Annotated in this window: 43 protein-coding genes (2 of these 43 cut by a window edge); 33 read left to right on the forward strand and 10 right to left on the reverse strand. The window is 36.2% G+C overall.

From position 1 onward, the window contains the following. From FNW21_RS02395 to FNW21_RS02420, 6 genes are all read left to right on the forward strand, one after another. A protein-coding gene (locus FNW21_RS02395; protein WP_144255148.1) for a C10 family peptidase crosses the window boundary here: on the forward strand, positions 1-298 show its 3' end. 959 nt of this gene lie to the left of the window's left edge; only the last 298 of its 1,257 coding nucleotides appear in the window; the start codon falls outside the window, past its left edge; it ends in the stop codon at positions 296-298. Between the two features lie 12 nt (positions 299-310). After that, positions 311-778 (forward strand): hypothetical protein, encoded by a 468-nt coding sequence (locus FNW21_RS02400; RefSeq protein WP_144255149.1) that lies wholly within the window; start codon positions 311-313, stop codon positions 776-778. Positions 779-872: 94 nt separating this feature from the next. Continuing rightward, positions 873-1,991: a GTP cyclohydrolase gene (locus tag FNW21_RS02405; RefSeq protein WP_144255150.1), complete on the forward strand. Its 1,119-nt coding sequence runs from the start codon at positions 873-875 to the stop codon at positions 1,989-1,991. Between the two features lie 97 nt (positions 1,992-2,088). Then, a complete protein-coding gene (locus FNW21_RS02410; protein WP_144255151.1) occupies positions 2,089-4,932 on the forward strand; it encodes a M16 family metallopeptidase in 2,844 nt (947 codons plus the stop codon). Positions 4,933-5,129: 197 nt separating this feature from the next. Then, positions 5,130-6,494 (forward strand): M16 family metallopeptidase, encoded by a 1,365-nt coding sequence (locus FNW21_RS02415; RefSeq protein WP_144255152.1) that lies wholly within the window; start codon positions 5,130-5,132, stop codon positions 6,492-6,494. Positions 6,495-6,518: 24 nt separating this feature from the next. Beyond that, positions 6,519-7,841 carry a M16 family metallopeptidase gene (locus FNW21_RS02420; RefSeq protein ID WP_144255153.1) on the forward strand — a complete coding sequence of 441 codons (1,323 nt, stop codon included), beginning with the start codon at positions 6,519-6,521 and terminating at the stop codon, positions 7,839-7,841. 46 nt (positions 7,842-7,887) lie between these two features. On the opposite strand, the gene FNW21_RS02425 is transcribed toward FNW21_RS02420, so the two are convergent. The 7 genes from FNW21_RS02425 to FNW21_RS02455 all read right to left on the reverse strand — a co-directional run bounded on the left by FNW21_RS02425 (position 7,888) and on the right by FNW21_RS02455 (position 15,853). Beyond that, positions 7,888-8,490, reverse strand: coding sequence for a GNAT family N-acetyltransferase (locus FNW21_RS02425; RefSeq protein WP_144255154.1), 603 nt, complete (start codon positions 8,488-8,490; stop codon positions 7,888-7,890). Between the two features lie 183 nt (positions 8,491-8,673). Further along, on the reverse strand, positions 8,674-9,255 hold the full coding sequence (gene nudK / locus FNW21_RS02430; RefSeq protein WP_144255155.1) for a GDP-mannose pyrophosphatase NudK: 582 nt from the start codon (positions 9,253-9,255) through the stop codon (positions 8,674-8,676). Positions 9,256-9,314: 59 nt separating this feature from the next. Next, entirely contained in the window at positions 9,315-10,586 is a 1,272-nt protein-coding gene (locus FNW21_RS02435; RefSeq protein ID WP_144255156.1) for an adenylosuccinate synthase, read from the reverse strand. A gap of 18 nt (positions 10,587-10,604) precedes the next feature. Beyond that, complete coding sequence (locus tag FNW21_RS02440) at positions 10,605-11,099, reverse strand: Fur family transcriptional regulator (protein WP_144255157.1); 495 nt, start codon at positions 11,097-11,099, stop codon at positions 10,605-10,607. A gap of 81 nt (positions 11,100-11,180) precedes the next feature. Beyond that, the gene (locus tag FNW21_RS02445) at positions 11,181-13,403 is read right to left on the reverse strand and encodes a RelA/SpoT family protein (RefSeq protein ID WP_144255158.1); all 2,223 of its coding nucleotides are present in this window, start codon (positions 13,401-13,403) and stop codon (positions 11,181-11,183) included. A gap of 62 nt (positions 13,404-13,465) precedes the next feature. After that, entirely contained in the window at positions 13,466-15,022 is a 1,557-nt protein-coding gene (locus FNW21_RS02450; protein ID WP_144255159.1) for a serine hydrolase, read from the reverse strand. Between the two features lie 45 nt (positions 15,023-15,067). Next, positions 15,068-15,853, reverse strand: a complete 786-nt coding sequence (locus FNW21_RS02455; RefSeq protein ID WP_144255160.1) for a TrmH family RNA methyltransferase — start codon at positions 15,851-15,853, stop codon at positions 15,068-15,070. A 272-nt stretch (positions 15,854-16,125) separates the two neighbouring features. Between FNW21_RS02455 and FNW21_RS02460 the strand changes: the two genes are divergently transcribed. From FNW21_RS02460 to FNW21_RS02515, 12 genes are all read left to right on the forward strand, one after another. Then, positions 16,126-16,731: a trimeric intracellular cation channel family protein gene (locus FNW21_RS02460; protein ID WP_144255414.1), complete on the forward strand. Its 606-nt coding sequence runs from the start codon at positions 16,126-16,128 to the stop codon at positions 16,729-16,731. Between the two features lie 30 nt (positions 16,732-16,761). After that, positions 16,762-17,739 (forward strand): GNAT family N-acetyltransferase, encoded by a 978-nt coding sequence (locus tag FNW21_RS02465; RefSeq protein ID WP_144255161.1) that lies wholly within the window; start codon positions 16,762-16,764, stop codon positions 17,737-17,739. Then, positions 17,736-18,842 (forward strand): DegT/DnrJ/EryC1/StrS family aminotransferase, encoded by a 1,107-nt coding sequence (locus tag FNW21_RS02470; protein ID WP_144255162.1) that lies wholly within the window; start codon positions 17,736-17,738, stop codon positions 18,840-18,842. The genes FNW21_RS02465 and FNW21_RS02470 overlap by 4 nt, the downstream gene beginning before the upstream one ends. Position 18,843: 1 nt before the next feature. Beyond that, positions 18,844-20,118 (forward strand): O-antigen translocase, encoded by a 1,275-nt coding sequence (locus tag FNW21_RS02475; protein WP_144255163.1) that lies wholly within the window; start codon positions 18,844-18,846, stop codon positions 20,116-20,118. A gap of 88 nt (positions 20,119-20,206) precedes the next feature. Further along, positions 20,207-21,283 (forward strand): SlyX family protein, encoded by a 1,077-nt coding sequence (locus FNW21_RS02480; protein WP_144255164.1) that lies wholly within the window; start codon positions 20,207-20,209, stop codon positions 21,281-21,283. A 100-nt stretch (positions 21,284-21,383) separates the two neighbouring features. After that, positions 21,384-21,830: a T9SS type A sorting domain-containing protein gene (locus FNW21_RS02485; protein ID WP_144255165.1), complete on the forward strand. Its 447-nt coding sequence runs from the start codon at positions 21,384-21,386 to the stop codon at positions 21,828-21,830. A 3-nt stretch (positions 21,831-21,833) separates the two neighbouring features. Next, positions 21,834-28,277, forward strand: a complete 6,444-nt coding sequence (locus FNW21_RS02490) for an RHS repeat-associated core domain-containing protein (protein ID WP_144255166.1) — start codon at positions 21,834-21,836, stop codon at positions 28,275-28,277. A 1-nt stretch (position 28,278) separates the two neighbouring features. After that, positions 28,279-28,764, forward strand: coding sequence for a hypothetical protein (locus FNW21_RS02495; protein WP_144255167.1), 486 nt, complete (start codon positions 28,279-28,281; stop codon positions 28,762-28,764). 136 nt (positions 28,765-28,900) lie between these two features. Next, complete coding sequence (locus FNW21_RS02500) at positions 28,901-29,872, forward strand: polymorphic toxin type 23 domain-containing protein (protein ID WP_144255168.1); 972 nt, start codon at positions 28,901-28,903, stop codon at positions 29,870-29,872. After that, a complete protein-coding gene (locus FNW21_RS02505; RefSeq protein WP_144255169.1) occupies positions 29,866-30,378 on the forward strand; it encodes a hypothetical protein in 513 nt (170 codons plus the stop codon). The genes FNW21_RS02500 and FNW21_RS02505 overlap by 7 nt, the downstream gene beginning before the upstream one ends. Positions 30,379-31,029: 651 nt before the next feature. Then, positions 31,030-31,521, forward strand: coding sequence for a hypothetical protein (locus FNW21_RS02510; protein ID WP_144255170.1), 492 nt, complete (start codon positions 31,030-31,032; stop codon positions 31,519-31,521). A gap of 647 nt (positions 31,522-32,168) precedes the next feature. Further along, entirely contained in the window at positions 32,169-32,513 is a 345-nt protein-coding gene (locus tag FNW21_RS02515) for a hypothetical protein (protein ID WP_144255171.1), read from the forward strand. Positions 32,514-32,764: 251 nt separating this feature from the next. Here FNW21_RS02515 and FNW21_RS02520 read toward each other — a convergent pair whose 3' ends face one another. Further along, complete coding sequence (locus tag FNW21_RS02520; RefSeq protein ID WP_144255172.1) at positions 32,765-33,670, reverse strand: glycosyltransferase family 2 protein; 906 nt, start codon at positions 33,668-33,670, stop codon at positions 32,765-32,767. Positions 33,671-33,719: 49 nt separating this feature from the next. Here FNW21_RS02520 and FNW21_RS02525 point away from each other — a divergent pair, with 49 nt between their 5' ends. From FNW21_RS02525 to FNW21_RS02535, 3 genes are read left to right on the forward strand one after another with little or no spacing between them, the layout of a single operon-like run. Continuing rightward, entirely contained in the window at positions 33,720-34,817 is a 1,098-nt protein-coding gene (locus FNW21_RS02525) for a glycosyltransferase (RefSeq protein WP_144255173.1), read from the forward strand. Continuing rightward, entirely contained in the window at positions 34,810-35,202 is a 393-nt protein-coding gene (locus FNW21_RS02530; protein ID WP_144255174.1) for a sugar 3,4-ketoisomerase, read from the forward strand. The genes FNW21_RS02525 and FNW21_RS02530 overlap by 8 nt, the downstream gene beginning before the upstream one ends. Continuing rightward, positions 35,199-36,299 (forward strand): glycosyltransferase family 4 protein, encoded by a 1,101-nt coding sequence (locus FNW21_RS02535; RefSeq protein ID WP_144255175.1) that lies wholly within the window; start codon positions 35,199-35,201, stop codon positions 36,297-36,299. Before FNW21_RS02530 ends, FNW21_RS02535 begins: the two co-directional genes overlap by 4 nt. 1 nt (position 36,300) lies before the next feature. Here the strand turns inward: FNW21_RS02535 and FNW21_RS02540 are convergent, their stop codons facing one another. Then, positions 36,301-37,188, reverse strand: coding sequence for a glycosyltransferase family 2 protein (locus tag FNW21_RS02540; protein WP_144255176.1), 888 nt, complete (start codon positions 37,186-37,188; stop codon positions 36,301-36,303). Then, complete coding sequence (locus FNW21_RS02545; RefSeq protein WP_144255177.1) at positions 37,188-37,871, reverse strand: cell division ATP-binding protein FtsE; 684 nt, start codon at positions 37,869-37,871, stop codon at positions 37,188-37,190. The genes FNW21_RS02540 and FNW21_RS02545 overlap by 1 nt, the downstream gene beginning before the upstream one ends. A gap of 248 nt (positions 37,872-38,119) precedes the next feature. Here FNW21_RS02545 and FNW21_RS02550 point away from each other — a divergent pair, with 248 nt between their 5' ends. The 12 genes from FNW21_RS02550 to secDF all read left to right on the forward strand — a co-directional run. Further along, entirely contained in the window at positions 38,120-41,146 is a 3,027-nt protein-coding gene (locus tag FNW21_RS02550) for a tetratricopeptide repeat protein (RefSeq protein WP_144255178.1), read from the forward strand. Between the two features lie 23 nt (positions 41,147-41,169). Further along, positions 41,170-42,048, forward strand: coding sequence for a PhzF family phenazine biosynthesis protein (locus tag FNW21_RS02555; RefSeq protein ID WP_317129286.1), 879 nt, complete (start codon positions 41,170-41,172; stop codon positions 42,046-42,048). Between the two features lie 60 nt (positions 42,049-42,108). Further along, positions 42,109-43,917: a TonB-dependent receptor gene (locus tag FNW21_RS02560; RefSeq protein ID WP_235889578.1), complete on the forward strand. Its 1,809-nt coding sequence runs from the start codon at positions 42,109-42,111 to the stop codon at positions 43,915-43,917. Between the two features lie 196 nt (positions 43,918-44,113). Beyond that, complete coding sequence (locus tag FNW21_RS02565; RefSeq protein WP_144255179.1) at positions 44,114-44,563, forward strand: hypothetical protein; 450 nt, start codon at positions 44,114-44,116, stop codon at positions 44,561-44,563. 106 nt (positions 44,564-44,669) lie between these two features. Further along, a complete protein-coding gene (locus FNW21_RS02570; RefSeq protein WP_144255180.1) occupies positions 44,670-45,884 on the forward strand; it encodes an AAA family ATPase in 1,215 nt (404 codons plus the stop codon). Positions 45,885-45,887: 3 nt separating this feature from the next. Next, positions 45,888-46,610, forward strand: a complete 723-nt coding sequence (locus FNW21_RS02575) for an RloB family protein (protein ID WP_144255181.1) — start codon at positions 45,888-45,890, stop codon at positions 46,608-46,610. Between the two features lie 242 nt (positions 46,611-46,852). Further along, positions 46,853-47,110, forward strand: coding sequence for an Asp-tRNA(Asn)/Glu-tRNA(Gln) amidotransferase subunit GatC (locus FNW21_RS02580; RefSeq protein ID WP_144255182.1), 258 nt, complete (start codon positions 46,853-46,855; stop codon positions 47,108-47,110). A gap of 2 nt (positions 47,111-47,112) precedes the next feature. Further along, the gene (locus tag FNW21_RS02585) at positions 47,113-48,510 is read left to right on the forward strand and encodes an amidase (RefSeq protein WP_144255183.1); all 1,398 of its coding nucleotides are present in this window, start codon (positions 47,113-47,115) and stop codon (positions 48,508-48,510) included. Then, positions 48,510-51,878, forward strand: a complete 3,369-nt coding sequence (gene gatB/aspS, locus FNW21_RS02590; RefSeq protein ID WP_144255184.1) for a bifunctional amidotransferase subunit GatB/aspartate--tRNA ligase AspS — start codon at positions 48,510-48,512, stop codon at positions 51,876-51,878. Before FNW21_RS02585 ends, gatB/aspS begins: the two co-directional genes overlap by 1 nt. Before the next feature lie 175 nt (positions 51,879-52,053). After that, positions 52,054-53,997, forward strand: a complete 1,944-nt coding sequence (gene gyrB / locus FNW21_RS02595) for a DNA topoisomerase (ATP-hydrolyzing) subunit B (protein ID WP_144255185.1) — start codon at positions 52,054-52,056, stop codon at positions 53,995-53,997. A gap of 52 nt (positions 53,998-54,049) precedes the next feature. Further along, entirely contained in the window at positions 54,050-54,985 is a 936-nt protein-coding gene (locus tag FNW21_RS02600) for a malate dehydrogenase (protein WP_144255186.1), read from the forward strand. 224 nt (positions 54,986-55,209) lie between these two features. Continuing rightward, on the forward strand, positions 55,210-57,671 hold the 5' portion of the coding sequence (secDF, locus tag FNW21_RS02605) for a protein translocase subunit SecDF (protein WP_144255187.1). It continues 517 nt past the right edge of the window; the window shows 2,462 of its 2,979 coding nt (coding positions 1-2,462); it begins with the start codon at positions 55,210-55,212; its stop codon lies beyond the right edge, outside the window.

Below are 57,671 nucleotides of genomic sequence, written 5' to 3' on the forward strand. Positions count from 1 at the left end.
AACCAATTACGACTATAATATTATTACCAATAACATAAATGTAAACAAACCTGTAATTCTATGTGGATCCGGCAGTAATGGTGGTCACGCATGGGTATGCGACGGATATAACAGCTCAACATATTATGAAAAAGATACTGCTGGAAATTGTACGGGAATAGCTGTAACGACACTTTATCTACATATGAATTGGGGATGGTATAGTAGTAACAACGGTTATTATGCGTTCGATAATTTCAATCCATACATCTATACCTTTAACAATAACAGAAGCATCATATATAATATCAATCTCTAACACTTCACTATTATGAAAAATGTAATATTTATCTTTATGGCGCTACTTTTGAATTCATGTAGTAACAACGAAAAATCTATTAATGGTACAAATGTTGACACTGTTATTAAAGTATCGCTCAAAAACAGTCAAGGAGTAGATATTTTAGGAAATGAAAAATATCCTGAAAACACTATTTATGCAGATTATCTCATAAATGGTAAAATTATTAAAGATGTTAGCAATGCCTATATATCTGACAATCCTAACAATGTTCGTTTCATTAATCAATCAGGAATTCATACTGTAATGATTTATTTAAATAGTGCAGCATCCGAAGAGTATCCAGTAACTTACATTCATTGGAATGCTACCGATACAGATACAATAAAAGCCCAATATACAAGGTCAGGCGGTTCAGTTGTATTGAGCGACAGTTGGCTTTTGAAAAATGGGGTTTGGAAGGAAATAAGCCAAGGAGAAATAACTATTGTAAAATAGACAATCAAAAGTATACTAACTTAAAGTCCATTAATTTGGACTTTTTTTATGCGCAAAAGTTAGTTATATTCGTAGCCTAGATAAAAAATCACAAATGATTACCATACACGAAGCCAAAACCAAAAACGAGTTAACACAATTCATCAAATTTCCTTTTTCCTTATATAAAAATAATGCCTATTGGGTGCCTCCTATTATTGCTGATGAGTTAGAAACATTTGACAAAACCAAAAATCCCGCTTTCGAAAATGCCGAAGCGTATTTTTATACCGCTCAAAAAAACAACCAAATTGTAGGTCGAATTGCCGCCATCATCAACTGGGATGAAGTAAATGGACAACAAAAAAAGAAAGTACGTTTTGGTTGGTTTGATGTCATTGATGATCTGGAAGTAACCCAAAAACTCCTTGAAAAAGTATACGAACTGGGCAAAAAAAACAATCTCGATTACGTTGAAGGCCCCATGGGATTTTCAAATTTAGATAAAGTTGGTGTATTAACGGAGGGTTTTAAGGAAATTGGCACCATGATTACGTGGTACAACTTTCCGTATTATGCAACTCATTTTGAGCAATTGGGATTTGTTATGGAAAAAGAATATCTCGAAAACAAATTCCCGTTTGTAAATGTAAAACTAGAATTTTTTGACAAAGCCCAAGAACTTATCAAAAGACGCTACCAACTCAAGGCTTTGAACTTCAAGAAAACAGCCAATGTCTTGCCCTATGTGGACAAAATGTTCGATTTATTCAATGCTTCTTACGCCAGTTTATCATCGTTTGTGGCCATTACCGACATTCAGAAAGACTATTTTAAGAAAAAATACATCAGCTTTATCAATCCGGAATACATAAAATTTGTAGAAGACGCAGCCGGAAATCTTGTTGCTTTTGCCATTGTAATGCCCAGTTTTTCCAAAGCTTTACAAAAAGCAAATGGCAAATTATTCCCTTTTGGTTTTCTGCATTTAATTAATGCTAGAAAAAACAGTAAGGATGTTACTTTTTACCTCATAGGCGTACATCCTGACTATCAAAACAAAGGAGTTCACGCCATTATTTTCAAAGAATACCACACCACTTTTACTGAAAAAGGAATTCAAAACTGTATTCGAACTCCCGAACTAGCGGATAATCATGCCATTCATTTACTTTGGAAAAACTTTAATCCAACCATTCATTGCCGCCGAAAAACATTTAGAAAAAACCTTTAAAATAAATTGGTTTTCGCTATTCCATGACGTTCGTTAGCTATTATTTTTCTAAATTTGGGTGATTCAAATCAACACCTCAAATCAAAAAAATAATCCTATGAAATCAAGATATTATGTAGTGCTTGGACTTTTCTTTACTTGCCTTCTGGCATCGAATGCCCAAAATAAAACCGAAAAACCAAAAGAATTTAAAGTAGCTTTTGAGGAATTCACACTAGAAAATGGACTTCACGTCATTCTTCACACCGATAAATCCGATCCTGTTGTTGCCGTTGCGCTAACCTGCCATGTGGGTTCCGCTCGAGAAAAAGCGGGACGAACTGGATTTGCACACTTATTTGAACATTTACTTTTTTTGGAATCCGAAAATTTAGGCAAAGGAGGACTTGATAAAATGAGTGCCAAAATTGGTGGTTCAGGTGCCAATGGATCCACGAGTAGAGACCGTACGAACTACTTTCAAACTGTTCCAAAAGATGCACTTGAAAAAATGATTTGGGCCGAAGCCGATAAATTAGGCTACTTTATAAATACCGTGACCGAGCCAGTTCTTGCCAAAGAAAAACAAGTGGTTAAAAACGAAAAAAGACAAAGTTATGACAACCGTCCTTATGGGCATAATATGGAGATAATTGATGCTAATTTATACCCGCCAACGCATCCTTACAATTGGACAGTAATTGGCTCGCTCGATGATTTACAAAATGCCACACTGCAAGATGTAAAGGATTTTTACAATCGCTGGTATGTTCCTAATAATGTAACGCTCACTATTGCAGGCGATTTTGATACCAAACAAACCAAAGAATGGGTCAAGAAATATTTTAGCGAAATCAAACGAGGCGAAGCGATTCCAGTAATGCAAAAGCAAGCAGTGACTTTGACCGCCACCAAAAAACTGTATTACGAGGACAACTTTGCGCGCTTGCCATTGCTAACATTAGTCTGGCCAACAGTGTACCAATACCATCCAGATAGTTATGCGCTCGAAGTTTTGGCGACCTATTTGACCAAAGGCAAAAAAGCACCTTTGTACAAAACGTTGGTAGAGGATAAAAAACTGACCGATGCCGTAACCCTAGAACAATACAACTCGGAAATAGCAGGACAATACATCTTGAGCGTGACTGCATTTGACAAAACCAACTTGAATACGGTACAAAACGGTATCGATGAAGCCCTGAAAAACTTTGAAAAAGAAGGCATTTCCACCGAAGACCTCAACCGAATAAAAGCCAAACAAGAAACTGATTTTTATACCAATTTATCTAGCGTTTTAGGAAAAGGATTTCAGCTTGCACAATATGAAATTTTTGCGGGAACACCTGATTTTATTAACCAAGATGTCAAAAACATTCTTGCCGTAACGCCACAAGATGTGATGCGTGTCTATCAAAAATACATTCAAGGAAAACCATTTGTAGCCACTAGTTTTGTTCCAAAAGGGCAAACGAATTTAGTCCTAAACGAATCTGTTTTGGCTCCCATTGTAGAGGAAAAGATAATCGAAGGCAAGGAAGAAACTTTTGATGCCAGTATTGCGGCAACCTACACTAAAACGCCTTCCAGTTTTGACCGAACCAAAGAACCCAACTACGGCGAAAGCCCTGATTTACAATTACCAACCGTTTGGAAATCAACACTTACATCAGGATTGTCTGTTCTAGGAATCGAAAATCACGAAGTGCCGCTGGTACAATTCCAGTTGGAACTCAAAGGCGGCATGCTTTTGGAACAAAAAAACAAAATTGGTGTTGCCAATCTTTTGGCTTCGTTACTTACAAAGGGTACTCGCAATAAAACGCCACAACAACTCGAAAACGCCATCGAAAATCTTGGTGCCACTATAGAAGCCAATGCTACCGATGAATCGATTGTTGTAAGCGGCACTACCTTGTCCAAAAATTACACCGTAACCTTGCAACTCGTTCAGGAAATCCTCTTGGAACCGCGTTGGGATACCACGGAATTTGATTTGATTAAACAAAGTACTTTGAGCCAAATCACACAACAAAAAGCCTCTCCAAATAGCATTGCAAGAAATGAATTTAAAAAATTAATTTTTGGCAGCGATTGCATCCTTGCCAACAACCGCATGGGTACCGAAAGTTCCCTAAAAGTAATTACGCTTGACGATTTAAAAAACTTTTACACCCAAAATCTATCGCCTACTGTAGCTACTTTTCAAGTTGTGGGAGCCGTTTCAAAAGCAACGGTAACCCAATCGCTAACGGCATTAAACAAAAAATGGAAACCTACAAAAGTTACTTTTCCAGAACTAAAGATTGCCGATGCGCCCACTACAGCAACACTTTATTTTTATGATGTTCCTGGAGCAAAACAATCGGTTATTCAAATTGGGTATCCAGCATTGGCAGCCACTGACGTGGATTTTTACCCCGCAACAATTATGAATTACCGTTTGGGTGGCGGTGGATTTGCCTCGCAGTTGACACAAGAATTGCGCGAAAGCAAAGGATATACGTATGGAATTCGTTCGGGTTTTGATGGGTCAACTACAAAAGGTGCTTTCTTAATTTCAAGTGGCGTTCGTTCGAATGTAACCTATGAATCCGTTCGTTTAATTAAAGAAATTTTAGAAAACTACGGCAAAAATTTTGATGCCAATGACCTAGAAATAACCAAAAGTTTTTTGATAAAAAGCAATGCTAGAGCATTCGAAACATTAGACGCAAAACTGGGAATGCTCCACGAAATTAGCAACTATAACTATGCTGACGACTATATAAAAAGCCAAGAGAATACCGTAAAAAACAGTACAGTTGCGGCTATAAAAGCACTTTCGAATACCTACTTGAATCCAAACAAAATGATTTACCTCGTGGTTGGCGATGCCCAAACACAACTCCAGAAATTAGAAGAAATAGGTTTTGGAAAACCAATACTTTTGAACACTTTGGAAGAGGATTCCAAAAAATAATTGCTTTTAGGAAGGGATAATAATTGTCAGTAATACTAAAAATCGTAAACAAAAAAATAGGAGTTATAAAACCGCTGTAGTACTATAACCAGATTTTTTGTAAGTCAAAAAAACCAACAAACATTATTTTTGCAACTAATTCAGTTTTATTTGTTAAAAAAAAGTATTTTTATATCTCATAAACAACCACTTTTACTATGAAAAACGTTCTAGTTTCCTTTGCTATTGTGTGTTTCTCGTTTGGTACCGCAAGCGCACAACAAAAATTGCCTTCCAATTTTTATTCTCAAAAACTACCCAATGGGCTAGAAATTCTAGTTATTGAGGACAATACCGTTCCGCTAGCTACCATAGAAATTGTAGTCAAAAACGGTTCTTATACCGAGGATGCGGATTACAATGGTTTGAGTCACATGTATGAACACATGTTTTTCAAGGCCAACAAAGACTTACCATCCCAAGAACAATTTTTGAAACGGGTTCAAGAGCTTGGAATTGCTTTTAACGGAACGACATCGCAAGAACGGGTAAATTATTATGTGACTTTGACCAAGGAAAAATTGAACGATGGATTGCAATTCATGAATTCGGCAATTCGATATCCTTTGTTTTTAGAACAAGAAATGAAAAATGAATTGCCCGTGGTAAATGGCGAGTTTCAAAGGAATGAATCGAATGCATTTTTCTTTCTAAACAACGACATGAACAAAACTATGTGGGGCAAAAATTACAGTCGGAAAAACCCCATTGGCGACCACGACATCATATTGAGTTGCACGCCCGAGAAAATGAAAATCATTCAAAACAAGTTTTATTACCCTAACAATTCCATGATTGTCGTTGCTGGCGATGTCAATCATACCGATGTGTACCAAAAAGTGGCCGCCATTTATAGCGATTGGAAACCGAGTGATTTTGATCCATTTACCAAATGGTCTATCCCGGAATTTGAACCCTTAAAAGAAAACATTCATCAAATTACGGTCAACGAGAATGCACAAGTACCCGCCTTTGAGATTGGATATCATGGCCCAGATACCCGCAATGACATACAAGCAACCTATGCCGCCGATGTGTTTTCGACTATTTTAGGGCAAGCTTCCTCCAAATTTCAAAAGGATTTAGTAGAAAGCGGATTGGCAAATCAAGCCATTCTTAATTATGGAACCTGCAAATACGTGGGGCCAATCACTATTTTTTTGATTCCAAATCCAAAAACCATTAAAGAGGCTTACAACAAACTACAAGAAAACATTTCGCAATGGGAAGATCCTGCTTATTTTACGGATGAACAGCTAGAAACAGCAAAAAACTTATTGGTAATTCAGGATGCTTATGGCAAAGAAAAAACGAGTGATTATTTGCATTCAGTTACTTATTTTTGGGCGAGTGCCACCATCGATTATTATGTGAATTACAATGAAAATGTAAAAAAAGTAACCCGAGAAGACATTCGTAATTATGTTAAAAAATACATTACCAATCAGCCTCATGTTACAGGTTTATTGATTTCACCCAGTATGAAAAATGCTGTCGAAAGTGCTGGAATATCCTATAAATAATCATTTACATCTAAAAATAAGCGTATGAAAACTCTATTTTCAGTTATCCTAATAAGCACTTTTTGTATTGGTTTTCAAGCAAGTGCACAAAACACTAAAACCGATAAAACCGAAGAATTTGACGTAAACGGACTTCAAGTCATTTTGAAACAAACACCAAAAGAAGTCATAAGTGCCCGCCTTTTTATTCGAGGAGGTACTGCAAATTATAGTGTTGCCAAGGAAGGAATTGAGAACGTTACCCTCCAGTTAATGATTGAAGGCGGTACAAAATCATTGAGTAAAGCAGCCTACAAAACGGCAGCCGAAAAGTTAGGAACGCAGCTAGATGCCAAAACACAATTGGATTTTGGTACCATTAGTATGACCTGTGTCAAATCCTATTGGAACGAATCTTGGACGTTGTTCTCGGAGGCGATTATCCATCCTGCTTTGGGCGAAACCGAATTTAATTTACTCAAAGAGCAATTAATTTCCGACGCCAAACAAATGGAAGGTGACCCGGACGAATATTTAGTGAACTTATCCAAAAAAGTAGCTTTTCCAGGTCAAGATTATATAAAAGTCACTACTGGAACCGAAAAGAGTTTAACCGCCTTGACGCTTTTGGACGCACAAAATTATTACGCAAAAACAATTGGCAAAAAAAGATGTTTCCTTGTTGTCGTAGGGAATATATCTAAAGAAGAACTTACTCAAAAAATAAAAGAAAGCTTGGACAAAATGCCAATAGGAACTGCGCCAACGATTCAAAAAATAGTCAAAACTGCACCAAAACAAACCGCTTTTATGGAAGATCGAGACATTGCTACTAATTACATCAGGGGGATAATAAGTGCGCCAAAAGCCAATTCGAAAGAAGGTGTTGCCACCAAAATTGCGATGTCAATCCTATACGACCGCTTTTTTACCGAACTTCGCACCAAAAGAAGTTTGAGCTATGCACCCGCTGCTTTTTATGTAGAATCTGCAGTTACTAGTCCGTACAGCGTCTTGTATATTACGACTACAAAACCAAAAGAAAGCATCCAAGTCATGGTAGATGAAATAAATGCCGTGAAAAAATATGGTTTCAAAAATGAGGAATTAATCAACAAACGACAAGATTTTTTGACTAATTATTACTTAACGCTAGAAACTACAGGATCACAAGCCGATGCGCTGGGATTGGCTCAAATTCAGGGAAATTGGCGACAAGTAGATGCGTTGAACAAAGCCGTCACCGAAACCACTTTGAAAGAGTTGAACACCACTTTTGACACCTATTCTAATCGCATTATTTGGACTTATTTAGGAAAAAAAGAAGCTGTTAAAGACACTGATTTTAAGCAACCTAATAAAAAATAGAAACTCAAAAAAGCCTCTAGTTATCGCTAAATTAGAGGCTTTTTTTTTATAATTTATTTTTCAATTGCTCTTTGACACCATCAAACCATTCGTTTTTTAGAATGCTCAAAATGATGCTGTCCCTGCGAACTGCACTCCCTAAAGTGGGCATGTGACTGCGCATGACGCCTTCGACTTGACAACCAATACTTTTCATGGCGGCAATGCTCCTCAAATTACTAGCATCGGCTCGAAATTCTACTCGCTCAACACCCAAAGTTTCAAAAGCAAATTGCAACAATAAAAATTTGCAATGCTTGTTGAGTCCCGTTCCTCTAAACGCTTTTCCGTACCAAGTATAACCCAATTGTAGGGTCTTGAATCCAAGATTGATGTCATAAAAACGAGTACTTCCAGCGTATTTTCCTGATTTTTTGTCAAAAACAATAAAAGGAAATTCGGTGTTGTTTTCTCTGGCTTTCAAAGCCAATTGAATGTAGTGAATTAGATTTTGCTCACCATTGGCACGCACCAACGAATACTGCCAAGTTTCAGGTTCGTTGAAGGAAATTTCCAATAGATTTTCGACATCGCTGGCTAGCAAAGGACGCAGCAAAACAAAATCGTCTTCAAGAATGGTTTGGTTAGATAGTTGGGGCGTTGTGATCATTGGTTATTTTTTGCAATTTATAAAAAAAGAAAATACTTTTGAATTGGAATGTAAGTAACAATCATCGTATAATGTTGTGTTTTAAAAATTAGACAAAATGAAGTAATAGATTGATTTTTAACTATTATTGACACTATAGCTTCTTTTGACTTTACGACTTTTAACCTTTCGACTTACTTATCTTTAAACCAAATTATTGATTTTGGCATATTGCAAGAGCATAATCGTTTTGGCATCTTTAATTTGGCCTTGAGCAATCATGTCATAAGCTTGGTCAAAGTCATATTCTAGCACCTCAATATTTTCGTGCTCGGTAACAACGCCACCGCCTTCACTAACTTTCATTTCGGCAGTATATTCACCTACAAAAAAGTACAAAATCTCGGTCACAGAACCCGGTGACATATAGGTTTCGAATACTTTTTTGACTTTTGAAAGCCGGTAACCCGTCTCTTCTTCGGTTTCACGAATGATGCATTGTTCGGGATTATCTTTGTCCAAAAGCCCTGCACAAGCCTCAATCATCATTCCCGATTCGTTGCCGTTGAGATAAGTTGGCAACCGAAATTGGCGTGTTAAAACCACAGTGCTATTTTCCGAATTATACAACAGTATTGCCGTACCGTTTCCTCGGTCATAAACTTCCCGAATTTGGATTTCCCAAGTGTTGTCTTTTTTTTGATAGTCTAATGTTACTTTGTTTAAAAGGTACCAGTTATCCGAAAGCAATTCGGTTTTTTGGATTTTTATCGTGGGAGTTGTCATTTTTTTGATTTTTTAAAGTAAAAAAAACGCCCTGAAAAAATCAGAGCGTTTTGGAAATTTTATTTCAATATCGTTTGTTTTCTGTCAGGACCAACAGAAACAATTTTGATAGGCACTTCAATTGCTTCCTCGATGAATTGAATGTACTCTTTCAACTCAATTGGCAACTCTTCGTAAGTGGTCATCCCAGTTAAATCTTGATGCCATCCTTTGAATTCTTGGTAAACAGGAGTTACATTTTCTGGCTCAATATTGTAGGGGAAATGGGCAATATTCTCACCTTTATAATTGTATTGGGTACATACTTTTAAGGTTTGAAAACCAGAAAGTACGTCACCTTTCATCATCATTAATTGAGTCACTCCATTTACTTGAACAGCATATTTTAAGGCTACTAAATCCAACCAGCCACAACGTCTTTGACGCCCAGTAACCGATCCAAATTCGTTACCCACTCTAGCCATTGTTGCACCATCTTCGTCAAAAAGCTCTGTTGGAAAAGGACCACTTCCTACACGAGTTACGTAGGCTTTGAAAATTCCGTACACTTCCTTGATTTTGTTAGGAGCAATTCCTAATCCCGTGCAAGCCCCAGCAGCAGTGGTATTAGAAGACGTTACAAACGGATAGGTTCCAAAATCAACATCCAATAATGACCCTTGTGCCCCTTCGCACAAGATTGATTTACCCGCTTTTTGAGCTTGGTGTAAATATTCCTCGCTATCTATGAAATCTAATTTTTTCAATTCTTCGATAGATTCGAAAAATTCTTTTTCCATTTCTTCAAGATTGTACTGAATGTTAACATCGTAGAACTTAATCATTTCCTCGTGTTTATCAGCCAAAGCTCTGTAACGATCTGCAAAATCTTCTAGTTCAATATCGCCAACACGAATCCCATTTCTACCCGTTTTGTCCATGTAAGTTGGGCCAATTCCTTTAAGTGTAGAACCAATTTTGGCTTTCCCTTTGGACGCTTCAGAGGCGGCATCAAGTAAACGGTGTGTTGGTAAAATAAGGTGCGCTTTTCTAGAAATGATTAATTTGCTTTTGATGTCAATATTAAATTTAGCTAGACCTTCAATTTCTTTTTGAAAAACTACAGGATCTATTACTACACCATTGCCAATAATATTGATGGCAGTTTTATGAAAAATCCCAGAAGGTATCGTTCTTAAAACGTGTTTTATACCGTCAAATTCCAAGGTGTGTCCAGCATTTGGACCTCCTTGAAAACGGGCAATAATATCATAATTTGAGGTAAGTACATCAACAATTTTTCCTTTTCCTTCATCTCCCCATTGTAATCCTAGTAATAAATCTACGGTCATTCTGTTTATTATTTGTAGTTAATTGTTTATAGTTGGGACCACTTCGAGGTCGTCCTTAAGCGTTTTTTTTTTGTTTCCATACAGATATAACGAATGATTCGTGATTTCGATATCGAATATTTCTTCTATTGTCTTTTTTATGATTTGGATTCTTGGATCGCAAAACTCGATTACTTCGCCAGTATCCGTCATGATGATATGATCGTGTTGCTTATCGAAGTAGGATTTCTCGTAATGTGCTTGGTTTTGACCAAATTGGTGTTTGCGAACCAAAGCACAATCTAACAGCAACTCAATGGTATTATACAGCGTAGCTCGACTGACACGGTAGTTTTTATTTTTCATTTTGATATACAAATTTTCGATATCAAAATGCTCTTCACTTTCATAAATTTCTTGAAGAATAGCGTACCGTTCAGGCGTTTTTCGATGTCCTTTGTTCTCAAGATAAAGTGTAAAAACGTTTTTTACAATTTCTTGATTTTTATTGTTATCTGTGGAAATGAGTGTCATATCTGGCAAAGATAAATTTTTATTTTTAATGAGTAAAGTTTATACTTCAAAGTTTTAAATTGAAAAAGGAATAGGCTACAATTACGTTTTATAGACTCGGCTTACTTTCTCTATTCCATCAATTTTTTTGATGTTATTGATCATTTTTTTCAAAATGGTATTGTTTTGTACCACAACCGCCACTTGACCATGAAAAAGACCCGCGTCAGTACTTAATGAAATACTCAAAATATTGACATTCATGTTGTTCGAAATTACTTTTGTAAGTTGGTTTGTCAGTCCTAGAACATCCATGCCTGTGATATCAATTATGGCTTTGAATTCCTCTTGGGTTGAATCGATCCATTTGGCAGCCATAATTCGGTACGCGTAATTGGACTGCATACCAATGGCATTGGGGCAATCTTTTTTATGCACTTTGATGCCTTCGTTGATGGTGATGAACCCAAAAACTTCGTCACCTGGAATGGGATTGCAACAAGGCGATAATTTGTAATCGAGTTTGTCGTGCTCTTTCCCAAAAACCAGTAGGTCGTAATTGTTGTTAACTATAGGTTTATGAATGTCGGCATCGGCGGTGTGGCTTGGCGACCGCTTGATTTTATTTTTGAAAAAATTAATAAACGAATTGCTTTTTTGCGCAGCATAATCCTTGAGTTGTTGGTTTTCGATAGCACCAATTCCTACACGGTAAAACAAATCTAAACTTGTTTTTAATTTAAAAAAATTAACCAATTCATTGATAACCGACTCATTTAGCGTTATCTTAAGGTGTTTTAATTTCCGAGTTAAAAGTTCTTTTCCTTCTTCGCCAATTTTTTTGGTATTTTCGTTTAGGACATTTTTTATTTTGGTTTTGGCTCTTGAAGTCGTTACATAATCGAGCCAGTTGGCGGTTGGTTTTTGATGTTGCGAGGTAATTACATCAATTTGATCCCCGCTTTTTAATTCATAATTTAGCGGTACCAATTTGCCGTTCACGCGAGTACCACGAGTACGAATTCCAATTTCGGAATGAATACTAAAGGCAAAATCAAGCGAGGTAGCACCTTTTGGGAGTGATTTTATTTCCCCTTTTGGTGTAAACACAAAGATTTCTTTTGAATATAAATTCATTTTGAAATCCTCGACAAAATCTACGGCATTGGTTTCGGAATTTTCTAGTGCTTCCTTGAGTAGGTTGAGCCACACATCCAAACCACTTTCTTCGCTGGCACCATTTTTATATTTATAATGGGCAGCGTATCCCTTTTCGGCAATTTCATCCATGCGTTCGCTACGAACTTGTACTTCTACCCAGCGTCCTTTTGGTCCCATTACGGTAATATGCAAGGCTTCGTAACCAGTAGATTTTGGCGATGAAATCCAATCCCGCAATCGGCTGGGGCTGGGTCTATAATGATCCGTTACGATAGAATATATTTTCCAGGCTTGAAATTTTTCTTCGTTTGGAGGTGATTTGTATACAATACGCAAGGCAAATTTATCATAGACTTCATCAAAACTTACGTTTTGCGCTTTCATTTTGCGGCGAATGGAGTAGATGGATTTTGGTCTGCCTTTTATAATATAATCTAGTTCCTCTACATCTAATGACGCTTTTAGCACATCCGAAATGTCTTTTATATAAGCATCTTGCTCCTCTTTGGTTTCTTTTATCCGACTTACAATTTCGTTATAAATAGCAGGTTCCGTGTATTTTAAACCCAAATCTTCTAGTTTTGATTTGATATTGTACAATCCCAATCGATGTGCCAAAGGAGCATAAATATACAAGGTTTCGGAGGCAATTTTAGTTTGTTTCTCCTCTTGCATCGAATCCATGGTTTGCATATTGTGCAACCGATCCGCGAGTTTTATCAAAATTACCCGAACGTCATCATTGAGCGTTAGTATCATTTTTCTAAAATTCTCGGCTTGCATGGACACATTCAAATCCTTTTGAACCAAAGAAATTTTAGTTAACCCTTCAACGAGTTGCGCCACTTTTGGGTTAAAAAGACGCTCAATATCATGAATCGTTATGGGCGTATCCTCGACCACATCGTGTAGCAAGGCAGCAGCGATGGAGGTAGCACCCAAACCAATTTCCGAAGCCACAATTTTGGCCACAGCAATAGGATGAAAGATATAGGCTTCGCCTGATTTTCGCCTTTGGTCTTTATGGGCGTCAACAGCCACATCAAAAGCAGTTCGAATGAGTTTTTTATCTGTAGGCGTTAACGTTTGGTAACTTATGCGCAGCAATTCTTTGTATTCGTGCGCAATGGCTTTATTTTCTTTTTCAATATCTATTTCTAACATAATTGCAGGTTCAATTCCTAAAAATAGCAATAAGTTCGTAGATATGCAAGTAGCAATAGGGTTTAGTTTGCTAAAACTTTTTTGAAATCCAAATCTTGAAAATCATAACTAAAATCTGTTAATTCCGAAATGGGTTTCATTTTGATTCCAATAGCCTTTCCAGCAGCGTCAGTTGTTATAAACAAATGCGCATCGGCATTAAAAAAAGCATTGTTCCATTTTACGACAAGATTATTTTCAGCATAGAAAAAAACTTCGCCAGCCAATTGCGGAGAGCGTTTGGATTGAAAATATAGTTTCCCTTTTTTTTCGGTTAAAACAATAGTTCCAAACCAATTATCTTGGTACGTACCTGTATAATTAGACCAATTTGTTTTTACTTTATCGGTTGTATTTTTGGTTACTGCTGCCCAAATTGCTTGCGTTGTTTTGTCATCGGCAGCTTCGTTGTTGTTAATTCTGCTGCTGTAAAGAGCCACATAATCCTCCGAAGTAATGCCTAGATAAGCGTCTTTTATGGTATTGGTAATAGCACTAAAAGCCGCCCCTACTTGCTGATTGGTAAGTACAATAATGCCTAAATTTAATTCTGGAATTAAGGTTACTTGGGTTACATTCCCTTCTAGCCCGCCAGTATGCGATACTTGTTTATAGCCTTTTACATCATTCAGGAACCAACCCAATCCGTAACCGTTAAAATGGCTATTGTAAGGTGGGCGTGTTGTTGTGGGGATTATTGTTTGCAATTGCCACATTTCATTTTGTCGTTCTTCCGTAAATAAAGACTTATTTTCAGGGCCATATTTACCTTTGTTAAGTTGGAGTATAACCCATTTACTTAAATCATTCACACTCGAATAAATGCCAGCAGCACCATCAAAAAGGTTGTTGGCGTAAGGCTTGATGACCTTTAATTTACCGTTTACGGGTACATGAGGTGCAATGACATTCGAGGTGTCCTTTAATCGCTTGTAGGAGGCAACGCTGTTTTTCATTTCCAAGGGAATCATAATGCGTTGCTCTACAAAGTCCGCCCAAGAAAGGCCACTCACTTTATGAATAATTTCTCCCGCTACAATGTACAAAAGGTTATCATAATCAAATTTTGTTCTAAACCCAGAAACAGGTTTCAAATACTGTAAATTTTCGATAATATCTTTGGAAGTAAAATTGCTTCCATCAGGCCAAATCATCAAATCGCCTGCGCCAAGACCCAAACCACTTCGGTGCGTTATTAAATCCCGAATGGTAAATTCCTGCGTAACATAGTCATTGTACATTTTGAAATTAGGAAGGTAAGTGATTACTTTATCATCCCATTTTAGTTTGCCTTCCTCCACAAGCATTGCTAGTGACGCAGTTGTAAAAGCTTTGCTATTAGAAGCGATTCCAAAAAGGGTGTTGGCATCAACTTTTTCATGGGTCAAAATAGATTTTTCTCCATATCCTTTGGCATGGATTACCTTTCCGTCCTTGATAACTGCTACAGCAATCCCGGGAACATTAAAACTTTTCAAGGTGCGTTCTACCAAGGCATCGATTTGATTGGTCGTTAATTGGGCAAAAGAATTGGAAACCAAAAAAACGATTACTAGTACTGTGAATGTAATTTTTTTCATATTCAATTGTATTTTAAGTTGTTCAAATAATTAGATCCGTTTAGGCTAAAATCCTCTTTGTCTTTTGGCTTCAAAAATCAAAATGGCTGCCGCTACCGACACATTCATCGAGTCGATTTCGCCTTGCATGGGAATAATAATATTTTGGGTGGCAGCATCGCGCCATTCTTGTGTTAATCCAGTAGCTTCCGTTCCTACTACCAGCGCTGTAGGTGTGGTATAATCTTGGGTGTGGTACGAATTTGCATTTTGCAAAGTAGCACAATAAAAATTGATATTTCGTTCTTTTAAATAAGCAATAATTTCGGTGGTTGTTCCCGTTGCAATTTGGTTGGTAAAGAGGCAACCCACACTGGAACGCACTACATTAGGATTGTAGCAATCGCTTTTTGGGTTGGCAATAATCACGGCGTCAAGATGGGCTGCATCGGCAGTACGGAGCAAAGCACCAATGTTTCCAGGCTTTTCTGGAGCTTCGGCAACTAGAATTAATGGGGTGTCTGAAAGTTTTAAATCCTTCAGGGTCAGAGACTTGGTTTTGGCTATAGCCAAAATACCTTCGGTAGTATCGCGATAAGCCAGTTTTTGATACACGGCAGCATTTATTTCGATACATTCGGCCGTGGTGGTTAGTTCCCGAGTTTCGGATTCAGAGCAAATTTCGGGGACGAATAAAAGTGTTGTTATTTCGTAGCCGCCTTTTAGTGCCAACGAAATTTCCCGTTTTCCTTCAATCAAAAAAGTACCCGATTGTTTTCGGGATTTGGCTTTTTCTTGCAAAAGAACCAAGGATTTTATAAAAGGATTTTGAATGGAAGTAATTTGTTTCAAAACGTAGGTTTAAAAAGTTTAAGTTGCAAATATACATAGAGATTTTTAGTTGTGTATCATGAAACGGCTTGGCATTCGTTTTAAAAAAAAGCAGCCATAGATTTGACGATGACACTAATTTCAACAGACTTTTTTTTGAATTTAATTTCCTTATTCGTAGAAAACTACCGTTTTTGGCACTAATTATTCCTGACTTTATAATGGAAAGCATTCTGGAATACTGTTTTTGTAAAATAATTAGCTATTTTTGACTAAACTTCTACCTCATAATGATAGTCACTCTTTTAGATCTTATTGGGACTTTTGCTTTTGCTATGTCAGGCGCTTTGACGGCTATGAATAAAAAACTAGATCCTTTTGGGATTTTGATTATAGCATTTGTGACCTCGATTGGCGGCGGCACCATACGGGATATTATGATTGGGCGAACGCCAGTGGGATGGATGCGGGATTTGAATTACCTTTATGCCATCAATCTAGGATATGTTATGGCGTTGATTTTTAAGCAAAAATTACTGCGATTGCGTATCTCTTTGCTCCTTACGGACACAATAGGATTGGGTGTTTTTACGTTAATTGGCATACAAAAAGGACTTGATTACGGAATTCATCCTTTTATTTGCGTAGCTTTAGGAACCATAACGGCCTGTTTTGGGGGTATACTTCGGGATGTTTTGTGTGCCGAAATTCCAGTTGTATTCCGAAAAGAAATTTACGCCACCATTTGTATTCTTGGCGGTATAGTTTTTTTTGTATTGCAATCCATGGCATTCAACGAGAATGTGGTGTACCTCGCCACATCGCTTGTTATTATCGTTATTCGGTTGCTTGCGGTCAAATTCGATTGGTCGTTTCCCACTTTCGAACCTAAATCATAACGTGCTTTTGTACAACATTAAAATTAAATCGTGAAGAAATATTGGGTTCAACAGTATCATATCAACCACTACGAGCAGTGGAATGCCTTTATTGGTCAAGCCAAAAATGCTACTTTCTTGTTGCATCGGGATTTTATGGAATACCACAACGATCGGTTTGTAGACCATTCGTTATTGGTGTATGAAAATGAGAAACTGGTAGCCGTATTGCCCGCCAATAAAGTAGAAAACACGGTATATTCGCATCAAGGATTAACCTACGGCGGACTGATTTATACCGAAAAAATAAAGTTAACCACCGTTATCCAAATCCTAAAAGCCGTTTTAATTCATCTCGAAGAAAACGCAATAGCGACTTTGTATGTAAAAACAATTCCGTCACTTTACCATCAAAAACCTGCCGAAGAATTGCTGTATGTGCTGTTTGTAGCAAAAGCCCAATTGGTGCGCCGTGATTCGCTTTCGGTGCTTGATTTAAAGCAACCAAATGCAATTTCTAAAATAAGAAAAAGAGGGATTCAAAAAGGAATTTCAAACAAGTTACAAGTTAAAGAAGTTACTGATTTTGACTTGTTTTGGAATCAAATATTACTGCCCAATTTAGCCTTAAAACACCACACAAAACCGGTTCACAGTTTACCAGAAATCACCAAACTAAAAAATTTATTTCCCAATAATATTCGGCAATTTAATGTGTATCAAAACGATATTATTGTGGCAGGAACGACTATTTTTGAAACTGAAACAGCAGCACATTGCCAATACATTTCTAAAGCAGCAAATGACGAAAATTTAGGTGGTTTAGACTTACTATTTGCCCATTTGATTGCAAATGAATTTAAAAACAAACGTTTTTTTGATTTTGGAATTTCCAATGAAGACCAAGGTCAAAAACTAAATGAAGGATTATCGTATTGGAAAGAAAGTTTTGGCGCAAGCACCCTTGTTCAAGATTGCTATGAGGTAAAAACTGCGAATTACAGTGCATTAGAAACGGTTTTGATATGATACAATTTTTAGATTTAAAAAAAATAAACGCCCCTTACGAAAGCGCTTTTCAGCAAAAGCTGGAATCCTTTTTGGCTACTGGCTGGTACATTCTGGGCAATGAAGTTACCACATTCGAAACGAATTTTGCTGCCTTTTGCGGGGCTACATACTGCATTGGTGTAGGCAACGGGTTGGATGCGTTGGTGTTGCTTTTTAAAGCCTACCAACAATTAGGAAAATTACAAAAAGGCGATGAAGTTATTGTTCCAGCCAATACTTATATTGCGAGTATTCTAGCCATTTTGCAAGCCGATTTGGTTCCTGTTATGGTCGAGCCGAGGTTGGAAACCTACAACCTCAACCCCGATTTGATTGTTGCCAAAATCACCCCAAAAACCAAAGCGATACTAGTTGTTCATCTCTACGGACAATTGGCAGAAACGGATGAAATTAATGCAATTGCAACAAAAAATAATTTGATTGTGGTTGAAGATGCAGCGCAAGCACATGGGGCAGTTTTTGAAGCCAAGAGCCAAGAGCCAAGAGCCAAGAGTCAAAATTCTAAAGCCTTCAGTTTCTACCCATCCAAAAATCTAGGTGCACTCGGCGATGGTGGTGCCGTTGTTACTGATGATGAGGAAGTAGCTAAAACCATTAAAAGTTTGCGTAATTACGGCTCACAAATAAAATATTACAACGATCATATAGGCGTAAATTCCCGACTTGATGAGCTACAAGCGGCTTTTTTGAATGTAAAATTACCCCATTTAATGACCGAAAACGAACAACGCCGCAAGATTGCTAAACGCTACCTTTTGGAAATAAAAAACAACAAAATCCTTTTGCCTTTTTGGGATTTATCGGCCGCCCATGTGTTTCATTTGTTCGTTATTCGCACACCCAATAGAACCCACTTACAAGCGTATTTAAAACAAAATGGAATCGAAACCCTGATTCATTATCCCGTACCGCCACACCAGCAAAAAGCATTAGCCGCATACAACAAGCTATCCTTTCCCATTACCGAAAAAATACATCAGGAATGTTTGAGTTTGCCCATGAGTCCCGTTTTGACCCCAGCCGAAGTGAATTTTATAATTGAGGTTTTAAATAAATATTAATTTGAGTTTTATAAAAAAAATATCGCAAACGAACCTATTTAAGATTGCTTCACTCAACAGTTTGAGTATCGTTTTGAAATTAGGAATTGGATTGATAACCTCCAAAGTCATTGCTGTTTTTGTTGGACCAAGTGGCTTGGCATTGGTTGGTAATTTCAGGAATTTTGTAGGCACTTTTGAAACAATATCAACTTTAGGTTTTCAAAACGGAGTTGTAAAATACATTGCCGAAACCAAAGAGAAAGAATTAGAATTTAAACGGTATGTAGCTACAGTTTGTATTACAGTAGCAACTGTATCAGTTGTATTAAGTGGTCTTTTATTTTTCTTTTCAGCACACTGGAATACGCTAATTTTCGGCTCTCATCTTGATTATAGTTTTGTTTTCAAAGCCTTTGCTTTTGCCTTACCTTGGTATGCTTTATCACTCGTTTTAGTATCTATTATGAATGGTTTAGGCAAATTTAAACATGTTATTTACATTAACACCATAGGAAATTGTATCGGACTAGTGGTTTCGGTTGGGTTCATATATCACTATCAAACTTTTGGTGCATTATTGGCTACAATAATCACCCCTTCCCTATTATTTTTGGTTTCGTTTTATTATGTCAATAAGGATTTTTCGCTGTTAGCTCATATTCGTTTTGATCTTTTTGATTTTAAAATAATAAAAAACCTATCTCATTATTTCTTGATGGCATTTGTTTCAGGAATAGTAGGTTCACTTGTTTTTTTGGCAGTCCGAAAAAACATAATAACCATCGTGGGTATACAACAAGCTGGGTATTGGGAAGCCATGACACGAATATCCTCCTATTATTTGCTATTTGTTTCTTCTATTCTTACACTTTATTTTTTACCAAAATTAGTGACTTCACAAAACAAACAAGCCACAAAAAAGGTCTTTTGGGTGTATTACAAAACTATTTTCCCATTTATTATTTTAGGATTGTTATTGCTTTATTTAAGTCGTTTCCTAATTGTTAAAATCCTTTTTACCAAAGATTTTTTACCCGTAACCTCGTTGTTTTTTTGGCAATTATTGGGGGATTTATTCAAAATGGCTTCTTGGATTTTGGGGTATAATTTTTTTGCCAAAAAGTTAACATTAGCTTTTATAGTAACCGAATTATTTTCGCTTTCCATAACCTATTTTTCAAGTATTTTTTTAATTAAAATATACGGTATTCAAGGAGTTGTAATGGCGTATGCCTTCACTTATTTAATTTATTTATTGGTTTTAAGTGTGTATTTTAGGAAGAGTTTGTTTTGAAAACATTTACAATTTCTTGTTAAAAAAAATCATTAAGTGATTTTTTTTTGCTTATTTTTACACTTATTAACATTTAAAAGATCACAAAATGAAAAAAATTACCCGATTTGTAATCACAGTAGTACTTTTTTTAAGTCCAGTTATTGCCTTTTCACAAATCAGCACTAATACTGGTGGTGCAGCAAATGTTTTACCTAATTCACCAACTACCAATGCCAATGTGGGAATTGGGACTAACACTCCTAAATCTAAATTGGATGTTGAAGGTGGAGTTTCCATAGGAACAAATTATTCTGGATCATTTGTATCACCTGCAAATGGTTTAATTGTTGAGGGAAATATTGGTATTGGTACTACATTACCTTTAGGTGTTTTAGATGTAAAAGGAGGCTTGTCTGACGGACAAATTTTCACAAGTGCTGTGGATTCTTACCTTAAATCAACTATACTAAATATCGGCTCTATTAGGGATACTCAAAACGGAACTAGATTACTAACTTTCTTTGATATACCTTCATCAAATTTAAATCCTAAATCACAATTTGTTTTTAAAATTGAAGACAGAGCTAATATGAATAGATTTAAAATCAGTGCTATGGTTGGTGACTATAGTGATCTAGAATTAAATAATGCCACACAACAAACTTATTTCAGAGTTTCAAGTAATGGTGGAGATTTTAGTTATTTAGAAATGCCAAAAGCAGATTCTCATTTCGTCATTGGTGGTTCACAAGCTTGGCCTATTGTTCATAAATTTTGGGTTAAAGCTGGTTCTTCCAAGTTTGAGGGGGATGTTTTTGTAGATACCAACATCGGCATCGGAACTGCGAATTTTGTTGATGGTACGGACACCTATAGACTTTCGGTAAAAGGTAAAATAAGAGCCGAAGAGATTAAAGTATATACCACTTGGGCTGATTATGTTTTTAATAAAGGCTACAAATTGCCCTCTCTAAAAGAAGTAGAAAGTTACATCGCAACAAACGGTCACTTACAAAACGTTCCTTCTGAAAAAGAAATCACCGAAAAAGGTTTAGAACTAGGAGAAATGGCAAAAATCCAACAAGAAAAAATAGAGGAACTAACCTTGTATTTAATCCAACAAAATAAGGATATTGAAGTTTTAAAAGCCCAAGTAAAATTGCTTTTAGAAAATAAACAATAAAAACAGTACTTATTTGAAATAAAAAAACTTGACACTATTGGTTCCAAAACCAATATAAAATCACTTCCTATTCTGTTAAAAAAAATAAACATTATCTCCTATGAAACGTTATTTAATGCTATTGTGTATTGGTTTTTCATTTACGGTTTCTGCACAGAAAATCTCTTTTGAGTATGATGCTGCTGGAAACCAAATAAGCCGCACATTGTGTTTGTCGTGTACGGGCAAAAAAGCAACTGTAATCCCAAAAGAAATTGAAGCTGTAACGGAAAAAGATTTACAAAAATTCACTCCAAATGATGTTATTTCCTATTATCCAAATCCAGTTAAAGAAGAGTTGTATCTAAAATGGGAGCTCGCCAATGATGCCTTTGTGACAACGCTAATGCTGTATAATTTCAACGGACAAGTTTTAAATTCCTATTCTAAATCAAAAAAGGAAGACACACAAACAATCCCTTTTCAGTCGTATCCATCAGGAACTTACCTGCTAGTTTTAAACTATAACAATGGTGAACAAAAAACGATTAAAATTATCAAACAATAATAGATGAAGCATTTTTACCATACACTGCTATTAATTGGATTAAGCTTATTTACAAGAGCTCAAACAACTACTCCAACAGGAACCTCTGCGGAAGTAGGTATTACTGAAGGACAATTGTCCGTATCGCTTACAGGTGGAGCTAATTATGCTATACCAATAGCGGTGCCACCAGGAATTAACGGGGTAGTTCCACAAATAAGTTTGGCGTATAGCAGTCAAGCCGGTAACGGTATGGCTGGCTATGGCTGGAATACTACAGGAGTTTCATCCATAACTAGAATTCCTAGAACTACATTTCATGATACTGCTGTGGGAGGCGTGAATCTTGATGTCAACGATCGTTTTGCTCTTGATGGGCAGCGTCTAATAGTAAAAACGGGCACTACAGGAATATATGGTGCAGATGGTACTGTTTATGAAACCGAAAATTTCTCTAATGTAAAGATTACCTCACTTGGTGTATCGCTATTGGGTGCTGCTTATGGCCCCGCTTCATTCAAGGTCGAGTATCCAGATGGATCAGTGTCAGAATACGGCATTACTACTGATTCTCGATCTATTACAACATGGTCTATATCGTATTGGCAAAACCCACAAAGTGTGCGAATTTCGTATACCTACAATAACACTAATAATAGTATCGCTATAGCGAGTATCAAGTACGGAGCAGTTGGCATTAATACCCCTATAAATGAAATAAAGTTTAATTACGTTACTCGTACAAGACCAGAGCAAGCGTATGTGGGTGGACAAAGTATTACTAACACGTCCATTTTAGACAATATTGTAGTGACGAGCAGCAATATTGGTTTTAGAAAATATACTTTATTTCGCGACACGGCTACCTCTCTTAATTACGAACGACTAATAAAAATTATTGAAACTAGCGGAGATGGGACTAAAAGTTACAACCCTACTATTTTCAACTATGATACTAAAGCAGAAGGATTGATAAGTAATCCCATCGCTACAAGTATTGATATGACAAACGTGTCAGCTAATACCAGCTCTTATACTTCGGGGGATTATAATGGCGACGGAAATATGGATTTTATTTTATATCCAACTTACGGAACGTATGCCAAAAAGAAATATTGGCTTTTTTGTGGTTTAAAAACCGATGGCACTAGTAACCCTACTGTTGAAAGCAACACGGGAGCATTTGACGAAATTTTTACCTCTACAATACTTTATAATACTACAGGCGGATTCAAACTTTTGCCAAAACAAGGATGGACAATAGTAAAAACAGATGCTACAACCAGCCAAACAACCTTTTCAAACTATACCAATCTAGATACTTTTAATCCAATAAATTTATTAGGCAACAAGTCCTATGTATTCCCTACCTTTTCGTTCACCAGGCAACATATTTGCGGGGATTACACCTCTATTTATGCTGACACCTATACCGTTACTAAACGTTATTTGAGTGGCGATTTTAATGGTGATGGGCTTACCGATGTGATTGCAGTTGAAAACGAATTGATGTACACATCAGCTTGTGACCGTACCACCCAGCGATCAGGAGGAAATGCTTTTTTTGTGAATTTAGATCCAAGACAAACAACTGGATTTGTTACCAGTGCAGGAAACATAGGGAGTTATTCAGCAAGTAGTATACAAATAGCTGATTTTAATGCCGATGGAAAATCGGACATATATGTTTTTAACGACAATAGCTGTACGGTTTATGGCCTAAATGCTAACTTACAATTTGATATATTAGCTCAAATAACTGGCGATACCAACATCACCATAAGAAAAAAAATACTTATGGGCGATTTCAATGGCGATGGAAAAACGGATTTCTTTGTTCAAAAAGTAGAGAGTGGTAATGAGTATATAAAATATTTCTCGACTGGAACAACGTTGTTGAACACAAATACACTTTTTACATCCCCTATTTCTTCCGTTGTTAATTGCACTAATAATGTTGTTCAAATTATACCTAATGACATCAATAAAGACGGAAAGACAGATTTAATTTATGTTAACAAAAGTAGTTGTACAACTAGTGGCAAAACAGGTATTACCAAAACAACTCTTTCTCTCAATGTATATAAAAATATGGGGGTTAGCTTTGCTTTAGAAGCATCAATCAATTTAGACAACAACTCGCCTATTGGTACATCAGCATTGCCTATTTTTTTAAATTTTGATAAAATCAATCCTAACATGGAAATTGATTTTATTTCGGATAATAAAATTTTAAATTTTGTATCCAAAAAAGATTTTAGTGCCGAGTCTAGACTCAAATCTATTATTACTGGCAATGGCATTACCGAGACCATAACCTATAAACCCCTAGTCCCCGAAGTTTGTAGCTATAACTGCAAACCCACCTATAAAGAAGTTAGTCTTGTAGAAAACTATCCTAATGTCGATATTTATTCGGCTCCTGGGTTTCAAGTGGTGTCCTTGCTCGAAAAAAAGAGTACAAGCGTTTACAAGAAACAACAGTTTGCTTATGCTGGAGCTACCTCTAACATGGAAGGATTGGGTTTCTTGGGTTTTCGTGCTACTATGCGTACCAACTGGTATGAAGTGGACTCTCAAATCATTAGTTCAATATCTAAATTTGACCCCAATTTGCGTGGTGCCAATATAGAGAATTACACCTATGAAGGCTTATATACACCAGAAACTGTAGCCAATCAAAAAGCACCCACTACAGCTGTACCCAATAGCATTATTGTATCTGATTATACTTTTGCAACAACGGATACACGTACTGCCTCGGGTAGTGTAATTATTAGACCCGGGATAAATGGTACAATTATTAAGCCTACAACGGGGACAACCTTCCTAGCCACTATCATACCCAACTATGATGCTACAGGTTTTACCGAGACCAACACCACACCGCCTATAGGACTAATAACCAAATCCTTATCCAGTTACGAGGCAACCTTGGCAGCTAATAAAGTTTATAAACTACAAAATGTACAGTCCAAAAACTACAACATTCTGGACAACACTAGTAGTGAGACCAATACAATTTATGATGGGTATAATAACCCGTTAGAGTCGATAACAAAACTCAAAAATGCAGGTCTTGAAGAGCAAACCACTACAACTACAGTAACCTATCAAACACCAAATTCAACAGGTAGGCCTACTGCAAAATTCCAGACTGTAATTGCTGCTGGTGATAGTATGAGCAGCAAAGAAACCTATGACTACGGTACGGGAACAGAAATCAATTTACTCAAAAAAATAGAGAAATTCGGCAACAACACTACTGCTATTAAAGAGACTAATGTGTATGATTCTTTTGGGAATATAATTACCAAAACGATAGCAGCAACAGGAATAACGGATCGAGTTACTAGTTATAAATATGACACATCAGGGCGTTTCCTGATGGAAAGTACCGATATTGAAACACTAAAAACATCCTATGTTTATAACCCAGACGGAACACTTAAATCCGAAACCAATCCATATAATTTAACGACCTCCTATTTATATGACTCTTGGTTCAAGAAAACACAAACTACTGATTATTTGGGTAAAATAAATAATTATGCGTATACACGAGATACCGAAAAAACTAAAATTACCACTACAGGATATGACGATGGCAGTTATAGCGAAGAACTATTTGACGATTTAGGCAGGAAAATTAGAACAGGCGTAAAAGACATACAAGGAAACATGTCCTATAAAGACTATTTATATGATATCTATGACCGCAACTATAGTGTAAGCGAACCCTATACGGCGAGCCCAAGCCTATGGAGTACCACAGCATACGATATATACGGCCGCCCAAAAACGGTCACGTCCTTTACTGGCAAAATAATGAGCATGGTTTATGAAAAACTCAAAACCACAGTAACGGATAGTAGTACGGGTAAAACTAAAGCTTCGACCAAAAACGCCATAGGCAATGTAGTAACAATGACCGAAGCCCCAATAGGTGGATCCGTATATTACACCTATTTTGCTAATGGCAACCTCAAAGAAACGAACTATCTAAACAATAAAATATCCATTACCCAAGACGGTTGGGGTCGTAAAACCAGTCTTAATGACCCTTCGGCAGGGTTGTACACTTATGAGTACAATGCCTTGGGCGAAACTACCAAAGAAACCACCCCAAATGGTGAAACAAGCTTTATACTCGATCCAGCCACCAGTAAATTAACGTCCAAAACTATAAAACAAGGGGCCACAACCCTATCTACTACTACCTATACGTATGACCCCACTAGTAAACTACCTACAGGCAACACGTTTACCAATGTACTAGAAAACAATAGCACCATTACCAATGCAATAGCGTATGACAACAAAAAAAGAGTAACGGGTACAACCGAAACTACTCCTTATGCTAAATTTGATAAAACAGTAACGTATGACAATTGGGGTAGAATAGATACCGAAACCAGTACTGCTACATTATTAGCAGGAGGCAAAACCAGTACCACCAAAATCCAAAACTTTTATAAAAACGGCTATGCCTATCAAATAAAAGACTATCCTAATACCACGACGCTTTGGCAAACCGATGTCGTTAATGCGCGAGGGCAACTTGTAAAAGTCACGTTAGGTAATACCATTATTATCAACAATACCTATGACGCTATGGGTTATGGATATTTAAGCAATACAAAGCACACGTTGAGCACCTCTACCGTTATGGAACTAGGCAACGTGTTTGACCCCCAACGAGGCAACCTCACGAGTCGAACTAACAGTTTGTTTAGTACTAACGAAACTTTTACGTACGATAGCCTAGACCGCCTTTTGACTTTTCCTAACGGATTGGGAGCTACCGAAACGCAAAGCTATCAAGACGATGGACGCATAAAAACAAACACATTAGGCACTTACAACTACAATACCGCCAAAAAATACCAAAACACCTCCGTAACACTTACGCCAGATACCAAAGCGTATTACCAAGCCACGCCATTACCACTACAAACCATAACCTACAACACCTTTAAGGCTCCTATAGAAATAAGCCAAGACGGAGTAGACAAAATAAGTTTTGTTTACAACGATAGCAACGACCGTAGCATAATGTATTATGGAGGACTAGGCCTCAAAGACTCCCGCAAATACCGCAAACACTACAGTGCCGATGGTACTATGGAAATTAAAGAAAACCGTGCCAATGGCGTAGTAGAATTTGTAACCTACATAGGTGGCGACGGTTATACAGCCCCAATAGTGTACAAAAAAACATATCCCACCACAGGTACACCTCAAGAACAAACCTTATATTTGCATAGAGATTATCAGGGAAGCATCTTGGCAATAACCAATAATGTGGGTGTCGTTCTCGAAAAACGCCTTTTTGATGCGTGGGGTAATATAGCCAAAGTACAAGACGGCAACGGCAACACCCTAAACGGTCTTACTATTCTTGACAGAGGCTACACTGGACACGAACACCTACAAAGCGTAGGGCTCATACACATGAATGCCCGCTTGTACGACCCCAAGTTGCATAGATTCCTGCAACCTGATAATTATGTGCAAGATCCTAGTAATACCCAGAACTATAACAGGTATGGGTATTGCTGGAATAATCCATTAAAATATAACGATCCTAGTGGGGAATTCATATGGTTTGTAGTCGCATTAGCCGCTTTTATTAATGGCGAAATGGCCGCAACATCTGCAGCTAGACATGGTGGTAATGCTTTCGAAGGTTTTTGGAAAGGAGCTGTCGTTGGCGCAATAAGTGGCGCTCTTGGTCAATTTGGAGGAGGAGTATTCTTAAATAATGTTATTTGGGGTGTTGCAACAGGCATAGCAACTGGGGGTATTAATGCTGCTCTAAATGGAAGCGATGTTGGTAAAGGCATGTTGTATGGTGGTTTAATTGGAGGTGCTTTCGCATCATTAACTTCATTAAACGAGATGGCAACTAATTACAAAGCTGGATATGGTTTTAAAACCGATAGTGGTGTAGTAAAAAATTTAGTAAAAGAAGCCAATATTAACGGTACTATAGATGCAATAAGAGCTCAAAGAGCAATAGATTATGTACAAGTTAAATACGGTATGGAAGGTGCAAAAATGACTTACGACAATAGTTTAAAAGACTATGGCATTACGGATCCAGTTACTGGAAATATAACAATTGGACCAGTAGCTTTTAGTTCAGATGCCTTTTTAAAAGCAACAACTGTACATGAATTAGGTCATTCAATACTTGATAGAACAATGTCTAATGGAGTTTTTAATGGGTGGAAATATCCATCAGGAGTTTTCCCTGCAAACAATTCAACTTTAGCTACGGATGGTCCTCTAGGATATGCTCAAGAAATTTATAGCTATGGAAAAATGAACATGGGTTTGACAAATTTAAACTCAATACGAAGTGCTAATCCATTATGGACCGAGTGGAGTAAAGGATGGTTTTCTAAAACTTTTTCATTATTACCTATGAGATTTGAAAATAAAATAATTTTAAAATTTTATTAACATGAAATATTTATGTTGTTTTTTGATATTTATCTTTATTAATTGCAAAAGTTTAGAAAAATCTAAACCATTATTAAAAATAGAGAATCCGTTTAATATAACTTGTAATATTATCAAAAATAAGATAGTAAATTTAGAAATAATTAACAATACCCTTGATGATTTTAAAATAAATAAATTAAATAATTATTGTTATTTGAATATTAAAATTTTAAATAATAAAGGCATTTATATTGAGCAATCTATAAAAATAAAAGTTTTTTGTGATGGTGAATTTGTTGATTTAAAACATAATGAAAAATTGTCGTTTAAATATGATTACAATTTAGAAGAATTGTTTAAAGATCTTTTAAAAGAAAAAGAATATACAATTCAATTAATTTATAATGGTAAATTATTAAAGAATACGTCACCCGTAATTTTAAAAGACAATTTGATTTTACAGGTAAATTACCATATGACCACCGACGGCGCGGATTTGCACTAAACCCGACCGCTCGGATAGATTCCTGCAACCGGATAATTATATACAAGATCCTAGTAATACCCAGAACTATAATCGATATGGGTATTGCTGGAATAATCCGTTAAAATATAACGATCCTAGTGGGGAGTTCATATGGGTGCCAATAATTATCGGTGCAATCATTGGTGCAATAAGCGGAGGTGTTGCATATACTGCGCAAGCTATTCGAACAGGAAACTGGAATATTGGGCAATTTGGGTTATCTGTTTTAGGAGGAGCAATTATTGGAGGAATAACTGGTTGGGCTTCACCTATGAGTGTTATTGGAGCTAGTATAGGACAGTCTATGGCGACTGCTTTTATAGGTGGATTAATGCCTGCCTATGGTGTGCAAGTTGGAGACTGGAGTTTTAGCATTTCACCAAGTATTGCTTTTGGTAACACAGCAGGTATAGGAGCGAGTTTAAGCGTAACTTATAGTGCAGGAGATTTTAGTTTCTCGGGAGGAGTAGGTATTATGAGTAATAGTAATTATAACGGATTAGGTAAAAACGGTATGGAAATAAGAAAGTCCATTTTGGCTAGTTATGATGATGGAAAAAACGGGTTTTCTTTAGGCACTAATATTTGGAGTGGCACAGATGGCATGAAAGAATTTAGTCAAACAACAGGCGTGGTTGGATTGCATTTTGGAGATTTTAGAGCGATGTATGAGAATGATGGCGGACCGGTACTTAAGCAAACAGGATTAGGAGGAGGAACAGATAGCTATAGAACTGCCGCTTTGAATTTATCTATTGGAGAGTTTTCCGCAGGATTTAATTTGTTTACGGGAGCAAGAGATCAAAGCAAAGACCCCGAAAAATGGGCAGTTACTAATAGTGTAGATGGATACAGCAGGAAATACACTCGTGGATATGTTAATGAAACTGGAACAAAATATCGGTTAGGAGCATTAACAGTAGGTTATGGAGGTTATAGAGTTGGTGTAAATAGTGAGCATTTACGTCATGCAATACAGGATAGAGTAATTCACGGCATGATAAAAGATGCTGGTTTTGAAAACCAATCTTGGGATTGGAAAGGTTATTCTCAATACAGAACTTCTAATGGCTTCACATCATGGTAAAGAGAATATTAATTTTTTCCTTACTGTTTGTCGTCCTAGGATGTTTTACATTAAAAACTGAATACGGAAATAGACGTTTTAAAACAAGTTATTTTAAGATAAAACAAAACTCGAATAACGATGTATATAAATATGTTGACACAAATGTTGTTTATAAGTTGATTTCGTTAAAACACAATGGTTTAGTAACTCCAAATTATAATTATAGAAAATATTTTTTAAAATTCTATGATAAAGGAAGAGTTGGCAAATTTGATATTTTTGATATAAATGACAATAATTGTATTAATCCTAAAAAAGCAGATATGGGATTTTATAATTTTAATGATGGAATTTTGCAAGTGGAATTTTATCATATACATCCTCAAGGTAATTTTTTCCACATAGATAGTATGAAATTATTTAAAGATTCAATTGTTGAGTATGATGATAAATTTAAAGAAGAAGCAATTCATATCAAGATTTTAATTCCAAAAGAGTGGAAAAGATATAAACCCGATTGGTAAAGAAGAAATACAAAACGAAGAAAGCCGAGCAATTGCTCGGCTTTCTTGTTATAAATCCCCCGCTAGTCCGAGCATTAGGTACTCGTGATGGATAGCTCGGATGTGCAATCCGTGCCCACTTACGAGTTCAAACATCACAAACTACAACCCTTAAAAATATTTTTTTTTAAAGAGTAGCTATACAAATAATTTTGGTTAGGTTTGTTTTAGATGCCAGTTGGAATAGGCCCTGATTGCACCCGAGCGATAGCGAACTGACGAAGTAAATCCGCGCTTTCCAAGCCGAGGAGAATATGTATATCCGAGGGATCGGGGGTAATGCATCCAGCAAATACCTCCCTACATAGCCAAATAATCTTCTCTAAAAAAAGCGACGTTCAAAAAACATATTGGAACGTCGCTTTTTATAAAATAACAATTGCAAATTATTTTTTTCCATACAGGCAGCTACCTAGACGTTTTATAAATTCCTTTTTTTAGTTTCTTTTTTCTGTATTTTAGGGTTTTTTGGCTCTCAACCCTTGTTTTTAAAAGGTTTTTGGTGTTTTTTAAGTATCCGCAACTAATTTGAAAAATCACTAAAAATGGGGATTGTTTCCTTTGTTTTTCCTACTTACCTTTCGATTATTAATCTAAAAATAATTAGAAATTATGGGTAACATCACCGAGAACAAATTGAACACCGTAATTATTGCTGCGGATTTAACTGCAATAAATGCTAGTATTACTACCATTACTGCCAAATTGCCAGCGGGCAGCTTGACCGAGGATCAACGGGGTGGATTAAAGGCTATTGACGTTACCAACAAAGTTTTTGTTGAGGATGTTATTATAGAAATGGGGGTTAGTGGTACAGGAATAATTCCTGCGTTTATCAACCAAGCTTTTATCCAAAACGACTTAACGCTTTTTCAACAACTGGATGTTTTAGATGCAAGTATTAGTAATTTATGCCAGAAAATTGCCGACCTCAAACGCATTTGTGGTGACGAGGCTTACACAGCCGCCTTGGCAGTATATCGCATTTATGACGGCGCCAACCAAGCAGGTGTTCCTGGGGCTAAACAAGCGTATGACAAACTAAAATCACGTTTTGATGCGCAAGGGAATGCAGGTCGAAAAACAGATCCTCCTATTGTATAATCCTTACGGCAACAAGGGCTTTAGCTCAATGCCATTAAGTTAAGCAGAAAATTATAAAATTAGCACGCAGATTCGGCAGATTTGGCAGATTTTTTCCTCATTTTTCTGCGTAAATCTGCGTGAAAAAAAAGAGTAATTCCTTAACTTAATGACATTGGGCTTTAGCTCCCAGTATCGATAATATCCTCAAGTACCGCTAGTAGAATGAGCACCAAATTTAAAAAGTCGGAATACTATTCCGGCTTTTTTTATGGGAATGAACAGAGAGTTAAAACAGTTTTAGTTAGCTAATTTGTATATTAAATATTTATTTTTGTATATTAAATAAGCTTTTTTACATATTTAATATACTTTTATGTCTATTTAAATTGCTTTTTTGAATACTAAAGTAATTTATTAGTATATTTAATATACTTTTTTATACATTAAATTAGCTTTATTACATATTTAATAGCTAATTTTGTCTATTAAATATACATTATGCTTCTTTAGAATAGTTAAAACCAATAGACAACTACACCCTTAAATGTCCTTAAATGCCTTATATGGTTAAAAAAAATGGTCTTTGTTTTAGCATATAGTTCGTGAAATAGAATCTATTGTCTCATCCCAAAAAAGTGTAGCTAATTTATAGTAATCCTAAAAAAATGCAATCAAAACCCACCAACAGCCCAGTCGATTTACATGTAGGGACGATGTTAAAAACCTATATTGACCACCATAGAATCTCCAAAGCCTCATTGGCACGCTACCTGGGGATTCAGGATTCTGTGGTATTGCGGTATCAAAAAAGTGCTACCCTACAAGCTGCCCTACTCCTACGGTTGAGTCATGCTTTGAAGCATAATTTTTTTCAGGATATTGCCTCCACACTACCCAGCACCTATACCACAACAGCCCCGCTAGATACTACCAAGGATGTAAAAATTGCCGCTTTGGAACAAGAAATTATCATACTTAAAGCCGAAAAAGCAGTGCTTTTGTTGCGGTAACAACAGCTGTTAACAATCATAAATGAGGGGCGGGGTTCACAAGGCATGCTTTTTTAAAAAAGGTAGCCACAGTGGTAACGGATAATGCTGGTTTTGTACCGATTTTAATTCATTTTTTGATATTTTTTAAAAAAAAACGTGCTATGCTGTTGCATCCGCATCATTGGTGGGTTAATTTTGTACCGTGCTACTTATATGGTGTCAAAAGCAAATGCCCTAAAGATTTCATAGTTTGGACGAACGTCTCAAAATTAAACGGTAGTAAAAAGTAGTTTCTTAATGATTTTTGTCTCTAGACCCACATATTTCAAGAATAATATTGGGTCGATTGTTCGTATGGCAATTTCCATTTCAAAATGAATCATTTTTAGTATCGCTCTATTTTCGGCTGTGGTTTGGTTCAATTCTAGTGCATGCGTTACAATTTGGTAGGTGGAGCGATTAAATTTTCGGGTTTTTTTATTCAATCGTTTAAAACGTTGCGCACTTAATGAATTTCTTAACTCCCTTTTTTTCATCAGAACTTCGTCTATAAAATCAAAGGTGTAATGGCGAGCAGCTCTTATCCAAAAATCAAAATCTTCGTAATATAAGTTTTCATTATAGCCATTTAAAGATTCATAAACGATTCTTTTTGCCATTGCCGATACGGAACAAACATTGTTTTGAAGGCTTAATAATCCGATATAAATATCTCCGGTAGGTTGCGGTTGTATCCTTTTTTTATTTTTATCAACTTTAAAAAAATATTTAAAATGGCTGGAATCTTCAAAAATCAATTCGACATTTCCGTAAACGATACCTAGATTTTTAAAAGAACTGGTTTGAAAAGCATGTAGTTGCAACTCGACAGCATTGGTATTCAATATATCATCAGCTGCCAAATCAATAATAAAATCACCTTTGCTCAAAGCAAAAGCATTATTAAAAGATTTAGTGTTACCCATATTTTTAGTGTTTTGAATACATGTAACAGTAGGGTAAGTAAGCAACCATTCTTTTATGACTTGGGAAGAATTATCAGTGCTATAGTCATCAACGATTAGCAACTCAATATTCGAATAGGTTTGATTCAGAACCGAATCTAACGCTTTTGTCACAAATTTTTCATGGTTATAGCAAAGACAAATTATGGAAACTAATGGATAGTGATTCATTTATACAGATAAGTGTTTATATTTGAAGCTAAAATAGCAAATTATTAACATGAGTGAGAGCAAAAATACATTTAAAATTGCATTAGTAGGCGATTGTTTAGCTGGTGGTGGTGCTGAAAAATTACATGCAACCCTATCGATTTTTTTTGATAACATAGGTCTTTATGTTCATAATATTATATTTTTAGACGAAATATCCTATTCTTATTCAGGTAAATTGTTGAATTTAGGACTATTGAAATCCAATACAATTTATGATAAGTTAAAACGAATTTATGTATTGAGAACCTTTTTCAAGCAACATGAATTTGATTGTATTATAGATTTTAGATACCGTGTTAATTTCATAAACGAATTTTTGATTTCTCGCTATGCTTATAACTCACGAGCTATTTACACCGTTCATAGCGGTATAACTTCTTTTTATATTCCAAAAAACAAGCATTTAGCAAGGTTAATTTATTCTGGACATGAGTTTGTTGCGGTTAGTATAGGAATTGAAAAAGTAATAAAAGAACAGTACAACATCCCTGTTACTACTATTCACAATCCGATTGAAATTGCTAAAATAAAAGTGTTAAGCACTGCGTTGGTACCTGACGAGAGTAACTATATTTTGGCAGTAGGTAGAATGAACGATAAAGTCAAACAATTTGACAAACTCATTGAAGCCTATCATCAATCTAGTTTGTCTCAAAAAAATATAAAATTAATAATAATAGGTTCAGGACAATATTTAGAGGAATTAAAATATTTAGTTAACCAAAAGCAATTGACCAATGATGTAATTTTCAAAGGCTATCAACAAAATCCTCATGCGTATCAAAAAAAAGGGCTTTTCACGGTCGTTTCGAGTAGTAATGAAGGATTTCCAAATGTAATTATCGAAAGTATGCTAGTAGGAACTCCTGTCGTTTCTTTTGATTGTTTTTCGGGCCCCAACGAGATAATTATTGATGGCTTCAACGGTTTATTGGTCGAAAATCAAAATATAGTAAAGTTAACACAAGCAATGAATAAGATGGTAAATGATATAGAATTATATGAGTATTGCAAAAGCAACGCAGCAAAAAGTGTTGACCGTTTTTCATCTTATACCATCGGTAGTCAGTGGATGGATTTTTTAAAAATAAAAAAACATGAATAGTACAATTATAGAAATACCAAAAATAGAGAACAGCCTTGGGAATATTGCCGTCATAGAAAATGATGTTATTCCGTTTGAAATAAAAAGAGTTTATTATTTATTTGACATTCCAAGTTATGCAAAACGTGGCGGTCATTCGCATCGCAATTTGCAACAAGTTTTAATCGCTATTTCGGGTAGTTTTGATGTGGTTTTAAAAGATGGAATTACAGTAAAAACAATTACTTTAAACAAACCTGACAAAGGCTTGATGATTGATAGTAACACTTGGCGCGAATTGCAAAACTTTTCATCAGGTGCCGTTTGCCTTGTTTTGGCATCGGATGTGTTTGACGAAGCCGATTATATTCGGGATTACGATGCTTTTTTAGAATCATTGCAATGAGAATTGTTTACCTTGTTCCCAGTATTGCCAATGAAGGAGGTGTGGCACGAGTGCTGTCGACAAAAGCCAATTATTTGGTGCAAAAATTAGGGCACGAAGTACATATTGTTACGCAAAACAAAGGCAATGTTCCGCTTTTTTACCACTTTGATGCCGCTATTTTTTTGCATGATATCCTCTTGACTGGAACCCCTTTTGCATTTTTATGGAGTTACCAAAAAGCACTATCTGTTATCTTCAAAAAAATACAACCCGATTGTATAATCGTTGCCGATAATGGCTTAAAAGGCTATCTCGTACCGTGGTTGTTTCCCACAAAAACACCCATTCTCTTTGAATCGCATGGTTCCAAATTTATTCAAGAACAAGCCTCCAAAAACACTTTTTTTGGTAAATTGACCTATCGTTTTTTGATACTATTAAAAATATTTTGTGCCAAAAAATTCGATACTTTTATCGTTTTATCCGAGGCTAGTTTACAGGAATGGAAACTCTACAATGCCTTGGTGATTCCTAATCCATTAGCCACTATACCTGTAAAAAAAGCCAATTTACAATCGAAAAAAGTTATTGCTGTTGCCCGAAATACCTACGAAAAAGGCTTGGATCGCTTGCTCCCGATTTGGCAAAAAACAAGTCTTGCAAACCCCGATTGGACACTCGAAATTTACGGCAATCAAGTAACCAATGGGACATTACTGCAATTAGCCAAAGCGTTACAAATTGAAAATTCAGTCCGTTTTTATGAGCCCGTAAAAAACATTGAAGCCAAGTATCAAGAGGCGGCCGTTGTTCTCATGACATCCCGCTCCGAAGGGCTTCCAATGATTTTGCTAGAAGCTATGGCAGTAGGTTTGCCTGCCATAGCTTACGATTGTCCTTGTGGGCCAAGAGCTATTATTACCGAGGGTGAAAACGGCTTTTTGATACCTGATGGCAATGAAAATGTATTTATAGCAAAACTCACCCTACTCTTACAAAACGTGGCGTTGCGAGTGCAAATGGGCAACAATGCCTCAAAAATTACAGCAAAATACGATTTGGAAACCGTCATGCTACAGTGGCAAAACCTTTTTGAAACGGTGGCAAAAAAATAAATTAATTTTTGATTTTACAAAAATAACCCAACTTGTAGCAATCAAAAAGGAATAATTTTGGTGCATCAGACAAGAGATTTTGCTTTATTTTTGATTCAAAAGTGTCAAAAGCAAAAGCTACCCATTTATGTAGTTTTACTTTTGTTAGGAAGGTATAAGTCGCAACGATTTTGCTTTCTTCCGCAAGTGTGGTGTTCCAAGTGGTAATAAAAGCCAAATTATCTAAAGCCGTTTTGGTTTTCTCCAAAAAAACCACCGATGTTTCAAGATTTTCATGAAAAGTAGGATTATCAAGGTGGCTTACACGGTACTTATGGGCAGCCAAAACGCTCAAAAAACACAAATCTTCATAGCCGTATTTTAATATTTGAGAGTCAAAAGGATGTTGCAGGAACACCGTTTTTTGTATCAATAAATTAGAGGTTAGGGCGCGACTGTTTGGTTTTTGATTTCTATAATCGGCGGGGAGTGCTTCTCGTTGCGTGCCATAAATCCAGCGTAATAATTGGTCTGATGCTGGTTTTTCAGAGTGATACGCAATTCCTCCAAAAGCAATTTTTCCTGCATTATGGTCTATAAACAAAAGATATTTTTTTATAAAACTATCCGTTTTGGGGAACGTATCACAATCCAAAAGTAAGAGCCAATCAAAACGTGCCTTTTCGGCAAGTGCATTACAGTTTTTTCCCCGTCCTAAATTGACGGCATTCTTCTCAAAGCTACAATTTTCCAACGTATTAATCGCGTTGTTTTCGTTCAAAAATGCAGTGGAGTTATCGTCTTGCACCCGAATTTCGAATTCAATTTTACTGCCTATACATTGCTGTTGCAGTTCATACACCAGCGGAAACGCATTGTAATTGTAAGTAGGAATGAGTATCGAAAGCATTACACAGTGCGTTGCACTACCTCAAATATCTTGGCATCCTCACACTTCAATGTTTTTGATGGAAATTTCATCAACAAGGCATAATCGTGTGTGGCCATGATAACGGTTTTGCCATTAGCATTGATTTTACGTAACACTTCGAGAACTTCGGCACTGGTTTGTGGGTCTAAATTTCCAGTGGGTTCATCGGCAAGTATAAATTCTGGGTCGTTGAGTAAAGCTCTAGCAATAGCTACTCGTTGTTGCTCGCCACCAGAGAGTTGGTGTGGCATTTTATTTCCAAATTCCGTCATGCCTACTTTAGTCAGCACTTCGGTGATTTTGTCTTGCATTTCTTGCTCGTCCTTCCAGCCCGTCGCCTTAAGCACAAATAGCATATTGTCCTTTACCGTACGATCAGGAAGTAGTTTAAAATCCTGAAAAACAATTCCAATTTTTCGCCTCAAAAACGGAATATCATCCTCTTTCAAGGATGCTAAATCAAAATCTACCATGTGCCCTTCGCCCTCGGTCAAAGGCAAATCGCCATACAAGGTTTTCATGAAACTACTTTTTCCAGAACCTGTTTTTCCAATAATATAGATAAATTCACCGTGATTTACCTCCAGATTTATATGGGACAAAATGGTTTTTCCTTCCTGATAAATGGTCACATTCTTTAAAGACAGTACGGTTTGAGACATAATAGAATTGTTTATGGGGTAAAAGTAATAAGATAACGGATGTATTCAAAATAAATTCTGTTCAAATAAAAAAGAAACACTTATAAATGAAAAAGACAAGAGACAAGAGACAAGAGACAAGAGGCAAATTTTAAATAGTGAAAGACTCCTACCTCATAATTGTTAAAAAAAATGTTTATAATAAAACCCTTTTGCAGTTCGTTATAGACATTAGAACAATACATTTGGTTTAAAAAAAAATACTTGCAATGCGTACACTTTCTAGGCTCTTTTTTTTACTGTTTCTTGCAAATAGCATTTTGGTTTCGGCACAAAAATCAGCTATTTATACTCATGAACTTCAGGATTTTAATAAAGCGGTAGCACTTTATAAAGCCAAACAATTTGCCTCGGCACAGCTTATTTTCGAAAACGTAAAAGCGCAAACCACCAGCGAGGAAGTTCAATCTGATTGTGCCTATTATGTGGCAAATTGCGCCATTCGTACCAACCAATCCAATGCCGATGTGCTCATGGAACGCTTCGTGAAGGACTACCCTACCAGCACCAAGCGCAACCAAGCGTACATAGAAGTGGCGCAATACTATTTTGAACAAAGCAATTATCCGCAAGCGCTGGAATGGTTTGACAAAGTCGATGAGAATCATTTGAATGCCAGCGAACAAGAAAAATACAATTTCCAAAAAGGCTACAGCTTTTTTTCGTCCAAAAAGAAAAAAGAAGCCACAACGTATCTTAACAAAGTAGTAAATTCTAAAGAATACGGTTCGCAAGCCAAGTATTACCTAGGATTTATAGCCTACGAAGGCGACGATTACAAGGAAGCAACCAAGTATTTTGATGCTGTTTCTGGCGAAGAAAAATACAAAGAAAAACTGTCCTACTACCAAGCCGATATGAATTTCAAACTCGGTAGTTTCCAAAAAGCAATTGATTTAGGCAACAAAGCCATGGCAAAATCAAATGCTTTAGAAAAATCAGAATTGAATAAAATCATTGGCGAAAGCTATTTCAACCTCAAAAAATACGATCTCGCCATTCCGTTTTTGGTTGCGTACAATGGCAAAAAAGGAAAATGGAATAATACGGATTTCTACCAATTGGGTTACGCCTATTACGAGCAAAAGGACTACGAAAATGCCATAGCGCAATTCAACAAAATCATTGATGGCAACGATTTTGTCTCGCAAAATGCCTACTACCATTTGGGCGAAAGCTATCTGGATTCGGGCAAAAAACCGCAAGCCTTGAATGCATTCAAAAATGCCTCCGAAATGAATTTTAACACCCAACTTCAAGAAGATGCCGCTTTGAATTATGCCAAATTAAGTTACGAAATTGGGAATTCCTACCAAACTGTTCCAGTTGTTTTAAAAGCCTTTTTGGACAAATACCCCAGCAATACCAACAATCCCGAAATAGAAAAATTGCTAATCGATTCCTATATTTCATCCAAAAATTACAAAGAAGCTTTGGTTTTGTTAGAACGAAATAAATCGGCAGCCAATAAATTAGTGTATCAAAAAGTACTTTTTTATAATGGATTAGAAGTGTTTAACAATGCTAATTTTCAAGAAGCAAGCCGCCTTTTTGAAAAAACAATTGCCGAAAATAAAGACGCCACTATAACCGCTAGAGCCCTTTTTTGGAAAGCAGAAACCGAGTTTACTTTGGACGATTATAAAGCTGCATTAGCCGATTTTAAAGCGTTTCTACTTTTGCCAGGAGCCAAAACTACCACCGAATTCAAAAACTGCAACTACAACATTGCTTACAGTTATTTTAAATTAAAAGAATACGAACAAGCAGGGAATTATTTTCAAAATCAAATTGATGCCGTTCCGGAAGACAAGGTGCGTTGGAACGATTCGTATTTGCGTTTAGCAGATTGTAGGTTTGTAACTTCTAAATATTGGCCTGCCATGGAAGCCTACGCCAAAGTGGTCGAATTAAAAAGCATCGATGCTGATTACGCCGCTTTTCAAAGAGCCATTTGCTTTGGTTTTGTTGCCAAAAACGACAAAAAAATAGCGGCATTACAAGATTTTTTGACCCAATATGGCAAGTCCGAATACCGTGACGATGCTTTATTTGAGTTGGGAAATACCTATGTGACCGAGAACAAACCAGAATTAGCGCTTACCACTTACGACCGTTTAATTGCCGAATTTAATTCTGGTTCTTTTACTTCCAAAGCGATTTTGCGCCAAGGATTAATTTATTACAATTCCGATAAAGATGCGCTGGCATTGGCAAAATTCAAAAAACTAGCCGCCGATTTTCCCAAAACTCCCGAAGCTCTCGAAGCGGTTTCGACCGCCCGTTTGATTTATGTAGACAGCGGCAAAGTTGATGAATATGCCACTTGGGTACGCACGCTGGATTTTGTCACGGTGAGCAATGTAGAACTGGATAACGATACTTACGAAGCCGCCGAAAAACAGTTGCAACAAAACAATACCAAGCAAGCCATCGCCGGATTTAGTAGCTATATCAACTCATTTCCAGGCGGAATTCATACGCTAAATGCTAATTTTTATTTGGCACAATCCTATTTTTCTGAAGGTTCAGAGACCAAAGCAACGACTAATTACGAGTATGTTATTGCGCAACCCCGAAGCGAATTTACCGAGCAATCCTTGGCACGTTTGGCACAAATATACCTCAAGAACAACGCATCGGATAAAGCTATTCCTGTTTTAATTCGGTTAGAATCCGAGGCAGATTTTCCTCAAAATAAAACTTTTGCGCAAGCGAATTTGATGAAAAGCTATTACGACAAAACCAACTACCAAGACGCCGTTATTTATGCCGAAAAGGTTCTGTTGAACCCCAAAACGGATGAAAATGTAAAAAATGATGCTCAAATTATAAGTGCACGTGCCGACATGCAAACTGGTAATGAAACCAAGGCCAGAGCGGCTTATGCCAAATTAAGCAGCACTGCCAAAGGCGAACTCGCAGCCGAGGCATTGTATTATGACGCTTATTTTAAAAACAAGGACGCCAAATTTGAATTGTCGAATGTGGCGATTCAAAAACTAGCCAAAAATTATTCGAGTTACCGTTATTTTGGAGCCAAAGGATTGGTATTAATGGCACAGAATTTTTATGGTTTGAAAGACAGTTACCAAGCCACTTATATTTTGGACAATGTAATTCAGAATTTTACGGATTACCCAGAAATTGTAACCGAGGCAAAAACCAATTTGAGCACCATCAAAACGGAAGAAGCCAAAACCAACTCGTCGATAATCCCCAAAGGAGGAAATTAAGAGCAATCCGAACCCTTTTTTAAATGACTTTAGAAAAAATGAAAATACCTTTTTATATAGTAGACGTATTTGCCGAAAAGAAATATGCTGGAAATCAACTGGCGGTTTTTATGGACGCAAAGGATTTAAGCAGCGAGGAGATGCAACGAATTGCCTGCGAAATCAACTTTGCCGAAAGCACTTTTGTAACACACATTCAGCCCGAAAATAACACCGCAACCATTAGGATTTTTACACCTGTAAGTGAAATGCAGTTTGCAGGACATCCAATCATTGGGACTTCGTGGGTTTTACTGAATAAAATATTCAACAACCAACCACAAAGCATGACTTTATCGGTTCCAATTGGCGAAATTCTGGTACAACAAACAACCGATTTGGTTTGGTTGCAAGCCGCTCAACCCGCATTTATGGATGTTTTTTCGCATGAAGGTTTGATGTCTTTCACTAATTTGGTCACCGCTGATTTTGATGCTACTTTCCCCATTCAAGAAGTAAGCACGGGAAGCGCCTTTGTGATTGTTCCATTACAAAATAAAAAAGCATTAGAAAACATCCATTTTGATTTAGATAAAATGAAGGAATGGCTACAAAAAAATTGCAAAACGAACCACAGAGCTTTGTATTTTTATTGTTTGGAAGAAGAAAAAATAAGTACTAGAATGTTCTGTATCGAAAAAAACGCACTCATAGAAGACGCTGCCACAGGAAGTGCTAGTACTTGTCTCCAAGCTTTTCTTTTGAAATATTATGCCCCAGAAATACAACTAGTGAACCACCAAGGCGATTGCATCAACAGACCTTCTCAAATTTATTTTGACGGCAAACGTTCCGATACTTATTTTGATATAAAAATTGGAGGCAAAACGCAATTCCTTGCAAAAGGAGAATGGGAAGTGTAGAAACAAAGAGGTTAGAAGTTGAGAGTTAAAGGTTAGAAAATAGATAGAAAAACAAAAAAGATGATACTTAAAAACACAGCAGCATTCGTAAATAAACGGTCGACGTTCTCGGCTTCTTCCCTTTTAAGGACGCCTAGATTTATTGGGCAGTTGGGGCTTTTTACGCTACTATTTTCCCAATTTTCTTTTGCACAAAAAAAGCAAGAAAATATAGGAACCGAAGTTGTGAATGTGGTCAAACCCTATACGCCAACCATCTCGGATGCGTTTAAGGTCAAAGAATCTCCAGTTTTGAATGACGATGGAAATAGCGCCAAAGAAACCGTAAAATATGCAATTTTACCTTTTCCAGTAGCCTCGACATTTACACCCTCCAAGGGGAAAGCAGATGGCGTTGAAAAAGCAAAACAAGCCCATTTATTTAAAAACTATGCCACTTTTGGCGGTGGGAATTACGGCACTTTAAACGCAGAACTTTATGTAAATCATGACCTCGACGCTTATGATTATGTGGCGGGAATGTTCAGACATCATTCATCGCAAGGCGGTATAAAAGAGGCCAAATTAGACGATAAATTTTATGATACCGCTCTAGACATCGTTTACGGTTCGAATACCAATGCACTTTCTTGGAATGTTGATTTGGGGTATCAAAATCAGATTTATAATTGGTACGGATTGCCTCAAGAACTAAACGCCAATGCAACGGTACTGGCAGCGACCACAAATGCCCAACAAAGTTACAACACGATTTCTTTGGGAGGGAAAATAGCCATTAGCGAAGGTATTTTGAAAGAAGCGAGTGTAAAACTGAATCATTTTTCGGATGCTTTTGGGTCTTCGGAAAATCGTTTTTTGGTAAAACCAACGTTACAATTGGACGTGATGGATCAAGCAATAACTACCAATGTGATTGTTGATTATTTGGGTGGCAGTTTCAAAAAAGGATATGCAACACCAAACGCTAGTAAATATGGATTCACTAATTTTGGAATCGAGCCTAGTTTTGTCCTGCAAGAAGCGGATTGGACGGTACATTTAGGAATAGGTGTTTTTTACAGTTTGGATACTCAAAACAGCAACAATCAATTTTTGATTTACCCACAAATTACAGCTTCTTATCATATAGTAGACGATTTAATGCTATTTTATGCGGGTGCAAAAGGAGATTTACATCAAAATTCCTATATGGATTTTGTTACCGAAAATCCGTTTTTATCCCCTACCCTTTCGATACTCCCAACCGACAAAAAATATGATTTTTATGCTGGTTTAAAAGGAAAATTGGCCAATACCATTAGCTACAACATCAAAGGCTCCTATGCCAATGAAGCCAATAAAGCCTTGTTTAAAGCCAACGATTTTACCGTAAATAGTGCGAATGAAGCCTATGCTTTTGGGAATTCGTTCCAAGTGGTTTATGATGCTGTAAAAACAGTTTCTTTTTATGGGGAATTAAAAGCAGATTTTTCGGAGCAGGTGTCTTTTGGCATCAACGGCACCTTTAGTAGCTACACCACTGATGTGGAGGAAGAAGCCTGGAATCTACCAGCGATGAAACTAAACGCCACATTGGATTTTGATATTACCCCAAAATGGTTTGCGGGAGCCAATGTGTTTTTTGTAGGCGAAAGAAAGGATTCACAAACGAATCTGGACCTCATCAATATTGTGGCACCATCCTTTACACCCACCACTTTAAAATCCTATTTTGATTTGAATGCCCATGTCGGTTTCAATTACAGCGAGCGTTTAACTGCTTTTTTGAGGGCTAATAATATTGCAAATCAGACTTATCAAAAAGGGTTGAACTATCCTGTGCAAGGATTTCAAGTAGTTTTGGGTGCCAATTATAAATTTGATTTTTAGAGACAAACCGCAAGGTTCGCAAAGTTTTACGCAAAGACCGCAGGGTTTTGTTATTTTAAATTAGTTCAAAATAAATTTTAGAATTATTTTTAGCTTTGCGAACCTAGAAGTTAAATTCCTCAAATGTAAAACCTTTTTAGAACAACTTTGCGAACCTTGTGTAAAACTTTGCATACTTTGCGGTTAAACTACACTGATGACTTTCAAACAAAAAACACACCAGCATTATTTACAATTAGTCCAAGACCGGATTGATATTTTCAGGGATATGATTGTCGCTTTGACCGAGGATTCCAAGAACGATGCCAAAGGTTCTGCGGGCGACAAACACGAAACCGCGCTATCAATGATGCACATCGAGCAAGAAAAACTCAACCATAAATTGAAAGAAGTATTGGGGCAAAAAGCTGTTTTGGACAAAATTGATCCGACCACAATTGCCAAAACAATTATTGTGGGCAGTTTGGTCAAAGCCAATGGGATTTATTTGTATTTGAGTGCCGCGCTCCCAAAAATTGCTGTTGATGGAGTCAATGTTATTGCGCTTTCTCCCCAATCTCCGTTGGGAAATAAATTGATGGGAAATGAAGTGGGATTTTCGTTCGAGATTAATGGAACGAAGTATATCATAGAAGAAATTTTATAGTTATAATTTTGTGAAATTTTCTCAATTATATGTAATTGTAGATTTTTATATTTATATTTGTTGATAATTTTGAGAAATTTTCTCAATTAGTAAAATAATAATAATTATGCTATTAGAATTCACAGTCGGGAATTTTTTATCATTTAAAGATAAGAAAACCTTTAGTTTAGAAGCGGGAAGTATTTCTGAACATAAAGATAATGTGGTGAAAGAGGGAAAATACAAAGTTCTTCGTTCAGCAGTTATTTATGGAGCCAATTCTAGTGGTAAAAGTAATTTTATTAAGGCTTTAGATTTTATGGTTACTACTGTCAAAAATTCTTCAAAGCTTAATTCAACAGATAAATTAAATGCTAAGCCATTTTTATTAAATACTGAAACTGAAAATCAACCTTCTTTTTTTGAAATGCTTTTTACGGAATCAAATAATAGATATCGTTATGGTTTTGAGTTAGATAATGATAAAATTCATTCCGAATGGCTTTATATTTTAAATGAAAATTCAAAAAAAGAAGAATTATATTTTATTAGAAATATTGATGGAATTGGTGTTGCGGATATTTTTGATGAAGCAAAAGGACTAGAAAATAAAACAAGAGATAATGGGTTTTTTATATCTGTTTCAGATCAATTTAATAATAAAATAGGAATGCTACTGATGAGGAGTTTCAAAGATATTTGGATTCGTTCAGGTATTGATCATAAGGATAGTCTTGCTATGACAGATGTTATTTATACAAGTGAAACAAATGATAAAAATGACTTATTGTCTTTTATTAAAAAATTAGATTTTGGATTTACTAAATTTGAAATAGAGAATGTAGATAATATATCATTCAGAGATAGAATTGTTACAAAACATAAAGTTTATGATATAAATGGAAATGTGGTTAATGAACTTGATTTTAAATTAAGTGATCAAGAGTCTTCTGGGACTAATAAGATTTTTGATTTAGCTGGATTTATAATTTATACCCTTCGATTCGGGCTTATATTAATTATTGATGAATTGGATTCTAAATTACATCCTATTTTAACTCAAGAAATCATCAAAATTTTTAATAATCCAGAAACAAATCCGAATAACGCTCAATTGATTTTTACAACTCACGATACGAACTTATTAGGCGCTAATCTTTTTAGAAGAGACCAAATTTGGTTTACGGAGAAAGATGATTTCGAAGCTACAGACATGTATTCATTATTAGAATTTAAAGATGAAGATGGAAATACAATACGAAAAGATAGAAGTTTTGAGAAAGATTATATAAGAGGACGCTATGGTGCAATTCCATATATTACTAATTTACAGGAAATGTAGAATATGGCAAATATCATAAAAATTGACAATGCTATTTTAAAACGTACTGCAAGAGTAGAAAAGAAGCGTAAAGAGAAAACTAAAGAAATTCGGGTTTATTTTTTAATTGTTTGCGAAGGCGAAAAAACGGAACCCAATTATTTTAAGTCTTTTAAAACTAATGTAAAATCATTCGTATATACCATTGATACTTTGGGAGAAGGTTCAAATACGAAAGATTTGGTAAAAAGAACTGTCAAATATAGAGATAAATCCAGTCAAGAATACGATAGTGTCTGGGCTGTTTTTGATAGAGATAGTTTTAGTCCAAATAATTTTAATGGAGCAATTGAATTGGCTGAGAATAATAGAATAAAAGTAGGTTGGTCAAATGAAGCGTTTGAATTATGGTATTTGCTGCATTTTCAATATAGAAATACTTCGATGTCAAGAACAGACTATAAAAGCGCAATTGAAGATGAAATAAATGCAAAAATTGCGGCTCAATCAAAAAGTAAAAATCCAAAGAAATTTGTTTACAAAAAAAATAGTGTAGAAATGTATTCCATTTTAGAAAAGTATGGAAATCAAAAACAAGCCATAACTTATGCTGAAAAGTTGATTTTAAATCATAATTGTAACAATTTTGCAATTCATAATCCTTGTACTAGAGTCCATTTACTGATCGAAGAGTTAAATGGTGATTCGATAGAATTAAACAATCAAATCAAACAAAGAAGCGAATAAAAAATTCCTTAAAATCCGCGATGCTTGCATCCGTTTCATCCGTGTTCCATTCTTCTTAACGCGGATTCATTTCATAACAATCTCACATATTATAACAAAATCAAACATAATGTTAAATTAGTGTCTTCTTTGCTTGAAAATCCTCTAAATCATTAAAAAATAGAAATCCCTAAAAAAAACTTTTGTAAATTCGCCACCTTAAAAGTTTGACTTTAAAACGAAACGAAATTATGAACAAAACAATGACAGTCGACATATTGTCGAGCATTAAAGGAGCACAGCCTTCCGAGAGCGTGAACAAATTATTTGATGTAATTAAAAATGCAGTTCCAACAAATAATAATGCTGCAACTAATGTCAATCGAAATTGTGTGTCTGTGAGTGATTTAAGGGAGGATGTGGTGATAGCGAGTTCGGCTATGGAGAAACGGTTCATTATAGAAAACTTCCCGAACAAAAAAAATGGTTTTTTAGTGGTTGCTAAAGTGATAGAAGGATAAAAATGGATTCTCAAATAAAAAAAATACACCAACAATTGGTGTCGAAACAAATAACTTGTACGGCTTTGGTACAAGAAAAATTAGAGGTACTGAAACAAAATACCCATAACTCTGTAAACTCTTTGTTGGATACTTTGGCGCTAGATTTAGCAGCAAAAGTAGATGCTAAAATTGCAAACGGAGAAACTATTGGTTTGCTGGAAGGAATTCCTTTTGGAATTAAAGATGTGTATATGTTACAAGGAACTTACACTACTGCAAGTTCTGATTTACTTAAAAATTATAAATCGTCTTACACGGCAACTGCCATTCAAAAATTATTGGATGCAGGTGCTATTCCGTTAGTAAAAGAAAACTGTGATAGTTTTGGTCACGGATCTTCCAGCGAAAACACCATTTTTGGAGCGGTGAAAAATGCTGTCAATCCAGAATTAGTTGCTGGAGGTTCAAGTGGAGGTTCAGCAGTTAACGTTGCCAAAGAATATACCGTTTTTTCTATTGGTGGAGATACAGGAGGTTCGATTCGCCAGCCTGCCGGATACAATCATATTTATGGTTTCAAACCAACATACGGAAGAATTTCAAGATTTGGTTTAATGGCGTATGCCTCTTCTACAGATTGTGTTGGACCATTGGCAAAATCATTGGAAGATATCCGAATTGTGTTGAATGTAATGAGCGGAAAAGATTCAAAAGATCAAACTTCAATTGCTTCAACGGAAATTAGCGAAGAGGCGATTGCGACTTCTCCGGTTAAAAAAGTGGGTTATTTTAAAAATTTTATCGAAAGCGATGCTATTGATGCACAGGTAAAAGCTGATTTTTTAGCTAGCATCGAAAAATTAAAAGCCAAAGGAATTGCAGTAAAAGAATTAGATTTTTTCAAATCAGACATTTTGGTTTCAACTTATTATACGTTGGCAATGGCGGAAACGGCTTCGAATTTATCTCGTTTAGACGGAACCAATTACGGAAACCGGATTGAAGCAGAAAACTTAATTGAAACTTATGCTGTGACACGTTCTGAAAATTTTTCGGAAGAAACAAAACGCAGAATCGTAGGTGGAAACCAAGTGTTGTCACAAGGTTTTTCAGATGAAATATATTTAAAAGGATTGGCTTTAAGAGATCAGATTTCGGAGAATTTCAGTAAAGATTTCGCAGCCGTTGACATCATTTTATCTCCAGTTACACCAAGTACTCCGCCTAAAATTGGAGACAGTTTAAAAGATCCGTTAGCGATGTATTTGTCTGATGCCTATACGGTTGGTTTTAGTTTGGGACAATTGCCAACTTTAACCGTACCACAAGGAACAAGCACTGGACTTCAAATTACGGCAGCAAAAAATAATGATGAATTAGTATTGCAATTTGCAAACTTCTTAAAAGATACACTATAATGGAATTGGAGCAATTAACAGCGGCATTAAAAGCCCACGATTTAGAATTGGTAATTGGACTGGAAACCCACGTTCGATTGAATACCAAAACCAAGTTGTTTTGTTCTTGTCCAAATCAAGAAATAGAAACACCTAACGAAAATATATGTTCGGTTTGTACGGGACAAATGGGCGTTTTGCCTGCCTTGAATAAAGAAGCGATTACAAAAGCGATTTATTTTGGAAAAGCGGTCAATTCGACATTCAGTAACGAAGTGATTTCTTGGGATAGAAAGCATTACGAATATCCGGATAATCCCAAAAACATTCAGATTACACAATTTCACAATCCGATTATTCCTGACGGTCAGGTTTCTTGTTATCGAAATGACGGTTCTCAATTTACTGTAAATCTAACTCAGGTTCATATTGAAGAAGATGCTGCGAAATTGATGCACGAAAAGAAAATTTCGTTAGTCGATTTTAACAAAGCAGGAGTTCCGTTGATCGAAATTGTTACAGAACCTTGCGTTCGTAATATCGAAGATGCTTCGACTTACGCGCAATACATTCAACGAATTGTTCAGAATTTAGGAATCTCTGAAGCGAATTTAGAAAAAGGAGAATTCAAATCGGATGTTTCGGTTTCTTTGCGTAAAATAAATTCAGATGTTTTAAACCCAAGAACAGAAATCAAAAACTTGAACTCATTTAAGTTTATGGTGGAAGCTTTGAAAGAAGAGGTAGAAAAACAATTCAATTATTTCGTAGAAAATTCCGCATTTAGACCTGATCAAACAACGGTTTTGTGGGATGCTGATTTGAAGCAAACTAAAGTAATGCGTAAAAAAGAATTCGAAGCGGATTACCGTTTTATTTCGGAGCCAGATTTACCTTTTGTAAATATCAAAGCGGAGATTGATGCGATTTCTGTAGATACAAGCGCCTTGCCTTATGCGGTGGAATCTATTTTGATTAACGGCGGTGTTTTGCCACAAGATGCTAAATTTTTCACGGCAGATGCATTGCGTTCAAGAACGTTCGTGACTTTAAATAACGAAATTAATGATCCTTCGTTTGTTGCTAAAACTTTGGCGAACAATGTTAAGGCAGAAGACTACGCTAAAATCCATAATATTGCCCATTTAACAACCATTTTTGTGTTGTTTAAAGCCGAAAAAATCACGGCAGTTTTAGTTCAAAATGCGATTGCGGGTTATTTAAAAGATCAAAATTTCGATTATGATAAATACTTAGCAGATAACACCATTTCTGAAGATAAAATCCAAGAAGTTATTGCAAAAGTAATTTCAGAAAATGAGGCTGTTGCCAATGATATCAAAGCTGGAAATGAAGGCAAAGCTGGAATTTTAGTTGGTAAAATTTTAAGTGTTGTAGGTAAAGGTGCCGATGGAAAAGTAATTCGTAAAATTATTTTAGATCAATTAGCCGCAGGGACAGGTCGCGACCTGTCCGTACACGATGCCGGTAATGTTTTGTCCGTGCCGTCCGATATTTCTGTAGGGATAGGTCGCAACCTGTCCGTACGCGATTCGTCCGCACAAGAAGAAAGTCTTCCTGAAATCCCGATTATTATAAAAGACATTTATAGAACACATAAAATTTCACAATTATCAGAAGAGAGCATCAAAGAAGAAGTGATGTTGTCGGGTTGGGTTGCGAGTGTTCGTGATCACGGTGATTTGATGTTTATCGATTTACGTGATTCGAGTTATGAAATTTTCCAAGTTCGTATCAGTAGAGAATCGTTTCCTAACATTGATGAATTAGTGAAATTGAAACCAGAATCGGTTATTTCGGTAACGGGTATTGTGGTTGGGCGTAATGAAGATGATTACAATGCAGGTTTGCGTACGGGTAAAATCGAGTTGGAAACTTCTGCTTTAGAAATTTTAAATTTGTCTAAAACTTTGCCTTTTGAAATCAAAAGAGCGGCCAAAACAAACGAAGCAATTCGTTTTCAATACAAGTTTTTAGATCATAGAAATGAAGAAGTTAGAAGAGCAATCGTAAACCGTCATAAAGTAATTAAGTTATTGCGTGACATTTTAGATAACGAAGAGTTTTTAGAAATTGAAACGCCAATTTTGAGTGCAGGAACTGATGAAGGAGCACGTGAATTTATTGTTCCTACACGTAAAGGTTCAGGGTTGTTTTATACGCTTCCACAAGCGCCACAACAGTTCAAACAAATGTTGATGGTAAGTGGTTATGAGAAATATTTCCAAATTGCCCGTTGTTTTAGAGATGAGGATTCTCGTGGAGATCGTCAGCCAGAATTTACGCAGTTGGATATCGAAATGGCGTACGCAAGTATGCAGCAAATTATAGATTTAAACACCAAAATGTTTAATGAAGTAGTGAAGAAAATATATGGCAACAAGTGGATTTTACGTCCGTTTGAAGTGATTACTTATAAAGACGCAATGGATTTTTACGGTTGTGATAGACCAGATTTGCGTTACGGTTTAAAAATGCAGGACATTACCGATATCGTAAAAGAGACTACTTTTCAAGTGTTTTCTAAACCAATTGAAGAAGGTGGAATTGTAAAATGTATCAAAGTTTCGGCTACAGCCCAAGGAAACAAACGTATGTCTAAAGGGCAAATCGAAACGTTGACTGCTGTTGCACAACAACACGGTTTAGGTGGATTGGCTTATATTATTGTGAATGAAGATGAGTTGCAATCGCCCATTATTAAATTTTTAGGCGAAGAAATTGCAACAGGAATTATAAAAGCTACCGATGCACAAGTAGGCGATATTGTATTCTTTTCGGCGGCAGATTATGCAACGGCTAATAAAGCTTTGGATGCAGTTCGTCAAGAAATGGGTAGAATGTTGAACTTGATCAATCCAAAGGAATTACGTCCAGCTTGGGTGGTTGATTTTCCAATGTTTGAAAGGACAGATGAAGGAAGATGGACGTTTACACACAATCCATTCTCAATGCCTGCGATTTATGATTTGCAAAAGCACATGACGGGTACTGATGAAGAAATCGGAACGATCATCGCTCAACAATATGATATTATATTAAACGGATACGAAATTGGTGGAGGATCCGTTCGTGCGCACAAATCGGAGATTCTGGAAGCAACGTTTAGAAATATGGGTTACAACAAAGAAGAAATGATGAAAAGCGTTGGAACGATGTACAAAGCTTTCCAATACGGAGCACCGCCACACGGAGGAATTGCTTGGGGCATCGATCGTTTGATGATGATTTTAGAGAAAAAAGCGTCTATTCGTGAAGTTATGGCTTTCCCTAAAACCGGTTCTAGTGAAGATTTATTATTTGGAGCACCATCGATTTTATCTGATAAAAAGGTAGAAGAAATGAATGTGAAGATTATGCGGAAATAGAATTTACAATAGCATGACAAAAACGCCTCCAAAATCAGAGGCGTTTTTTTGTTGAATACAAAGCTATAAATGTTGATAACTTAACTGCTTAAAAAGGCATTTAATACGTTATATAATTTGCGTTTTTATATATTTGCGTGTTAGACAAAAATTACATTTTTTAGAATAAAATAATATGAGCGAAGAAATCAAGAAGGACAATTATTCAGCAGATAGTATTCAGGCATTAGAGGGAATGGAGCATGTAAGAATGCGTCCATCAATGTATATTGGAGATGTAGGTGTTAGAGGATTACACCATTTGGTTTATGAAGTAGTTGACAACTCTATCGATGAAGCAATGGGAGGTCATTGTGATACCATCCGAGTAGATATAAATGAAGACGGGTCTATTTCTGTTGAAGATAATGGTCGTGGTATTCCAGTTGGGATTCACAAAAAAGAAGGCGTTTCTGCATTAGAAGTTGTAATGACTAAAATCGGTGCTGGAGGTAAATTTGATAAAGATTCCTATAAAGTTTCTGGAGGTCTTCACGGAGTTGGGGTTTCTGTAGTAAATGCATTGTCAAATCATTTGAGAGCCACGGTTCACAGTAGTGACGGAAAAGTTTACGAACAAGAATATGAAAAAGGAAAAGCGCTTTATCCAGTAAAACAAATTGGAGAAACGACTAAAAGAGGGACAATTGTAACTTTTTATCCTGATCCTAGCATATTTACCCAAACCATAGAATATTCTTACGATACCTTATCAGCTCGTATGCGTGAGTTGTCCTATTTGAACAAAGGCATTACCATCACTTTTACTGATAAAAGAGAATTAGACAAAGATGGAAATTTCGTTTCTGAAATATTTCATTCAACCGAAGGATTGAAAGAATACATCCGTTATCTTGATGGAAACAGAGAGCCAATCATTGCTCACGTTATTTCGATGGATCACGACAAAGGTGAGATTCCAGTTGAAGTAGCCTTGATTTACAACACCAGTTATACGGAGAATATTTTCTCGTATGTGAATAATATCAATACGCACGAAGGAGGAACGCACTTGCAAGGTTTTAGAACGGGTCTTACTAGATCATTAAAAAAATATGCAGATGCTTCTGGAATGTTAGACAAACTGAAATTTGATATTTCAGGAGACGATTTCCGTGAAGGATTAACGGCTATTATTTCCGTAAAAGTTGCTGAACCACAATTTGAAGGACAAACCAAAACTAAACTTGGAAATAGAGAGGTAGTTTCGCCAGTAAGTCAAGCTGTTGGCGAAATGATTGAAGCCTATTTAGAAGAAAATCCAAATGATGCTCGAATTATTGTTCAAAAAGTAATTTTGGCTGCACAAGCCCGTCACGCAGCCAAAAAAGCGCGTGAAATGGTACAACGCAAAACCGTGATGGGTGGCGGAGGATTACCTGGAAAATTGTCTGATTGTTCCGAACAAGATCCTGCTAAATGCGAAGTGTATCTTGTCGAGGGAGATTCGGCAGGAGGAACAGCAAAACAAGGTCGTGACCGAGCCTTTCAAGCAATTTTACCTTTGCGTGGTAAGATTTTGAACGTGGAGAAAGCCATGCACCACAAAGTATTTGAAAACGAAGAGATTCGGAATATTTTTACAGCACTTGGCGTAACCGTAGGAACTGCCGAAGACAGCAAAGCCTTGAACATAGAAAAACTTCGCTACCACAAAGTAATTATTATGTGTGATGCCGATGTCGATGGTAGCCACATTTCTACTTTGATTTTGACGTTTTTCTTCCGTTTTATGAAAGAACTAATCGAAAACGGACACATTTATATTGCAGCACCACCTTTATATTTGGTTAAAAAAGGAAATAAAAAAGAATACGCTTGGAATGACGACCAACGCGACCAAGCCAATGCTCGAATGGGCGGTAGCGCAGGCATACAGCGTTATAAAGGTCTTGGAGAAATGAACGCAGAGCAATTGTGGGAAACAACGATGGATCCTAGCTTTAGAACACTTCGCCGAGTAACAATTGATAGTTTGGTCGAAGCTGATAGAGTATTCTCGATGTTGATGGGAGACGAAGTACCACCAAGAAGAGAATTTATTGAAAAAAATGCTGTTTATGCCAATATAGATGCGTAAATTAGAGGATTGATAACAACAATCAATTTGAATAATTAATAAAGATAAAAACATGAAAGTTACCATTGTAGGAGCAGGAAATGTAGGCGCAACCTGTGCAGATGTGATTTCTTATAGAGGAATTGCAAGTGAAGTAATTTTATTAGACATTAGAGAAGGTTTTGCCGAAGGTAAGGCTATGGATATTTCTCAATGTGCCACAAATACTGGTTTCAACACCGTAGTATCCGGCGTTACTAATGATTATACCAAAACAGCCAATAGCGATGTAGTTGTAATTACATCTGGAATTCCTAGAAAACCAGGAATGACTAGGGAAGAACTAATAGGAATCAATGCAGGAATTGTAAAAACTGTTTCCGAAAACGTATTGGTTCACTCTCCTAATACAATTGTAGTGGTAGTGTCAAATCCTATGGATACCATGACCTATCTAGCATTGAAAGCTACGGGTTTACCTAAAAATAGAATCATTGGAATGGGTGGCGCATTAGACAGCTCTCGTTTTAGATACTATTTATCCAAAGCGTTAAACAAACCTGCCAATGATATTTCGGCTATGGTTATTGGCGGACACGGCGATACTACCATGATTCCGTTGACACGATTGGCTTCCTATAATGGGATCCCTGTTTCAGAATTTCTTTCGCAAGAAGAATTAGCATTAGTAGCCGCAGCAACTATGGTTGGTGGCGCAACACTTACAGGACTTTTAGGAACTTCCGCTTGGTATGCTCCAGGAGCTTCGGTGGCGTATTTAGTGGACAGTATTTTGAACGATCAAAAGAAAATGATTGCTTGTTCAGTACTACTTGATGGCGAATATGGCCAAAATGACATTTGCATTGGCGTACCTTGTATTATAGGTAAAAACGGAATAGAAGAAATTCTTGCTATCGAATTGAACGATGCCGAAAAAGCAGCGTTTGCCAAAAGTGCTGACGCAGTTAGAAATATGAATGCCGATTTAAAAACGGTTTTAGCATAAGAATTTATCATATATGTAAGGAAGACTGCATTTGTGCAGTCTTTTTTTTGAGATTAATTCATAAATAAATTGGTTAATCTTTCCGTTAATTATATATTTGCTCGGTTTAAAAAAAATGTTGTAATTCTAGGTAGATTTTTATATCCTATAAAAACGTTGTCAGGTCTTATATCGAGAGGTTTAAAGCAAAATAAATAATAAAAAATAATTAATTTTTAGTAATAATGCAGAATAAAGGACTTATTAAATTTTTCGCAATTCTATTTGCATTGGTAAGTATTTACCAACTTTCTTTCACTTTTGTTTCCAATAAAGTAGCAAGTGATGCCAAAACTTTATCCGGAGGAAATTCCGAAAAAGAAATAAAATATTTAGATTCTATTGGTAAAGAAACAGTCTTTAATCTTGGATTTACCAATTTTACTTACAACGAAGTAAAAGACAAACAAATCAATAAAGGGCTTGACTTGGAGGGAGGAATCAACGTTATTCTTCAAATCTCGGTTAAAGACATTTTGAAAGGATTATCTAATAATTCGAAAAATCCAGTTTTCAATAAATCTTTGGCTGATGCCACTGCGAATCAAAAAGGAAATCAAACGTATATTGATGCTTTTTTTGATGCTTTTGAAGCCAATTCTAATGGAACTGTAAAGTTAGCTTCTCCTGATATTTTTGCAAACAGAAGTTTACAAGGTGATGGTGGAGTTGATTTTCAAATGACGGATGCACAAGTAAAAAAAGTAATCAAAAGAAAAGTTGACGAATCAGTTGAAAGTGCTTTTGGTGTATTAAGAAAACGTATCGATAAATTTGGTGTAACACAACCTAACATTCAAAAATTAGGAGAATCTGGACGTATTCTTGTGGAACTTCCAGGTGCAAAAGATGTGGATAGAATCAAAAAATTATTGCAAAGCACGGCTCAATTAGAGTTTTGGGAAACCTATAAAGTAGACGAAATTGGGACTTTTTTGATGGCCGCCAATGAAGCATTGAAAAAAACAGAAACCAACAAAGTAGCTGTAAAAGCAACTCCTAAAGATTCTATTAGTGCTTTATTAACTGATGGAAAAGATTCGGCAGCTAGCAAAAAAGGAAATAATCCATTATTAGACAAAATTATTGCACAAGGTGGCGGACCAGTTCTAGGACTTTTTTCTCCAAAAGACACCGCAGTTGTTAGTGGTTATTTAAAAAGAGCTGACATTAGAATTTTATTGTCAGGAGATCAACGATATGCCAAATTTGTTTGGGGTAAACCAACAACCATTACCGATGCAAAAGCAAAAAATAAAGAAATTGACGCTGTAGAATTATACGCCTTAAAAGGAAATAGAGACAATATACCTGCTATGGGTGGAGGCGTTGTAACTGATGCCAAAGATACTTTTGACCAATCAGGAAAACCAGCTGTTTCTATGCAAATGAATAATCAAGGTGCTAAATCTTGGGAAGAATTAACTGGAAGAGCTTACACACAAAAAAGCAATATTGCTATTGTATTAGATAATATTGTTTACTCTGCTCCAGGAGTTTCTAGTGGACCTATTTCAGGAGGAAGATCAGAGATTTCAGGTACTTTTGACGTTACAGAAACCAAAGATTTAGCGAATGTTTTGCGTGCAGGTAAATTACCAGCAGCAGCAGACATTGTGCAATCAGAAGTTGTAGGACCATCCTTGGGTCAAGAAGCCATTACTTACGGAACAACATCTGCTATCGTTGGATTACTTTTAGTTTCCCTTTGGATGTTGGTGTATTATGGTAAAGCAGGTTGGTATGCCAATATCGCTTTGGCAGTAAACTTATTATTCTTGTTTGGAATTTTGGCTAGTTTAGGAGCTGTACTTACCTTGCCTGGTATTGCTGGTATCGTTTTAACAATGGGTACTGCAGTAGATGCGAACATTATTATTTACGAACGAGCCAAAGAGGAATTGCGATCTGGTAAAACTCTAGGCGAATCCGTAATTGCTTCCTACAGTTGGAAAGGCGCAATGCGTTCTATTGTAGATGCAAACGTAACGCACATTCTTATTGGAACGGTATTATTTGTTTTTGGTTCAGGACCAATAAAAGGTTTTGCTACAACATTATTAATTGGTATTATTACCTCTTTATTTACTTCTATTTTTATTGCACGAATCTTTATCGATAAAAATATTGCTGGTAAAAACGATTTATCATTTGTGACTAATTTTTCTAAAAACTTTTTCACCAACTTTCATTACGATTTCTTGAAAGTAAAAAAATGGACGTATTTATTCTCCAGTATTGTAGTAATAGTTAGTATCATCTCTTTGTTTACGAATGGTTTAGATCAAGGGGTAGATTTTGTAGGAGGTAGAACATTCCAAGTACGTTTTGAAAAACCAATTGAACCAGAAACGGTAAAAGCAGAATTGGCAAAAGCTTTTGAAGGAAGTGCCGAGGTTAAGATTTTTGGTAACAACAACCAATTAAAAATCACAACCAAATACAAAGTACAAGATCACGGAACCAAAGCTGACGAGGATGTCAATAAATTATTGTATGCGAATTTAAAGCAACATTTTTCTGCCTCAATGACGTATGACAAATTTGTTAATGCTTATGAAGGCAAACAATTAGGTGTTGTAATGGCTTCAAAAGTAGGACCAACAGTTGCCGAAGATATTAAAACTAATGCCTATTGGGCCGTTCT

Source organism: Flavobacterium restrictum (genome assembly GCF_007097245.1).
Taxonomy (GTDB): domain Bacteria; phylum Bacteroidota; class Bacteroidia; order Flavobacteriales; family Flavobacteriaceae; genus Flavobacterium; species Flavobacterium restrictum.

What these genes read in the sequence shown, in the direction of transcription:
- FNW21_RS02400 (WP_144255149.1), top strand. Translation starts at nt 311, where the DNA reads ATGAAAAATGTAATATTTATCTTTATGGCGCTACTTTTGAATTCATGT.
- FNW21_RS02405 (WP_144255150.1), top strand. Translation starts at nt 873, where the DNA reads ATGATTACCATACACGAAGCCAAAACCAAAAACGAGTTAACACAATTC.
- FNW21_RS02410 (WP_144255151.1), top strand. Translation starts at nt 2,089, where the DNA reads ATGAAATCAAGATATTATGTAGTGCTTGGACTTTTCTTTACTTGCCTT.
- FNW21_RS02415 (WP_144255152.1), top strand. Translation starts at nt 5,130, where the DNA reads ATGAAAAACGTTCTAGTTTCCTTTGCTATTGTGTGTTTCTCGTTTGGT.
- FNW21_RS02420 (WP_144255153.1), top strand. Translation starts at nt 6,519, where the DNA reads ATGAAAACTCTATTTTCAGTTATCCTAATAAGCACTTTTTGTATTGGT.
- FNW21_RS02425 (WP_144255154.1), bottom strand. Translation starts at nt 8,490, where the DNA reads ATGATCACAACGCCCCAACTATCTAACCAAACCATTCTTGAAGACGAT.
- nudK (WP_144255155.1), bottom strand. Translation starts at nt 9,255, where the DNA reads ATGACAACTCCCACGATAAAAATCCAAAAAACCGAATTGCTTTCGGAT.
- FNW21_RS02435 (WP_144255156.1), bottom strand. Translation starts at nt 10,586, where the DNA reads ATGACCGTAGATTTATTACTAGGATTACAATGGGGAGATGAAGGAAAA.
- FNW21_RS02440 (WP_144255157.1), bottom strand. Translation starts at nt 11,099, where the DNA reads ATGACACTCATTTCCACAGATAACAATAAAAATCAAGAAATTGTAAAA.
- FNW21_RS02445 (WP_144255158.1), bottom strand. Translation starts at nt 13,403, where the DNA reads ATGTTAGAAATAGATATTGAAAAAGAAAATAAAGCCATTGCGCACGAA.
- FNW21_RS02450 (WP_144255159.1), bottom strand. Translation starts at nt 15,022, where the DNA reads ATGAAAAAAATTACATTCACAGTACTAGTAATCGTTTTTTTGGTTTCC.
- FNW21_RS02470 (WP_144255162.1), top strand. Translation starts at nt 17,736, where the DNA reads ATGATACAATTTTTAGATTTAAAAAAAATAAACGCCCCTTACGAAAGC.
- FNW21_RS02480 (WP_144255164.1), top strand. Translation starts at nt 20,207, where the DNA reads ATGAAAAAAATTACCCGATTTGTAATCACAGTAGTACTTTTTTTAAGT.
- FNW21_RS02485 (WP_144255165.1), top strand. Translation starts at nt 21,384, where the DNA reads ATGAAACGTTATTTAATGCTATTGTGTATTGGTTTTTCATTTACGGTT.
- FNW21_RS02490 (WP_144255166.1), top strand. Translation starts at nt 21,834, where the DNA reads ATGAAGCATTTTTACCATACACTGCTATTAATTGGATTAAGCTTATTT.
- FNW21_RS02495 (WP_144255167.1), top strand. Translation starts at nt 28,279, where the DNA reads ATGAAATATTTATGTTGTTTTTTGATATTTATCTTTATTAATTGCAAA.
- FNW21_RS02505 (WP_144255169.1), top strand. Translation starts at nt 29,866, where the DNA reads ATGGTAAAGAGAATATTAATTTTTTCCTTACTGTTTGTCGTCCTAGGA.
- FNW21_RS02510 (WP_144255170.1), top strand. Translation starts at nt 31,030, where the DNA reads ATGGGTAACATCACCGAGAACAAATTGAACACCGTAATTATTGCTGCG.
- FNW21_RS02515 (WP_144255171.1), top strand. Translation starts at nt 32,169, where the DNA reads ATGCAATCAAAACCCACCAACAGCCCAGTCGATTTACATGTAGGGACG.
- FNW21_RS02520 (WP_144255172.1), bottom strand. Translation starts at nt 33,670, where the DNA reads ATGAATCACTATCCATTAGTTTCCATAATTTGTCTTTGCTATAACCAT.
- FNW21_RS02525 (WP_144255173.1), top strand. Translation starts at nt 33,720, where the DNA reads ATGAGTGAGAGCAAAAATACATTTAAAATTGCATTAGTAGGCGATTGT.
- FNW21_RS02530 (WP_144255174.1), top strand. Translation starts at nt 34,810, where the DNA reads ATGAATAGTACAATTATAGAAATACCAAAAATAGAGAACAGCCTTGGG.
- FNW21_RS02535 (WP_144255175.1), top strand. Translation starts at nt 35,199, where the DNA reads ATGAGAATTGTTTACCTTGTTCCCAGTATTGCCAATGAAGGAGGTGTG.
- FNW21_RS02540 (WP_144255176.1), bottom strand. Translation starts at nt 37,188, where the DNA reads ATGCTTTCGATACTCATTCCTACTTACAATTACAATGCGTTTCCGCTG.
- FNW21_RS02545 (WP_144255177.1), bottom strand. Translation starts at nt 37,871, where the DNA reads ATGTCTCAAACCGTACTGTCTTTAAAGAATGTGACCATTTATCAGGAA.
- FNW21_RS02550 (WP_144255178.1), top strand. Translation starts at nt 38,120, where the DNA reads ATGCGTACACTTTCTAGGCTCTTTTTTTTACTGTTTCTTGCAAATAGC.
- FNW21_RS02555 (WP_317129286.1), top strand. Translation starts at nt 41,170, where the DNA reads ATGACTTTAGAAAAAATGAAAATACCTTTTTATATAGTAGACGTATTT.
- FNW21_RS02560 (WP_235889578.1), top strand. Translation starts at nt 42,109, where the DNA reads ATGATACTTAAAAACACAGCAGCATTCGTAAATAAACGGTCGACGTTC.
- FNW21_RS02565 (WP_144255179.1), top strand. Translation starts at nt 44,114, where the DNA reads ATGACTTTCAAACAAAAAACACACCAGCATTATTTACAATTAGTCCAA.
- FNW21_RS02570 (WP_144255180.1), top strand. Translation starts at nt 44,670, where the DNA reads ATGCTATTAGAATTCACAGTCGGGAATTTTTTATCATTTAAAGATAAG.
- FNW21_RS02575 (WP_144255181.1), top strand. Translation starts at nt 45,888, where the DNA reads ATGGCAAATATCATAAAAATTGACAATGCTATTTTAAAACGTACTGCA.
- FNW21_RS02580 (WP_144255182.1), top strand. Translation starts at nt 46,853, where the DNA reads ATGACAGTCGACATATTGTCGAGCATTAAAGGAGCACAGCCTTCCGAG.
- FNW21_RS02585 (WP_144255183.1), top strand. Translation starts at nt 47,113, where the DNA reads ATGGATTCTCAAATAAAAAAAATACACCAACAATTGGTGTCGAAACAA.
- gatB/aspS (WP_144255184.1), top strand. Translation starts at nt 48,510, where the DNA reads ATGGAATTGGAGCAATTAACAGCGGCATTAAAAGCCCACGATTTAGAA.
- gyrB (WP_144255185.1), top strand. Translation starts at nt 52,054, where the DNA reads ATGAGCGAAGAAATCAAGAAGGACAATTATTCAGCAGATAGTATTCAG.
- FNW21_RS02600 (WP_144255186.1), top strand. Translation starts at nt 54,050, where the DNA reads ATGAAAGTTACCATTGTAGGAGCAGGAAATGTAGGCGCAACCTGTGCA.